Raw genomic sequence first — 57,671 nt, forward strand, 5'->3', positions numbered from 1 at the left:
CCTCATTTCTATCGTTGATTCCATTATAACGAGGTTTTTTGATAAAAATACACAAAAACCCCGAATCATGGGGCTTTTTTTTAGTGTCCATGATTCGGGGTACAGTTCAAAGTGGTGCTTCAAGATTCTTTTATTCCCCCTGATCGCCAAGTTTATTTTTTCGCTTCCTTTTCTCAAAATGAAGTAGAAGAGTTACACAAGTACATCGTGATAGATGCAGAAACAAAGAAGGAGCTGCAAAGCGGTAAAAGTTATCATCGCTATGATAATCTTTATAAAAAATAACCCACCAACAGGCGGGTTATTTTTACTTTGGCACACTCATTAATTTCTCTTTCATTTTACGAATAAGAATGATAGCGCCAATTGTGAAGAGAAGGGTGATTCCTTCTGCAACAAAGATGTTAATTGTTTTCGTTTGGTAAAGTGCCGCGAAGAAGTCTACAAGTGCGTGGAATAGTATAGCGTACACAAGGAAGATATACTTCTTCTGTTTTACTGCGTATAAAACAAGCATTGTAAAGGCGATTTGCAGCACGAGTGCCATAATTCTTTCTAAGCTGCCAAGGAAATATAAGTAGGCAGGTTGCTGAATTAACATGTCCTGTAGGCGGCTTAGTTTTGGCATTTTTTCGACCATCTGGGCGAAGCTACCGTTGTTAATTGAATTCGCAAATATAAGTGCTTGGAATGCAGAGAATCCGCCAACTAAAATGGATTCAATGCCGCCGTGACCAATTCCGTAAGCGAAGCCATCTTTATATTCTTGATATTTTTTTAGTAAGAAGAAGAAGGCAACAAAGCGTCCTAATTCTTCAAAAATACCAGCAGTGAGTCCGACATAAAGTGCGAAGCCAAATGGATTTTCTAAAATTGGAGCGATTGCTGGATTACCGCGCATAAATAGGTGGAATGGTGTTTCGAGAATTTGGGTAAATCCGATAAAGATAAGAACACCAACGCCGACTACTTTCCAATTTATATTATATTTTTTACGGAAATAAACGAGTACAATAATTGGGACCAGAATCGAGACAATGAGTTGAAAGATGATGCTGGCAATTACAGTATTTGAAACCATATTTTCACCGCTTTCTAATATATGTACATATCTATTATGCATGAAATATTTTATAAAGAAAATGAATTTACTTATTGACTCTAACGTTGCGTTATACTTTATCGTATGTATTAAGGGGGAGATACACATGGCAATGAAGGTAAAAGAAGTGGCTAATTTAGTTGGAATTAGTGTGCGCACACTGCATCATTATGATGAAATCGGGTTGTTAACCCCAGACGAGACGACAGAGTCTGGATATCGTCTGTATTCCAATGAAAATTTAGAGACGTTACAGCAAATTTTATTTTTTAAAGAACTAGGCTTCCCTTTGAAGAAAATTAAAGAAATTATCATGAGTCCATCATTTGACCGGGAAGAGGCATTACAGCTTCATAAGAAAATGCTTCTTGAAAAGCGTGCTAGGTTAGATAAAGTGATTGCGACGATTGATAAAACAATTCAGTATACAAAAGGAGAGATTGAAATGACGAACAAAGAGAAATTTGAAGGATTCGATTTCAGCCATAATCCGTACGAAGAAGAAGCACGTGAAAGATGGGGAGACGCAGCTGTAGATAAAGCGAATGAATATGCAAAAGGTATGTCAAAAGAGAAGCAAGAAGAGTTTAATGCTATTTACAGAAATTTAGCGGCACTTAGACATGGTGCACCTGATTCCAAAGAGGCGCAAGAAGCTATCAAAGTATGGTACGATTACTTGCAAAACTTCAGTCACTATTCATTAGATGCTTTTAAAGGGCTCGGCCAAATGTACGTCGCTGATGAGCGCTTTACGAAAAATATCGATAAGTTTGGCGAAGGTTTAGCGCAGTTTATGTGTGATGCGATGGAGATTTATGCGGATCGTAATAAATAGTAAAAAATAAAGAAGGTGGAGGTTCTCTCCGCCTTCTTTATTTTTTTATCATATCATTTAAAGTCTGATCCCCTGTATTGTTCAAATGAGGATTTTTACTCATTTCACGTTTTAACATATCGAGGCTTTGCGTATATTCTGTATCATTTAATGCGCCAGATTGAAGTCCTTGAATTTGAGAAATCAACTTTTGGTCTGTTGATACATATGCTTTATAATAGCGAGGGACGATGGATAAAGCAGCTCTATATACTTGATCCGCTACAAGTTTCGGATCCGTTGTGTTTGCACGGTATACAACAAATACTTCATCGTCTGTAACGAGCGTAGCAGCATTTGTAACGTCAGGGAGTTTAACTGTCATGCTTGTAATCATTTCAGCGACTTTTTCACGGTTAATGGCTCCTACTTGTTTATTAGACACTTCATGCTTTTGTTTAGATGAATAGCCGACTCTCGTTAATCGTGTATTTGTATTTTCCGTATGATACATGTCGTTTTTATTGGAAACAAGAACACGACTTCCTTCTTCACGTTCCATTTCGGCTTTATTTGTTTGGCAGCCTGCAAATAAGGAAAGAGTGAGGAGAGAGAGCATAATTTGTTTTTTCACGATGTATCACCTCCTTCTCCATAGCATGCACTAATTTGCAAATTTTTGTATTTGAAATTGTTGGTTGGTATGCTTTGTGATACGATAAAAAGAAGAATGCTTAGAGAGGAAGTTAATGATGGAGCAAAAGCAAGAGATTCATGCTACGGTGAGCATTAATAATGTTCAGTACGAAGTAATTAAAAACTTTCGTGACGGTTTTAGTGAAGAAGCATTTAAAGAGCGCTATGCAGAAATTTTAAATAAATATGATTACATCGTTGGGGACTGGGGTTATGAGCAACTTAGATTGCGCGGATTCTTTGATGATAGTAACCAGCGTGCGACATATGATACGAAAATTAGTACGTTATCGGAGTATTTATACGAGTATTGTAACTTCGGTTGTGCACACTTCGTATTACGAAAAGTGAAGAAGTAAAAAAATCCTCTTACGATTGTAAGAGGATTTTTTGCATTATAAACAAATCGAGATATGATCGCCTTCAGAAAGTATTGTATTTGGTTTCATTTGTTGTCCGTTCAATTGAATATCCCCGTTTTTAATTTTATCCACAATGCGTGTACGGCTCCAGTCGGAAATATATGTGGATAATGCTTTATCCATCCGGTGAGAACCGAAAACAAGGTCTAATACAATCGTAATTTCAGCTATACCACTTTCTTTATGCTGTGTAATGGAAATGGTAGTAGTAGTTGCTTCTATTTGATCTTCCTGCGTCATATCGACTGTTTCAACGTGGTCAGTATATGATTTATAAATACGCAATTTTTGATTCCACGTATGATCTTTCGGACATTTATAAATGGCAAAGCGGTATATGTTTTTTCCGTTGGCGTTATGCCTACGAATATTTGTGTCGGTAAATAGGGTAGTGCGTCTGCAATTTTTACAATACTTTTCGATTGTATTTTGCTCGTTTTCATATAAACTCCAAGAAAGTTGTACTTTCTGCATTTTCCTTCACCTCTTATAGTAGTGGTAAAGAAACGTAATACAGCTATTTGGATGTCTTGTAGTATGAAGAAAGGAGAAAAAGACAAAAATAAAAGGAGGTTCCCTAAAGAGGAACCTCCGTAAACATCATACTACAGATGCAATACGTTCCTTTGTAATGGGAATGGGCAGACTACTCCCTTGAAAAAGCGTGGTGCTTTTTTGAGAGTAATGCTATCCAATTGCTGGTCCATTACAAAGTAAATGTTGGCATACGTAGATAACGTCCTTTCTATCCAAATAGATTTATTTTTCATTATAACACGTATAATTGAAAATTCAAAATACTTAAAGTGAAAAAACACCAGCTAAAAAGCTGGTGCCTAAGATAAATTATATAAGTTCAAATAAAAATGAGCGTAGTTCTTCTGCAATTTCTTCAGTCATAGAAAATGCGTGCTCTAAGTAGCCTGGTTCGTTTAAATCGTCAGCACCAATGATTGCAAATTTATTACGTTGCATATCAAGGACAATTGTTTTACCGTAATGACGATTGGAGTATAGTAGCGCTAAATCATGACGCTCATTTTCTCCCATAAAGCTAACGAAACGAGTTTTTGTAGCGACAGTGTCGTCGTACAGAAAGAAACGTTCTTCCATACACATGGCTCCTTTTATTAAATATCTAAGTTTAAGTGTGGCTTATGATCTAAATGGTGATGCGTTTTAATGAATCGTACTGTTCTTGTTTTGTAACGCATTACGATAGAGTATGTTTCAGCTAAATCTCCGCCTAGGAATTTCACGCCGTCTAATAACTCACCAGCAGATACACCAGTTGCTGAGAAGATTGCATCATCACCAGATACTAAATCGTCTAACATAAGAAGTTGACGAGGATCTTCTAATCCCATTTCACGACAACGAGCTTCTTCTTCTTCGTTCATTGGAACTAAGCGAGCTTGCATTTCACCTTCAAGGCATTTTAATGCTGCTGCAGAAATAACGCCTTCTGGAGCTCCGCCAATACCTACGAATAAATCAATACCAGTTCCAGGTAGTGCTGTTGCGATTGACGCACCAACATCACCGTCACCAAATAATTTTACGCGTGCACCTTTTGCACGAACACGATCAATAATATCTTGATGACGTTCACGTTCTTGAACGATAACTGTTAGATCGCGAATCTTTTTATTGTTAGCTTCCGCTACAATTTCAATTGTTTTTTCAATTGGATCATCTAAGCTAATTTTACCAGCTGCTTTTGGACCAACCGCGATTTTTTCCATGTACATATCAGGAGCATGAAGAAGGTTTCCTTTATCTGCGATTGCGATAACTGCCATTGCATTTGCAAGACCTTTTGCAACGATGTTTGTACCTTCTAATGGGTCAACGGCAATATCTACTTCTGGACCGTTACCTGTTCCTAGTTCTTCACCAATATATAACATCGGTGCTTCATCAAGTTCTCCTTCACCAATTACAACTGTACCTGCCATGTTTACTGAATCGAACATATCACGCATTGCTGTAGTTGCTGCATCATCTGCTTCGTTTTTCTTTCCGCGGCCCATCCACTGTGCGGATGCTAATGCTGCTGCTTCTGTTACACGGACAATTTCTAGTGCGAGTTCACGTTCCAAGATTCCATTCCTCCAATTTCAAAAATCATACAAATATAACTATAACAAATTACGGGGAAAAGGTGAATTCGAAAAATTGTCGATTTTTTCAGAAGAAAGCGTTACAATTAAAATGTAAATGCTTTAATTTCCAGGTAGGTGACATTCATGTATTTTGTAGACAGAAAGAAAATAGAACAAATGCTAGTATGTTTAGAACGAGCAACAAGTACATTTCAAGAGAAAAAGATATATGAAACCGAGTTTGAATTTTACGCATTAGAACGCATAGCTCATCTAATGATTGATTCTGTATTAGATGTGGGGAATGCGATGATTGATGGATTTATTATGCGCGATCCAGGAAGTTATGAAGATATTATCGATATTTTAATGGACGAGCGAGTGATAAGTACAGAAGATGGACAAGGGATGAAAGAAATTATCCTTCTTCGAAAAATGCTTACGCAAGATTATATTCAAATGAATCATGATGAATTATATAAGACGATTCAAAAACATATTGCAGTGGTAGAGAAATACCCAGCAAATATTCGCAGTTATTTAGAGAAGGAATTAGGACCTGTATCTGCATTTGTACCAGAATAATTATGCTTATAAGATCCCCAGAGAATGCCTTTTGGGGGTCTTATATTGTATGTGAGGGAGAAGGGTGAAGCATGGGGGAAGCACGTACGACAAAAGATGAAATTGTGCAGTTGTTGAAAGTAAAGGGAGAGCACACCGTAGCGGAACTAGCTGAAATTTTAGAGATTACAGAAATGGCAATTCGAAGACATTTAAGTAATCTTGAGAAAGATGGTTTCATCTATTCCAAGATGGTAAGGCAACATGTCGGAAGACCAACTTATTTGTATGGATTAAGCGAAAAGGGAGAAGATACATTTCCGAAAGAGTATAAGCAATTTGCGATTGATATGCTAGAAGATTTAGCTCGAATGGGCGATGAAAAAATACTTCGTTACGTTTTAAAAGAGAGAACGAAGCGTATGGAAGAACAGTTGCAAAAGCGAGTGAGTAATCAAAAGAATTTAGCATATAAAGTGCAAGAGATAGCAGCTATGCAAGAGAAAAATGGTTATATGGTTCAAATCAAGAGAGACGGAGAGAACTCTTTCGTAATTGAAAAACAAAACTGTCCGTTAAAGGAAATCGCTGAGAGATTCCCGCAAGTGTGTGAAGATGAAAAAGAGATGTATAATCGTTTATTTGCGAACGCAGATGTAAAAACGCTAGCAAACATGTGCGAGGGTGATTGTAGTTGTTCTTACCAAATAAAAGAGAAAAAATGAACGTTATGGGGCGCTTTAAGGTAAAGCGTTTTTTTCTTTTGGAAAAGCGGGTAATATAAGAGTGGTATGATAAGGTGAGAACGTTAGCATAGAAGGAGAGACATAATCGATGTATAAAGGTTACTTAATTGACTTAGACGGTACAATGTATCGCGGGGAAGAACAAATTGAAGAAGCGAGCGACTTCGTCAAAGCGTTAGGAGAGCGCGGTATTCCATATTTATTCGTTACGAATAACTCAACTCGTAAACCAGAACAAGTGGCAGAGAAACTTGTTCGTTTCGATATTCCAGCGAAAGCAGAGCAAGTATTCACAACGAGTATGGCAACAGCAAACTTCATTTACGAACGTAAACAAGACGCAACTGTATATATGATTGGTGAAGAAGGCTTACATGATGCACTTGTGGAAAAAGGATTTGAACTTGTGGATGAAAATCCTGATTTCGTTGTTGTTGGTTTAGATCGTGACATCACATATGAAAAATTAGCAAAAGCTTGTCTTGCTGTGCGTAACGGCGCAACGTTTATTTCTACAAATGGAGACATTGCCATTCCGACTGAGCGCGGATTATTACCAGGTAACGGTTCATTAACATCAGTTGTAGCAGTATCAACAGGTGTGGATCCAATCTTTATCGGAAAACCAGAATCAATCATTATGGAACAAGCTTTGAAAGTGCTTGGCATAGAAAAGAATGAAGCATTAATGGTTGGGGATAACTACGATACAGACATTTTAGCAGGAATAAATGCTGGTATGCATACGCTTCTTGTCCACACTGGAGTAACAACTGTGGAGAAGTTAACAGAATATGAAGTACAACCAACGCAAGTTGTGCATAACTTGACGGAGTGGATTGAGAAGATGTAATGAAAAAAGCTGTTCCAAACTTTGGAGCAGCTTTTTTTGATATTTGCGGGCACCCGATTAGTGTGAGCTAATATTCAGTTGTGAATGGTGTCGATTTTTGTCGGTAAGTCGATATATTTAGAAAATCGCCGATATAATCTGAGTTGCGCTGATATATTTAAAAAATCGCTGATATCGTTGTATTTAGAATGCACGATTCACAACATCTTTAACCTCTTCAAGATATTGTTTACGCACACTATTATCCACAGAAGGAACACTCGTATAGAATGTATGCTCAATTGTTTCAATACCTGTAAATTCAAAGATACCAACATCTGTTGTCTTCTTCATTGCTTCAAACATACCGCCTGCTGTGTATGCCTCTTTCGTATTTCCCATTGTAGATAATAATAAGCCTTTTTTACCACTTAATAACTTCTCAATACCATTTTCACCGTAAGCATAAGCGAAGCCGTGGCTAAATACACGGTCAACGTATCCTTTTAAAATAGCAGGAAGTCCCGCCCACCAAACTGGATAAATGAATGTAATGCTGTCAGCCCAAGAGATATGCTCTTGCTCATCTTTAATATCTTCTGGTGTGTTTCCTTGAGAAAATGAGATGAAATCGGAAGCGCCTAATACTGGGTTGAAGTTTAATTCGTATAGATCGCGAACGCGTACTTCATGACCTTTTTCTTCTAATTCACTTGTTACTGTTTCTAAAATCGCATGGTTGAAGCTTTCTGTATTTGGGTGTGCATAAACGATTACATGTTTCATTGTTCTTCCTCCTATTTGTGGATATGTGAATGGTTTTTTTATTTATGTAACTATTATGGTTACCTCTATTGTAAGAGTCAACTTTTTTGACGTGAGAAATAAAGAAGAAATGTAATTAGCTAATATGGGATACATGTTAGTATGTTACAAAAAAATACAAAATAGTAGGGATTTTGCATTTCTCAATAGAATATATAGATTGGTAAATAGAGCGAGAAGGGGATATGGGGATGAATATTATTGAAATTGAAAGGTTAGAAAAATCGTTTGATATTGGGGATAGTAAAGTAAAAATATTAAAAGGCATTAATCTTCAAATTCAAAAAGGAGATTTTGTCTGTATTATGGGGGCTAGTGGATCGGGTAAAACGACATTACTTCAGTTGTTAGGTGGATTAGATATTCCGTCAGTAGGTAGTATTCGAGTTGACGGTACAGAGATTTCAACATTAAAAGAAAAAGAGCTCGCTTTATTTAGACGGCATAAAATCGGTTTTATTTTTCAGCAGTTTAACTTGATTCCGGTGTTTAGTGCAGAGGAGAATGTGGGGTTGCCGTTACTGTTAGATAATGTATCGCAAAAGAAGGCAACGATGACAGCAACTCGTTTATTAGAACTCGTCGGGCTAAAGGGAAAAGAAAAGCATTTACCAGCGCAATTATCAGGTGGGCAACAGCAAAGGGTTGCGATCGCAAGAGCTTTTGCAAATGAGCCGGCTATTATATTAGCTGATGAACCAACAGGGGCATTAGATTCGGAAAATAGCAAAAATATCATTGCGGCACTTCGCAATGCGTGTGATGAGTTAGAGCAAACAGCTGTAATTGTAACGCACGACCCGTTTGTAGCGGCTCATGCTGATAAAGTTGTTTTCTTATTAGATGGTGAAGTGATTCATGAACACGCTGAAAGTAAAGGATGGAAATTTCGAAATATCCCGCAACAAGTTACTCATATTCAAGAGATTATGAATCGCCACTTTAAAGTAGGAGGTAAAGGTGATGCGATGGGTAATTAAATATGCGGTAAAATCGATGAAACAAAATTGGCTGCGAAATATGTTGATCGCTCTCGGTGCAGCTTTAGGTGTTATGTTAGCAACGATGTTATTGCTAGGCAATCAATCAGTAGAGAAAAGCGTGAAGGAACAAGTAGTAAGTCGGTATGGGGATTATAATTTACAATTTGGTTATATAAAAAATGATATGTATTTAAATAATGAAAGTTTAAAAGGAATAGATGGCTTAGAAAATGCTGAAAAAATATCAAAAGTACTTATACCGTATCCTTTTCCAAATTATAAAGAGCTATCAGGAAAGCCGTCCTATTGGGGTGTTGAGCAAGATTCTCCAGAAATGCATTCTTATAAAATATTAGAAGGTCGATATCCGAAAGAAGGTGCTGAAGTAGCGCTGACAAAAGGGTATACAGAACGTGAAAATATACGGTTGGGAGATACGATTAAACTACCATTCCCGCAACATGGAGAAAAGAATGTGAAAGTCGTCGGCATTTTAAATCCGCCGTTAATGGCGGCAATGGGGCATGGGGCTTATTTTCCAATCCAGTGGCTTCAAAAAGAATTACATCTATCAAATCAGTTCAATCTCGTTCAAGTGAAAACAGCCGATGTAAATGTGAAAAGGGCGATTGCTCTTGATGTAAATAAGAAGATAGAAAATATAAAGGTGGATCAACGTACTTATGTAGATAAGGCATTTGAACGACTAAATATAATGAAGCCTTTAATTTTTAGTTTAGGTGGTATTGCCTTATTTGTAGTAGCCCTTTTAATAATGGGAAGTTTCTTCTTATCTGTCAGAAGTCGATTTAAGCAATGGGCATTACTACGTGCACTCGGTAGTAACCCAAATCAAATTATAGTAGTCGTTTTATTAGAGGCTTTATGTATCGGAGCGATCGGATCGCTAGCAGGGGTTATTCTTGGGGCAGGTACACAAACTATCGCCGCATCTTTTATTAACAAATGGGTGAATATTGAGGGGGCAGGGAAAGCATCATTCTCTATTTCAGGTGAGGTTCTACTCATTACGTTTTTACTAGGGGTTGTTATGTCTGTCATAGGGGCTATTATACCAGCTTTCATGGTTAGAAAGATTCCACCAGTTCAAGCACTTCGCCCAGGTCTTCCTAGCGATGAAAAAAAAGAAAAGAGATGGAGTGCTTTTAGCCTTAGCATTTTAATCATTGGTACTGTGATTGGACTCACGGGTAGCATATTAGAGCAGTATATCGGTTTTAATCCAAGTGCGATAGGAGCGCTTTTATTTGCGGTCGGTTTGTTATTTGCGATTCCGTTATTTATTCGCGTAATAGCACCAGTGATTGCAAAACCGATTCAAATGATATTACGAATTGAAACGACGATTAGTAGTCGGAATGTCATTCGTTATCGAAATAAGGCAGCTGTGTCGGTTGCTATACTAGCATTTGGTTTTATGTTAGCACTTGTTGGAACGATGTATGTAAACTCTATGTATGAAGGTATGAAAAAAGGATTACAAAAACATTTACCAGCGGACTTAGTAGTAAGAATTCCAGTAGAGTCGCAAGGAATAGAAACATTACCGTTTAGTTGGATGGAGAAGATTAAAAAAATTGATGGTGTAGAGGCGAGTGATGGGAATGCTACTGACTTTACAGCAAAGCTTGTGAATTATGACTTTAAAAAAGCGAATCAAGAATGGTATGAATTTATGAAAAAAAACAATTTGAACTCTGATTCAATGGAAGTTGTAGGTAATGATATTGTAGCGTATCAGAAAGTAACAAAGGCGAAAGTGATTGCAGGACAAACTTTAAATAAGCCATTAGAAGATGGTGAGGGAGTCATTACGAAGGAAGTGGCTAAAAATTTAGGGCTTCAGTTGCAAGATACGTTTGAAGTAAAAGGAAAGGGAAAAGAAAAACAAACGATTAAAGTCGTTTCGATTATTGAGCAAGGATTAAGGTTAAGAGGGTTAGATGTTTTTGTAAATGAACAATGGGCTCGCGATAAGTTTCATGTACAAGGATATGAAGCGATTCAAATTATGACAAATTCTAATCAGTCATTTGAAGCAATTAAGAAGCAAGTAAAAGAAATTACAAAGAATAAAGAGAATATAGAAGTTATAAACAGTTATGATTTATTGAAAGAACAAGAGCAGTTATTATCACAAATGATGATGTTAATTCGCTTGTTAGTTGTAATTGTTTTCATTATTTCTGGTATAGGATTAATGAATGCGATAGTCGCAAGTTTACATGAAAGACGTGCTGAAATTAGTATGATTCGTGCGGTAGGAGCTATCCCAAAGCAAATGAGAAGGATCGTTTTATTAGAGGGAACTTTACTTGGAGCGATAGCTGGTTGCATTGGCATTTTTGGTGGGATTTTGTTTAGTTATATCGTGTTATCAAGCTTAGAGTTAACGGTTATTATTATTCCGTATAATCAAGTGGTCATACTGGCTTTAGCTAGCGTGATGCTTGGAGCGGGGGCAGCATTGATTGCGTCATTACAATTAAGAAAGTTCAAATTAAGTGATACTTTAAAAGAGTTATCAGCATAAAAGGCTGTTACACACCACTCATACAAAGAACAAAGAAAACAAATAAAATAATGATAATACCAATGCCGAAGTTAAATACGAGAGTACTATCCATATATGTAACCTCCTGATTTGAAAGTAAAAAGCACTCTAGACAAGAGTGCTTTTTTATTTTGAGTCTACTGCACAACTTTTAGAAAAGAATTCATGCATGTAAAGAGTTACATTATTTTATGTGCGTATGCTTTGAAATGAGTAAGTCCTTGTCAGGTATAGAAAAAAAGACACTCTTTCGAGTGTCTTTCAAGATGACAAAATGTGCCAATTGCTTGAGTTTGATAAGGCGCTAATATCCGTTTTAACGCCTTTTCTTTGATCAAGAAGTGTAGCAACAGCGATTCGAGTAAATTGTACCATTTCTTCCATGGGCGTGCGTATGCAATTGTGCATATTTCAATTAGAGGGAAATGAGGCTTTAAAAATGAATGATTATATATAGAATATTTGATAAGGGGAGAGCAGGATGAATATACATAAGTTAACGGTAGAAGAAGCAAATGAGGTAAATACGTGGACGTACGAAGAGCCTTATAATTTGTATAGTTTTTCAGGTGAGGAAGAAGTAATAGAAGAATTATTAGATGGAACGTATTATGGCTGTTGTGACGATAATGGGGAGTTTATTGGCTATTTTTGTTTTGGAGAAAATGCACAAGTTCCAGGGGGAAGAGATGCTCATTTATATGGTGGAGAAGATGTAATTGATATCGGACTTGGCATGAAGCCAGCGTTAACAGGGAAAGGGCTGGGGAAAATGTTTTTTCAAGCTGGGATAGCCTTTGCTGTTAAAGAATTTAGGCCGAAAACGTTTCGACTTAGCGTAGCGACATTTAATACAAGAGCGATTACGCTATATAAAAACATAGGTTTTCAGCAAGGTCCTATTTTTTTGAGTCGCGGAAGAGAATTTATGCTCATGGAATATGAAAGACCGTCAGTATGAAACTGACGGTCTTTCATATTTTATTATTCCGAATGCTCAGCTCTGTGCGCTAAACGGCTTGAAGCAGCGGCAGCGATTCCGCCAACGATATCATCAAGGAATGTATGCACCTTTCCAGTTGATTTATCATTTAAGTATTCTAAAATACCAGGTTTTAATTTATCGATATATCCAAAGTTTGTGAAACCGATAGAGCCGTACACATTAACGATAGAAAGTGCGATCACTTCATCAATTCCGTATAAGCCTTCATCACGTTTTACGATATCTTGTAACGGCTCACTTAACATTCCTTTTTCAGCGAGAACATCGAGTTCGATACCTGTAATCAGTGCGTTTTGTACTTCACGTTTTGATAATACACGCTCAACGTTATAACGGCATTCTGACATCTCTAAATTTGGATGATATTTTTTTTGAAGAAAATGAACAAGCTCAGCAATATCGTCAATTGTTACACCGCGTTCTTGTAATAGTTGTAATGCTCTTTCTTGTAGTTGATTTGATTCTTTCATGTTTATCACCTTTTTTTCTTTTTAGTATTTGTATACGTTTCGTTGCTTTATCATGTGCATAGGAATGAAAGGCGAGCACAAGCTCATATATATAAAGAAAAACCATAGGTGGCGACTGCGATGATTCATCATATTTATGAGCATTATCACATGCATGTTAAAGAATTAATCCCCCTTGGCCCCTATAAAAGCTTTTGGATTCGCAACAAAATTTATGTACTTGTTCCAATTGGAGAAATGGAGGAAGAAGTACTTGTAGAGATGAAAAAGCTCAGTGACTATATGAACCAGCAAGGGGATATAACTGTAGCGACTTTCGTTCCGACTATACACGGCTACTATGTAAGTGAGATAGAAGAACAAAATTACTGCTTATTAAAAGGTATGCGCGCGTTAGAACGACATGCTACGTCATTAGGAAGTGAGCTTTCTATATTCCATAAACGAGGTGCATTCTTTCCAGAAGAAATTGAGCAATTAAGCCGCATTGGCGAATGGAAAGCGTTATGGGAAAAAAGGCTCGATCAGTTAGAAAAGTTTTGGCAGTCACAAGTGATGAACCACCCTACAGACGTATTCGATCAATTGTTTATTGAATCCTTCCCGTATTACTTAGGAGTTGCGGAAAATGCCATTCAATATGTTGTTGATACAGAAATGGATGACACACCGCAACTAACGGATGCAGCAACAATTTGCCAAGAACGATTCACACCTTTATTATGGCATCAAACGAAGCGTCTCAAACTCCCTTTTGATTGGGTGTATGATCACCCAACTCGAGATATAGCAGAATTAATCCGCTATATGATGATTGAAAAAAAGAAAGACTGGGAGCAAACAATCGTTCAATTTGTTACAGATTATGAACGGAATTATTCGCTATCCTCATTTGGGTGGCGCCTATTATTTGCAAGACTGCTGTTCCCACTTCACTATTTTGAAACAGTCGAACGATATTACCAAACTGGAAACGAAGAACAAAAAAGCATATATAGAGATCGCTTAGAAGCCATTCTACACGATGTGAACCGCTCTGAGCAATTTATGAAGCATTTTTATGGCTCACTCCGTTTACCAGTTGATAAGCTTGGGATTAGAAAATTAGATTGGCTGTCTTAAAAATATAAAAAAGAGACCGATTGAGGTCTCTTTTTTATATACCACAATTGTATGTAATACATTATGCCCCTACCTGTTGATCTGCACATATATTTAAAATGAATTGATGTTGTTCAATTTTTTCATTTACTTTACTCAATAATTCTTGCTGGATTTCTTTAAATAAAAATTGATAGCTCGCATTCCATGTTGGTATAACGGATGAAAGGTCTAATAAATACTCTTTTTTCTTTTCTAGTTCTTGAATTGTTAAAAACGTGTTCCCCATTTTTGGCATGTGTCGTCCCCCTATGTTTTTTACTTTATATGTGTGAACGATTCACTATATAGTATCAATTATCGCATTTTTTGAGAAGGATTTCCAATTTTGTTTTATGATGTTAACGGATAAATGTGATTTGTATAAAAAAAGGAGACCAAATTTGGTCTCCTTTTAGCAAGTGGCTTTGAACGAGCCGCTAGATAATATCTAGCTCTAGCGGCTAAAATGTTCGGTGGCTTCGCTTCTTCCGCCGAGGCAAAAAGCGCCTCTATGTCAGAAGCTCCATCCCCCTCACATTTTGAACGAGCCGCTTCCGCTTTTAATTAAAATACTTGTTCTACTTCGATAACGCCTGGTACTTCTTCAAGTAATGCGCGTTCGATACCAGCTTTTAGTGTGATTGTAGAACTTGGGCAGCTTCCGCATGCACCCATAAGGCGTAATTTTACGATACCTTCTTCAATGTCTACTAATTCAACGTCTCCGCCATCGCGAAGTAAGAATGGACGTAATTTATCTAATACTTCTAGTACTTGTTCTTGCATATGTGGGTTTTCCATTTTTATCGACTCCTTTCATCAGTTTTATTATAATCAAGATAGAGGGGAAAATCTATTTTTTCTGTTCTTGTTTTATTGCCGAAATTTTTTATCATGTTTACAACGTGTTTTTTCAGTATAGGGGTATGGAATAAGTTTGTAAAATGATGTGCTTATGTAATAAGGTATCTGAATATACTGTCAGAACAAGAAGTGGGGGAGAAGAAATGGTTAATGTGCAAGTGTATGGGACGAAAGTAATTTGTGCGAGCTGCGTTGGAATGCCATCTTCAACAGAAACGTTTGAGTGGTTACAGGCGGCGATTGGTCGTAAATATGAAGGACAAGAAAATAAATTTAATTTCGAGTATATTGATTTTCAAGAAGAACAAGAAGATGAAGAGAAAAAAGCATTCGCAGAGCGCGTAGTGGAGGAAGATTTATTTTATCCGGTCGTTCTTGTAAATGGAGAAATTGTTGGAGAAGGAAATCCTCGTTTGAAGGATGTTTACGAAGAAATCGAGAAATATTTATAAAGCAGGAAGTCTTTGCGAATTTGCAAAGGCTTTTTTATTGGAGGTATAGATGTGGAGAATGTAGTAAAGCATGCGTTACCAAAAGAAGTAGAGCGGTTGATGGAGCGATACATAATAGGGTTAAAAGAAATTTTTTTAGATGAAAAAATAGTTGGCGTATATATTTACGGATCCATCGCACTCGGTGCATTTCATGCAGAAACGAGCGATGTTGATTTTGTCACGGTAATAAGTGATCCCGTGAATGAAGCTGAAAAACAGCAACTTGTAGAGCTTCATAAGAAACTTAGTGGTAGTACGTTAGGGAAAAGAATGGATGGTATGTATATTCCGCTTGCTGATTTAGGAAAATACAATGATGAAATGAATGAGTACGTGTATTGTGCAGATGGTAAGGCGAATATAGGACATTGGGATATTAATGCAGTCACATGGTGGACATTGAAAAATCAAGGTATTACAGTGAGCGGGAAAGAAGCAGAAGACCTTTCGTTCCAAATAAGGTGGGATGATGTAGTAAATACGATGAAATACAACGTAGAACAGTACTGGAGCGGGAAGGCGAAGCGATCATATTTATTCTTTATAGAAGAATGGGTAGAATCAGCGGTCGTTACGATGGGGCGTATTTTATATACACTAGATCATAAAACAATCGTTTCAAAAGATAGAGGATTGCAATACTTGTTAGAACATTCATCGGAAGAATGGGAGCTTTTATTAAAAGAAGTAGCGAGAATACGGCAGAACCCAAAAGAAAAGAGAATGCTCTCAAGGTGGAGAAGGGCAGATATGACGAAGAGGTATTTGCTGCACTTAATTGAGACGTGTAGAGAGAAATGGTAGGGAAGAAAATGGACGATACAGTTCGGTGTATTGTCTTTTTTTATATACATTTTGGTATATAATGGTTAAAAAGGTTTAATTATACTGGAGGGGATATGGTGAACACGGAATTAGTTACATATAAAGAAAAGAATGTACAAATGAGTATGCTAGAAGTAATCGGTATGATCGTAATTATTTTTGGGGTAATGTATGGAATTGGTTATTTGAACTTTTTATATGAATTCTCATTATATCCGTGGTATGTAAATCATCTCATTTCACCCTTCACGTTTTGTATGATTATTGTAATGTATGCACCGGCAAGAAATTACTGTGTGCATTTACTAAAATCAATACAATTAAATAACTCAAAACATTATGTAACAATAATAATGACGATGATCGTACTGCTTATATATCTTGCGGTATTAAATTTAGTTTTACCACATGGGCGTCGTGTGGAGGAATCTAATATAGTAATAGAGCCTACTAAAAATGAAATCATTTTATATGTAGTTGTACTCACGATTTTTGCGCCGATTTGGGAAGAGCTTGTATTCCGAGGTATGTTTTTTATGAAATTATCTCAGCGCTTCTCTACACTTAGTAGTGCCGTTATAAGTGCTTTCATATTTACTTTAGGGCATCCCCTTACAGTAGGGAGTATTTTATATATTTTTGGTATAGGCATAAGTTTAGCCTACACCTATAAGAAAACAAACAATTTACTCGTTCCAATTGGAATTCATGTATTAAACAATTCATTTTATTTATTAGTAAATTTTCAACTGTAAAAAAGACGCCTTTTTGAAAGGGCGTCTTTCGTATTTTGTAGAGGAAAGATAATACGAAATATGGATAGTTTCATGTGAAACATTTTTATTATCAAATATACAAAATGGTTAACTTAGTGTATTAAACCTATCATTCATAAGTATTCTAATATATTAAAAAACAAAATGGAATAATAAACGAGAAATTGTCGGAATATATTCGATTTCCATTCATTTTTATGAAATATATGTCCTTTTTGTTAGATTCCTTCTTTTTATTTCTATAAAATACACGTATGTAGATATGAGAAAAGGATGATGTACGTGAAGGAAACTGTTTTACAAGAAAAAATTTCTCCGCAAGAGTTGCATAAAGTTGTTCAAAAGAATACAGCTTATTATGACTTTAAGTGGGGCAAAGTAGAAAATCCAGCGCAAGGAAATACGTGGAATTGGGTAGCCTTTTTCTTCCCTCCCTTTTGGTTAGCTTATCGTAAAATGTATAAGTTGTTTAGTATACTTATGTTATTATCGGTTCCTAGTATACTGATCCCTCCTTTTATAGACATTCCAGATGGGATTTTTTTATCAATTGGTTTAGTTCTTCAATTAGGAATAATGATATTTACTGGATGGCAAGGAAATCGTTTATATTATAAGCATGCTGTTCGTATTTTGCATAAGGGAGAAAATATGCCTGATCATGAGAAGGCATATTACTTACAATCAAAGGGTGGCGCTAGTTTTGCTGGCATGGTTGGTTTACACATTATAGTTGGGTTAGTATTTGGCGGAGCCACGTTCGGACTCTCCTTTTTACCAACTGAACCAAATATAAAAAACGTTGTTCGTTCAAGTGATGAAGGATTTACTTTAGAGATTATGACGGATAATCCAACTTGGAAGTTTGTGAAGAAAGAAAAAGATTATGATGTAGTAGAATTTACTGGATATGATTATACAGAAAAGAAAAACGTGAAAATAAAATTTGCTGTTTATTTCGATGAAGATTATTTCGAGTGGCAAGAAGTATATGAAAATAATAAGAAGTTAAGTGAAGAAGAGTTAGAAGAGTATCAATTTTATATTGAAGAAAATAGTTGGAGTTTCTAGTGAGAACTCATTCATTTTGAAAAGAAGAATCTTGTAAGGATTCTTCTTTTTTTATCCTTTTTGGCAAGAAGACTCCATCTGATTTGTGTTACGGGTGAAACCCAACAATTCAGGTGGAGATGAATTGCCGTCATAAGGTAGATCAAACACTTTTGTTTCTTTTTGTCTTATGATACAATCTGCCTTTAGGTAAGGAGGGAATAGATCGTAAGACACCGAAATTGGATAATCATAATCATTTTGTTATTTGAGCCAATAGGAATTGCGATGAAGACTATGTTCACATTTTGTTTCGTTCCCAATATTGATTTGCCAAAAGTAATTAACAGTTACAAAAGTGTTAGTTCTTGTTTCGTGAAACGAGATTTCCTAAGATAAAATACGATTTTAGAAAAAAAATTAATGAACTCTCTAAGAAAGGTGGTGAAAACAATGGCTAGAAAGAAAGCCGTGAAAGTATTACGTAAACAAAAGAAAAGAGAAAACATGCAACGATTCACGCAAAAACAAAATCTCGGGCGAGCTTGCTTGACTGCAAAAGAATTTCGCTTACTTCAGCGCATGTCGCATAGTTCAAAAGCGTTGCGAAATGTTGGATTGTATACCATTAAACAAAGTTACTTGAATCATAACAAGATAGCTACTGTAAAAGAAGTGGACACTGCTATGCAAGCCGATTCGAATTACTGGGGCATGCAATCCAACTCTGTTCAAGCGATTCGTAGAGCCTTATATGCAGAAGTGAAGAGCTTTTTTAAAGCAATGGAACAATGGAAGAAAAATCCTGAGAAGTTCACAGGACGTCCTAAGTTTCCGAATTATTCTCGTTCAACGGACAAACGAATCATTGAAATCTATCAAGTTCCAAAAGTAGATGAGAATGGGTATTGGATGATTCCGATGAATGCTGCATTCAGAAAAAAATTCGGTTCCATTAAAATACGTATGCCTAAAAATGTAAGAAATAAAAAAATCTCTTACATCGAGATTGTACCGAAGCAAAAAGGTCGGTTCTTTGAGGTGCATTACACATATGAAATGCATGTTTCTCAAATGAAGAAACAACCCACGACTACGAATAACGCTTTGAGTTGCGATTTAGGTGTAGACAGATTAGTAAGTTGCGTAACCAATACAGGTGATACATTTTTAATTGATGGTAAAAAACTAAAAGCCATTAACCAGTACTTCAATAAAATGATACGTAATCTAGGGCTGGAAAATATGGAAAACGGAATTTCAAAACGTATTGTAACGAATAAAATGGCCGCACTTTGGCATAAACGAGAACGACAAATAAACGGTTATATTTCACAAACTGTAGGCCTGTTATTTAAAAAAGTGAAAGCATGTAACATAGATACGGTTGTAGTAGGATATAACGTTGGTTGGAAACAAAAATCTGATATGGGGAAAAAGAATAATCAAAAGTTTGTTCAAATCCCGTTTCATAAACTGCTTGCAGCAATTGAGAATAAATGTATAAAAGAAGGGATACGATTTTTCAAACAAGAAGAAAGCTATACTTCAAAAGCTAGTTTTCTGGATAAAGATCCGGTTCCAGTTTGGTCTAAGGATAATAGAGCCCAATATTATTTTAGCGGCAAACGAATCACTCGTGGTCTGTACCAAAGTAAAGCAGGAACATGTATCCATGCTGATATTAATGGTGCGCTGAATACATTGCAAAAATCAAGAGTTGTAGAATTGGATGAAAGTCTGAAAGTGAAAACACCGATTCTATTAGAAGTGCAAAAACGTAAGGCTGTTGCTTCGCGCATAGCTTAGTGGGTGCGTCAACCATCCATGTGTACTCGACTTGTCGGGGCTTGTAGCACACGCCGGATTCATCTGAGTGGTGGCTTCTTCCACAAGGAAGAACTGCTCTTTTTTGAAAGGGTGGTGCAAGTGGGAAAGCAATCGTTCGTTGCCAGTACCAACCAAAAACATACTTGGGGTGTTACCATAAGGTGGCATGAATGCTAGAGCGTCAACTGTTTAGCGATAGACGAAAAGACCTAGCGTTCGAACTCAAGCCCCCACTGAAGCGTTTCATCTCAGTGGGGGTAGTTGACTTATCGAGATGTAAACATCAATTTTGATTTTTACGTATAAATAATGAACGGAGGAAATGAATTTATGGCTACTTTACCAAATTGTCCAAAATGTAATTCAGAATATACGTATGAGGATGGCGTTCTTTTCGTATGTCCAGAATGTGCTCATGAGTGGGGCCAAGAAGCAGAAGCTGAAAATAATGATGGTGCAAAAGTTGTAAAAGATGCGAACGGAAACGTTCTTCAAGACGGCGATGCTGTTACTGTCATTAAAGATTTAAAAGTAAAAGGAACTTCTTCAGTTGTGAAGATCGGTACGAAAGTAAAGAGTATCCGTCTAGTTGATGGCGATCACGATATTGATTGCAAAATCGACGGTTTCGGAGCTATGAAGTTAAAATCACAATTCGTTAAGAAGGCGTAAGTGAATAAAAGGATAAGGCGTATTAAACTGGTACCTATGGTAAGGACACAATAAAAAAGAGATTAAGCAATTAGAAGATGATTCCTATATTGAATGAGGGCACTGAAAAACTCCACTTCATAAGAAAAAGGATCCCATCACCTACTATATACAGATGACGGGATCCTTTTTAATTTCAACATATTGATGAAATATGTGTTATTTTTTCAAAGCAACCACTTTTTCAGTGGCCTCATATTGAATAGGAATCATCTTTTTTTAGTTCCACTGATATCGATAATTATTATAGTAAACTATATAATGATCTATTTTTGTCTTTAGTTCTTTCAATGCTTTAACTGATTGATAATCCACTTCATCTTTCAAATAACTAAAGAATGACTCTTGGGGAGCATTGTCCAACAATTATAGCCATACCCTAAATAAACAATTTTTGTCCTAAATTTGCATCTGAAAAATTAAATATAATTGCCAAAAGAAATAAAAATCCAGTAACAATATTCATTAAAAAGCCTGAAATTGTTGCCAATAATATTGAACTTTTTCCCGAAAATGTATAATCCACCCTCCTTATCACTTTTTTTTGTATCTTTTATTAAGGTTTTTAAGATTATTTAAGATGCTAAGATTCATTTGAAATTTTTATGAATTTCTTAGCGAATAAAATCCGCGTTTTGCCGTCAGTGCCTCATTATGTTACTAAAGATATATGTATCCTCCATCAAAGGAATAGATATAACGTACAGATCCATAGCATAAGTAGTAATTAATATCCCTTTTCCTGCATCAACAAATTTTGCTTGCAGAAACTTTTCTACGATTTTTCTTTCTCTCCATCTTTTCGGTAACCACTCAAACCCTATGAACATAATAAGAATTGTTCTCCACTTAACTAATCTAATATTTTGGTCCCATCATCATAAATTGATTTGAGAAAGCTTCCATTGCTTTTCTATATCTCTCTAAATCATCTTGTATTTTTCTAAACTCATTAATTCTATAGACTAGTTCTTTATCCACTTCACTTAATCTTCTTTCAATTTCTTTTGCTGTATTCCCTTCCCAGCTATGTGTCAATACTACTTTAATTGAGTTCACGTTTTTTCTATGATTCTCCAAATCTAAAATACATGATTCTAAATCATTTTTTGCGCCTATCACATCGACAGCATGTGCAATAACGTCATAATTTTTCACAAGAATCCCTCGCTTAATTTTGTTCGTCCACATTTTTAAAGTTATCTGCGCGTTGTTCAATAAAATCGGCTTCTGAACGAATACGCTCCATATACCCCCTTTGGAATCCGTATACGCCATATGTAACTGTATTAATTAAATTCCCTTCTACGCTAGCTGGTGATTGCTGTAAAATATTAATAATTTTGTTACTCGCTTGTACTAACTTTTGATTAATGTCATCAATTTCTCTTTTTAACTCTTTAGCAATTTGTTTTACCTCTTCCACTGATAAACGAATTGTTATTTCACCAGCGCGAGGAGAAGATAGAACCCTTTGACCAGTTTCCCCATCATACATATTTGGCATATTGAATAAACCATATTTATCATAAGAAAAATTATCCATAGAATGATATTTTGGTCCCTTAAACGCCATAAAAAAACGTGAAACATTATAACTTGTTATTAAACTAGATAAAATTGGATTAAACGGGCTTATATCATGAATTAAATTATTATTTTTTGCATTCGGCTTATCTGTATAATACATATGACCTATACGACCTCTTTGTGTATTATCATTCCCTTTAAATCCTGTAAACACTGTATCATTCGGATTTCCATAAGTCGTAACTAGATCTTTGTATTCTCCTTTTAATGCTTTTTCTTTTTTATCTTCAGGTAATCCATCAATTACATTGGGTGCTTCAAAACTTACAACTGGCACATTGTTCATAACTCCTGCATATTCACCTAAACCACCGCCTAGAGAATGACCTGTTAACGTGAGACTATAACCCTTCAAGCCATTGTCAGGATTATTTATATAATTCTTGACCTCTTTAGTTAAATCATCTGCATTAGTAAATTGACTTTCTGCAACTATCTTTTGCTTTCTTTCTTTCGCCATAGCAAAATTAAATTGCTCAGTTAAAGGAAGGGATGAAGTATCCATTTTGTTTAAGTTATCTAAACTATCTTGATTCTTTCTGAAACGATTACCCATAACATCATATAAATCCGCGTCATAAAAGTCACGCGGTTCCCAAGAACCACGAAAGGCAATAACAATTTGTTTCGTTTCATCATTTTTATAAATAGTTGCATCAAAACTATTTACAGGATTATGTAATGGTACAGAATTAGGTATTTCAATACGTTCCCAAGTTTCTTGATGATCCCCAACTTTTATTTTAGCAAGTTCTGCATCTTTATAACTTTTACCTGATAAATTCGAAAGAGCTTCATCACTAACTGAACTCCTCATATTTCCATCTCCTTAAAAATAATTTATAGTATTAATTATAAGATAATTTAAGGAGGGAAAATATGGGTAAATTAAAGGAGAAAAACATTATAATTTTAATCATTTTAGCAATTATAGCTTTAATTATAGGATTTACAATAAAAAATACTCACGAAAAAAATATAGACAAAGAAAAATCAGCTAAAGCTGCTATAGAACATATGAAAAAAGAAGAAAATATAGATTTTGTGGTAACCGATGTTAAAATTGAAACACATTTCGAACTTAGCGGTTCTATTACAGTTAGAGGTTACGATAAAAATGATAAGCAAAACAAATTTTACGTTGATATAAATAAAATTCAAAATTATAAAGTAAAAACTTGGGGAAAAGATTAATAAGATGAATAGGCTAATTTTAATGTGTAATAAAATTTCAACAACAAAATACATAAAATAACATGATTATATCAAAGGGATGCTTATATATTGATCTATATTGCATTCCCTTGTTCTATGTATGCTATTATTTCTATTCTGTTTTTTCGATTTCTCCTTGCAAATGGTACCCCTCAGCGTTAGTTAACCATTCTATATTTCCTTAACAATCTCATAAACAACGGAATCATTTGAACTACAATATACCAATCCCTGCACGACTTATTACTGAGAATCCCCGTTCCTGGCTATCAACCATAATAAACAAGCAACCGCATAGCGCCAAAACGGATGCAATTGGATAGGACATGGCTTTAAGCGAGAAAATAACCGGTTCAAATGCATTTACAATACGATTGTATAATTGATCATCTATATAATTTTTTATTGTTCCATCGCTGGACTGCGCATCTTTAAACACCTCATTCACATCTGGATTATTCCTATCAACAAATGCATGCGAAATATCTATAATGTTGCTGAATATAATGGCAGTACCTATTACTAATGAAATGCGCACTGCGACAGGTGCGTATTTTTTTTATTTCTTTAGTTGAAAATATTATTTTACTCATGATGTCTCCTAATCTCCATATCTTGAAATTCAAGAATATAAAAAATATCTGTAGATAAAGCACTCCTTTTCAAGTGTCTTAACTGCAGGTTCCAGTTTATATAGGCCTCCTCTTTTTCATTGTCATTTTTTGTCGGTAAGTCGATATTCCTTGTCGAATCGTCGATATAATTTCACTCACCGAGAAAGGTGCATCATTTACCGAGCAAAAAGCCAGATTACCGTCCGCCATAGTCAATCTCCTTCAACTGACACCGCTTATTAAAGAAAGTTTTATATCCAAGCTGTAAGAAGATAATAACAGCAAAAGCGGTACTTCCTGAAATACCAAGTATAATTGCGATTTGATATTGAATGGCTGTAAATGGTGATACACCAGATAAGATTTGTCCTGTCATCATGCCTGGTAAGCTTATAATTCCCATTCCGACCATAGAATTGATCGTTGGTAAAATGGCAGAGTCAAAAGCGTCGCGTATGAGCGGAGCAGTTGCTTCTTTCGGCGTTGCGCCGAGCATAAGTGCTCCTTCAATTTGACCTCTTTGCGATTTCATATTGTTTAAGAACGTATTTGCACCGAGAGAAACACCAGTCATAGCATTTCCAACTAACATTCCTGTAATCGGAACGATATATTGCGGCGCATACCAAGGATCATGTCCGATAATAACAAAGATAAATAGTAGAAGTGGCCCAATGGATCCGGCTACCATAGAAAGAGCGGCTACTCGTTTTAATTCTTTGGACATTGGGATATTAACTCGTTTATAAATATTAAAAATTGCAAAGGTAGTAATAGAAGTAATGAGAGCAATTGTATAAAATGGATTACTATTTTCAAATACGTATGTAAGGACATATGCAACGAGTACGAGCTGAATCGTCATACGGAACGTTGCGAGCGCGATTTGTTTTTCGCGAGGTATCCCTTTTAATTTCACGAGCCCGATTAAAATAAGAATGAAAATATATGCAGCGGCAAGTTGCCAAATTTGGAGTTCAATCACGCCCTTCAACTGAGAGCACTTCCTTTCTAGTTGCACCGTTTGCTTTACTAATCTCAATAATATCGTCTGCAATTTCTTCTGGAAGCTGTTGTGAGTGTGTGATGAAGATGACTGTTTTTTTCTTTTCTTTTGCTAGCATAGTGAATTGCTTCATAACGCGTCGTTCTGTATCGCTATCTAACGCCGAAGTTGGTTCATCTAATAAATAGACAGGTGGATCCATAAGTACGATACGTGCAAAAGCAAGTCGTTGTTTTTCGCCACCTGATAATGAATCAGCGTTGTCTTCTAAATTTTTTTCCAAGCTAACAGTCGTTAATGCACTTCGCAAGGCAGCATCATTTGGAAATGGTTTTTCAGAAAGACGAAGTCCCATTAATAGATTGTTTTTAATGGTTCCATCGAAAATAGGTGGCGTTTGCCCAAGCATGACTACTTCACGTCGTAATTGAATAGGGGGATAGTCAGAAATCAATTTTCCGTTATATTCAATTGTTCCAGATGTTGGAGATTGTAGATCATTTAACATACGGAGCAATGTGCTTTTTCCGCTCCCACTCTCGCCGATAATACATGTGATTTTTTCTTTTTGAATCTGTAAATAAGGAATGTGCAGTATATCTTTATATGTAACGTCTTTTAATATAAACATAGATGGCTCCTTTCTGATTCTAGTTCTATCGTATCAAAAAAGAGAAGGTAACGGTTATAAAGAGCAACGTTTTTTCTTCGTCTTAATTTCTATTAATAAGTTAAGTAAACGATCTAATTCTTGGCTGAAAGAAATTACTTTATGATGAGTGAATCCGTACTTTTCAACGAGATAGATCAATTCTTTCTTCTTCGCTTCTATGCGATCATTTAGTTTCGTTACGTTCATAAGTGAAATGAAATGCCTCCTGTAAAAGTATTTACAACACAAAAAATAAGACCGAATGAATTCGGCCTTAAAGGAAATAAAACAACTTATCAATAGCATACACTGTTTATTGGTAGTTTTTAATATGAAAATGAAAAATAAATCATGATTCATATTGAGAAAGATGTGTCTGATAATTATATTTTAACGAATAAGAGAGGCTGCCTAATTAGGAGACAGCCTGTAAAGTATTAACCGTTATGATATTTGTACATCCAGAGGATACCGGATTTTAGTAACCTTGGTACACGTCCCATTAATGGTTGGTTTGCTAGCAAACCAAAGCCATGCTTCTTACCAAGAGAGCCGAGAACACCTTTTAATTTAATGACAGGTAGTTCGTCAGGAAGTGGTTCATTATTCCAACGTTTTAATAATATTTGGACAATTTGTTCCCCTTGACCTTCAGCAAGTTGTGCAGATGGTGCGTGTGGAAGTGCTGCACAATCTCCTACAACATATACGTGCTCGTTATTTGGAATATTGTGATATTTTGTTAAAACAACCCGTCCGCTACCATCTTGTTCAACTGGAAGGTTTCGAACAACTTCATTTGCTTGAATACCAGCTGTCCAGACGATTGCATCACATTCAAGTGGTTCATCGTGGTTGTACACAATATTTGGCTCTACTTTTGTAATGTTAGAGTTTCGTATAATAGTAACTTTATGTTTTACGAACCATTCTTCTACATATCTACTTAATTTCTCTGGATATGGGAATAGAATTCTATCTTTTCGATCAAATAAGTAGATTTTTAAATCAGAACGACTTTCGCGAAGTTCACTTGCGACCTCAACGCCACTTAATCCAGCACCAACGACTGCTACTGTTGCATTTGGTTCTAGACTATTTAATTGTTCATATGTCTTACGTGTTTGTTCAATCGATTGTAGGCTATGTGTATATTCCTTCGCCCCAGGAACGTTATGATATTTATCCTCACAGCCAAGTCCAATAATTAAATCATCATATTGAATTGCTTCACCGCCATCGAGATGAACAGCTTTTTCTTTGAGATCAATATTTGTTACTGTGCCGTATTGAATATTGAGGCGTGGGTGTTCAGGAAACGGTATACGAATATGCGTTTCTGAAATAGTACCCGCAACTAATGCATAATATTCAGTTTTGAAGCAATGATATGGTACTTTGTCGATTAATGTCACTTGTACATCATCCGGAAGTTGGTTGCTTGGAAGTAGCCGTTGCAGAATTCTCATTCCACCGTAGCCGCCACCTAATATTACGAGGTGTTTCATGATGGATTACCCCTTTTCTGTTGAAATATCCCCTAATCATAAAATTTTATATTAATAAAATATTTTGACTTTACTCAATCAAATTATATCGAATTTGTGAACAAATAACAATGCATGAATGAATACTCTGTTGTACAATAAGAAGAAAAGTAGAGTAAACGATCTGCATTATTTAGTTACCATTTCATCGTAAATAGCATGTTATATAGAAGGAATCATCTATTTTGAAGTGAAATAATGAAGTAACTAAATAGTTTAGAAGGTGTAATGAAAACAACAAGAAACAGCTTAGTTTTTTTCTTATAGATGAAGTCAGAAAGTAATTTGTTTTGTAGTACAGGGGGGAGAATTTTGATTAAACCATTAATTGAATTTTGTGTAGGTAACCTTGCAAGTGGTTCACAAGCAGCTTTAGAGAAATTAGAAAAAGATCCGAATTTAGATGTAATGGAGTATGGTTGTTTAGGATATTGTGGCATTTGTTTTGAAGGACCGTTTGCACTTGTAAATGGTGAAGTAGTACAAGGTGCTACAGTAGAAGAACTTGTTAATAATGTATATGAGTATTTGGATGAAAATCCAATGTTTTAAGGTGTTGCAATCGGCAGCACCTTTTTCTTTTTCTATTAGATAAAATTTTCTTTCGCAGGGGAGGGTAATATTGTATATAAATAAAAAAGGCCCTTTTTAGAAGGGCTTTTTTCTTACACAATTTGCGCAAGAATGGCTCATCGCCAAATGTTGTCAAATATGAGAAACGGGGGACATTCATATTGTGTTCTAAAAGCGTGCATTTTATACTTAACATAACAAATTATTTTTGGAGTGAATACAAATGAGCCAATTTTCTTTTACAAAAATGCATGGTCTTGGCAATAGTTATATATATGTAAATATGTTTGAAGAACAAATTCCTGAAGAAGATTTAGCTCTTGTGGCGGAAAAGGTTTCAAATATTAATATTGGTATTGGAGCAGATGGAATGATTTTAATTTGTCCATCTGACGTAGCGCCGGTGAAAATGCGCATGTTTAATAATGATGGATCAGAAGGAAAGAGCTGTGGTAACGGTTTACGCTGCGTAGCGAAATATGCGTATGAGCATAAACTAGTAGAAGATACAGTTTTCACAATTGAAACGTTAGCTGGCATTGTAACGGCGGAAGTAACGGTAGAAGAAGGGAAAGTTACATTAGCGAAAATCGATATGGGAGCACCTCGTTTAACCCGTGCAGAAATACCGATGCTTGGTGAAGGTGAAACACCATTTATTCGTGAAAACTTCTTATACAATAACCATCGTTATGCATTTACAGCTGTTTCAATGGGAAATCCGCATGCAGTTATTTTTGTTGATGATGTAGAACAAGCACCTCTTACAACACTTGGACCAGTTCTTGAGACACATGAAATGTTCCCAGAACGAGTAAATGTTGAATTCATTGAGATTTTGAATGAGGAAGAGATGAACTTCCGCGTTTGGGAACGTGGATCTGGTGTAACACAAGCTTGCGGAACAGGGGCGTGTGCTGCAGTTGTAGCCTCTATTTTAAATGGAAAAATGGAACGTGGTAAGGAAATTACAGTTCATTTAGCTGGCGGCGATTTAATGATTGCATGGACAGAAGAAGGCAACGTGTTAATGAAAGGACCAGCAGAAGTAATTTGCCGCGGAGTGTATGAGTACAAGATAGAAGCGTAAAGATGTATAATAGAACGAGAACAGAAAGGATGGTGTATTTCATGATTGAAGTTACAGAACAAGCAGCTTTTCAAATTAAAGATATGTTAAAAGATGCTGAAGATGGAGAGAAGTACGTGCGCCTTGCTGTACACGGCGGCGGATGTAGTGGTCTTTCTTACGGCTTAGGATTTGAAGTAGAACCAAAAGAAGACGACACAGTTCTTGAGTTTTTCGGTGTTGAATTTGTTATCGATAAAGAAAGTGCTCCGATTGTTAAAGGAGTAAAAATTGATTATAAACAATCTATGCTTGGCGGCGGATTCACAATCGACAATCCAAACGCAATCGCATCATGCGGATGTGGATCATCTTTCCGTACAGCGACGAATGCTGGTAAGCCAGAAGAGTGCTAAGTTTTTAGTTGAAATAGAGAAAGACCTTTTTAGCGATGGAGTGCAATCGTTAAGGAGGTCTTTTCTTTTGGCGTAAAAGTCCAATTGGTGACGGGATGACGGTTTCTAAAGTGAAGAAATAATTATTATCTTACAAAAGTGTAATGTTCGTGTCATGTTTTTGAATTTCTTCTTTAAGCTCTGGGCTTTAAGATAACAATATAAGAAAAACACATGAGGTGAAGGAAATGAAAAGATATATTGCACTTTTTAGTATTTTAGTTGTATTTGCGAGTCTTTTAGTTGGCTGTGATTTAAATCGTATGGGTAAAGATGAGTACTACGTTCAAATTACAGTAGATGGAAAAGAGTATAATGGTAAGTCTGATAATGGAGAGCCATACAAACATTTTGAGTATAAATTAAAAGGGTTTGATAAAGACGGAAAAGAAAAAGAATTAGAATTTAATGCTCAAAAAAATCTTCGTAAAGAAGCATTTTTACGCGTATACAATTCAGATAAAAAAGGTGTAACAGCTTGGGAAGAAGTAAAGAAAGACGAGCTTCCTGCGAAAGTGAAAGAAAAATTAGGTGCAAAATAAGATAGAAAAAAGGAATTGACGAACAGGGTCAATTCCTTTTTTGATTCTCAAAATCCTCTTCTGAAATGACTGTAAATCCGTGTCTTTTGAGTAAAGCAGTTGTTACCCCGTAACCAATTTGTTTATTGCCGTTAAATTCTCCCGTGTAAATCGTCGAACTACCACAAGATGGACTACGTTCTTTCAAAATAATATATTCTGGGTGTAAATTTTTGATTTGTTCTAGCGCTTTATAAGCACCGCTCACGAAAGATTCCGTGACATCTTCACCATCTTTTGTCATCACTTTCGCTTTTCCATCCAAAACGTCATCGCCATTCCCGCCAATAATTTCAGCTGAGGGACGAGGCGTTGGCAATCCTCCTAATACTTCAGGACAAATAAGGACTGTATCTTCTTGTTGCAGGAGCTCCTCTATTTTTGAAATGAGATTGTCATTTCCATCATAACGACAAGCAATACCACCTAAACAAGCGCTAATTACGATCATATTTTCATCTCCAATAAAAAATATTAATTACCACGCTAAATTCCCTTCCGATTCCTTATTTATAAGTGAGGTGATAAAAATGGGAAGCTTATATAATTTAATGAAACCATATAGTGAATTTCGAAGTAAAGAAGAGTTTAATACATATCAAAAACAAGTTTTGAAACATTATCGATTTCAATTAAATAAAACGGATGCTACTATTATTCATTTTTTAGGAAAGTATGCAGTGAATGAGAAACAGAAAACGGTGGGGGTTGCTTGTCCGTTAATGGAGACGATTGCGACGAATGTTGGAAAAAGCATTCGTACAGTGCGGGATTTATTTTTAGAGGTTGGATTAGAATGGGGAGCAGCACTGAGAAGAAGTAAGGGGATACCGTTATTTGATCCGTTTAAAAAGGAGCCATGCGTAAACGCATGACTCCAAGTAGTTAATCAAACTTTCTTACAACTGGAACACGAATCGCTACAAATAGTACGAAGACGATAACGGCGATTGCACCACTTTTCATAACGGTTACGATTGGAATTCCTATTGCAAGCGCGATTGATGTGAATGCATAAGAGAGCGGGATAAAGCCCATTGATGATAGCATAAGCAAACTCATTACGCGTCCCATCATTTCTTCTTTTACTGTCGATTGAATCATCGCCATAAGCGGAACGATAGCCATTGCAATTGTAATACCGTAAAACATGCCGGCTAATAACGCCTGCCATAGTACAGTGCTAAAGTTGATAGATAAGAAGAATACACCAGACAGTAGCATCATGATAATGCAAAATAGACCGCGCCTACGATTAATATTTTTTAAACCGACAATGACTGCGCCTATTGCCATTCCGCCTCCTACAGATGCTTCTAAGTAACTGAATTGAAGCGAGTCACCGTGTAGAACATTTTTAATGAAAAGCGGGAAACCGACTTGCATCGGACCGATTAAAAATAAGTTTAGAAAGGCGCTACAAATAAGGAAAGTTGAAAGGAATGGAGATTCCTTTACATATAAAATTCCTTCTTTAATAGAAGTGAACATGCTTTTGTCTGTATTTTGCTGCTCTGGCATCGTAAATTGTATTTTTTGAACGAGTATGGCTGCGACAATGAGTAATAAAATTGTAATCGAGAAAATCGTTTCATAGTTCGTAAATTTAATAAGAATGCCGCCAAGTACAGGCCCTAAAATAACCGATGCTTGGTTCGTCATTTGTGTAAGTGAGTTTGCTTGTGTTAAACGGCTTTTTTCGACAAGTTCAGGCAAGATAGATCCATCAGCTGACCAGAAAAAAGCATCAGCAAGTCCAAAGAATAAAGCGAATAAAGCAAATGTATATAGTGTTACATCACCTACGATGAACCATGTAAGGATAGTTGCGACAAGAATAGCACGAACAATATTAGAATAAAACATAATGTTTTTTTTCGGGAATTTATCAGCTACAGCGCCGCCGATAATCATAAAAATAAGCCTTGGAACACTAAGAGCTACGAAAACAACACCGAGTGATGCCTCAAGGTTTAATGTTTTTGCTATGTACCACGTTTGTGAAAAAGTAAAAAAGGCTAAAGCGAAACTTGAAAAAAGAGTAGCTGCCCAAAGAAAAAGGAAATTCGTATTTTTTAATAACGGTTTTCCGCTTCCTTCTAAAGCAGATTTATTTTGTTGTAGTTCCTCCATATTGCTTCCTTTCTATGTGACAAATTTAAACTAAAAAACTTGTTAATAATCACTTTATCCCGCGTTAACGGGCAGTAAAACTCCCACCTCAAAATTTGGCTCGAGCAAAGAAGTTAGGTGGGAGACTAACTGCCCGTAAACGTCCGATTGGTGAGGGCTAATACTCAGTGGTGGGGGATGAATCCCCCCACCACTGAGTATAGTTTCACTTTATACAGTTTCTAATATTTCTATACTGCACTTTCTCATTGTAGACAATTATGTTGGATTTGCACAGTGGCTATTTAACGACAAAAAAGAAGATACCATTTGGTATCTTCTTTTTTGTCGTTTAGGCTAATGCAATATAAATATCCAATTGTACGTTAGTTGGATCTAACGCTCTTTCATCATAAAGCTCAAAGTCTGTTGTAAAAGCACGTTTGTTTTCCTTTGACCATTTCCAAATATATTCCCAAGCCTCGCAAACGACTTCAGTAATTGGTCCCTTTCTCGTTGTAAATACCGCATACGTAGCGGCAGGTATTGTTAAAGTTGTCATATTTTCAGGAACGTCTTCTAATGAAGAAACGGGCATGCCAATCGTAAAGGTATATGTACCCGTTTCATCTGATTCGTAGTTTGAGTAAAAAGCGAATGTTTCTTTCGTTTGTTGATTTGGAATGTGGTGCATGATTTGTTCTTGGAAGTACCGGTTCCAAAGCCCGGGAATTTTTCCTTTAGTAGATGCCTCTTTTTCGTTGGTCGTCGTAATCGAAATGCCCATTGCTTGGAAAGCTTCTTTTTTTACGATAATAGGTTCTTTCATTTTAAAATATCCCCCTTATTGTATAGAACGTTTGTTCTTGTTTAATATAACATATTTTTACATATAACGGTTACTATTTTTAAAAAATTTCAATGATACATAACAAAATGAAATAAGTAAAAAATGGTAAAATTATCATTGTATGTATAAATAGATTATGGAGTATGTTAAGATTTTTATGTATCCTTTAACTGTTATATAAACCTATACAATTAGATGCTTTTTGCCATATTAAAAAGTAGTAAAGGTTTGTATAAGTATCCGGTATATATATTATTTTTGATAAATTAAAATAGTAATATTTTATGAAGTTAGTATTGTTGAAATAGGGATTTCAATAATGAATCTTCGTAGAGCCGGATTGTTGCGAGTGGATATATATTGTTATGTTTTCGTCTATAAGTAGACGGATAGCAAATATATAGGAAGGAGAAAGGTACAAGATATGAAGAAATCGTTGAAGTGTTTTAATGTCGTAACAATAATCGCACTTCTCCTATCCATCACCTTGCCTTCACCTAGTGCTTTTGCAGAGATACATAAGAAGAGCTGGGATGAGTTACAAGGAAATGATGTGAGAATTAAGGCAGAGCAAGTAAATGCTGAGATATATAGGGGAGAAGTAGCTGAGAGGGAGCACGTATTTCAATATACGATTGAAAATACGGGAGATACACCAATTCAAGAATTGGTACTTAAACAAAATAATGAAAATGAAATTATGTTCCTCTCGCAATCTATGAAAGTAAACGGAGAGAAGTTACCTGAAAATAAAGTAGCGGATTTCTATGTAGAGGAAAAAGATAAGGGAGGAAAGCTTCTTTCTTCTAATCTTAAAATTCGAGATTTAAAATCACATGAAAAAATGACGGTGTTAATAAAAGCTAGTCGCACGCAGCAGTTTAATAAAGAGTACAAACAAAAGATTAGTGTGCAAAAAAATCAAGTACAAATAGGGAGCATGTCCGTTGATGTTGAAGGGATTCCCTCTGAAGAAAAGGTAGAAGCTAATGCTGATGATGAGGCTGACAGTAGTAAGAAAGAAGTAGGTCCATCAGCTGATAGTACAACTAAAAAAGTTGATGAAAAGCTAAAAGTATCTGTAGAAGATAAAAATAAATCTACATCAAAAACAGAACTGCCAAAACAACTAGTAGCTGAAGATGAGAAACAGCCAGAAAAAGAGGCAGCAAAGCAGAGTAATGCAGAAGTACAAGCTGCGTCAGAGAATGCTTCAAAGGTTCAAATTCAGGTAGGGGATAAGCAAGGGTTTGGAGATCCTCTGTATTCTACAATTGCTGCTGGCGATTTAGTGCAGACTGGTAATGTGACGCTTGGTTTGAAAGATAATCATTATACGAGATTGAGTATGGGCAAGCAATCAAATAAAACAACAGTCAACGTTGATAATGATGTCACGACATTTAATTCATCAACAGGAGCTTTTCCTAACATCCCTGCTGGAAGTAAAGTGAAAAAGGCGTATTTATTTTGGACAGCAGCTATGGGGACGCCAAATTCTACATATAAAGATTATAGAGTTAGCGATGAAGATGTAAGGCAGCCCGTTAAAATGAAGATGGGAAATAAAGAATATGCGGAAGTAAGTGCTGACAGTATACGAAAAGCGAATTCTTTACCGTATATTTCGAATTACTCGGGGAGCGGTGCAGGATATGTTGCGTATGCTGACGTAACAAATGTAATTGCAAAACAAGGTATTTCTCAAACAGTGACAGTTGCAAATATACCACAAATTAAATTCGAAAATGGTGGCGGCTATTACTGGGGTAACTGGAATCTTATATTAGTGTACGAAAACTATAAAGAAACCGTAAAAGATATGAAGATTTGGGAAGGTTTAGTTGCCCAAAAAGATGCAGTTAATTGGACTGGAATTAACATTAATCATATCAATACTCCTAAAGATGGTGCCTTTAAAGCGAAATTCAGCTATTTCTCCTCGCAAGGTGATCCAGCTGAAGATAAAGGAATTGTAAAAGATGGATATGCGTATGATTATGGGGAATATGATTTTGGTTATGGATATGTAAAGTTAAAGAATATTGACGGAAAAGATGATGATGTTAACGATTCTACTATGACAGAAATACAAGTAGACGGTACTAACGAGTTTGTTACGAAAAAATATCCAGGATATAATCCAGATTGGACAAATTCATTTAGTACAGATATTCATACGTATCATCTTGAAGGACCAAGCCAAGTTAAAAATGATTTAACATCTGGAAATATACATTTTAAAGCAAAGTATGCGACAGGTGATATTTACGTATTAAACAACGCCACATTCGTTACAGAACATAATGCTCCAAACTTACAAGTAGATAAAAAGGCATTAGATAGTACCGGAAAAGAAATTAAGGAAGTTAAAGCTGGCGAAGAGATTACGTACAAAATTGAAGTGAAAAATGATACGAAGAACAATCAAGCGCCAGTATCTAATGTAAAAGGCTTTGATAAATTAGATGATCGATTAGAGTATGTCCCGGGATCAATTCAATATGTTACTGGTAGCAATACAGGACAAAAAACAGATGATGCAAGCGATGATGAAGCAGAGTTTGTAAATAATCAAATTGATTTCCGTATTGGTGAAGGGGCAGATGCTAAAGATGGTGGTGTTTTAAAGCCTGGTGAAAGTGCCATTCTTACATTTAAGGTGAAAGTGAAAGAATCTATAAAATCAGATACAACAGTAAAAAACGTCGTTGCTGTAAAGGGACAAGATAGTGCCGAGATAAAGTATGAGAGTGAAGACGATGCAAATGTTACGGTTACGATTCCAAAAGAGGTTCCTGGAGAAATAGAAGCGAGAAAAATAGCTTCTAATAAATCACCGAAGTTAGGTGATGAGGTAGAGTATCGTATTACATTTAAAAATAAAGTTAAAGATGGACGTCTAGATGTATTGACGATTGAAGACGAGTTACCAGGTAGTCTTGAGTATGTGAAAGATAGTTTGAAAGCAGAAGGTGAAAAACCAGAGCCAGTAGAACTGAAATTTGAAAATGGAAAAATCATTGCAAAGTATCCAGCAATTACGGATATGGAAGAAAGAAGTATTGTTTTTAAAACAAAAGTAAAAGAAACTGCAAAAATTGGTGAAGAAATTGTTAATAAAGCAATTGTTAGTGATAAAACAAATCCATCCAAGAATATAGAAGAAAAGATTACACCGCAGCATAAGGCCGGCAAGATTGATGCAAAGAAAAAAGCAACAAATAAGAAGCCGAAGCTAGGAGAAGAATTTGAGTATCAAATTAGCTTCAACAATACGGTGGAAAACGGAAAACTAGAGGCCGTTACAATAGAAGATGAAATTCCAGCTAACTTAGAATTTATTCAAGGTAGTGAGAGAACTGAAGGTGCTGGACCAAATCCAGTAGAGTTAAAAGTAGAAAATGGTAAGATCATCGCAAAATATCCAGAGATTACGGATACGAAAGAGCGAAGCATCATTTTTAAAGTGAAAGTAAAAGAAGAAGCAAAAGCAGGAGAAACAATTGTTAATAAAGCAGTTGTGAGCGATCCGAATGTTCAGTCTGAGCATCCAGAAGAAAAGATTACGCCAGGTTATAAAGACGGTAAAGTAACCATAGATAAAAGCGTAACAAATCAAACACCAAAACTAGGAGAAGAAGTGGAGTACCGCATTACATTTCATAATACGGTAGAAAACGGAAAGCTAGAAAAGGTAATGATAGAAGACACGTTGCCTGCAGGTGTTGAATACGTGAAAGATAGTTTGAAAGCAGAAGGTATAAAACCAGAGCCAGTAGAACTAAAAATGGAAAATGGCAAAGTAACTGCAATATATTCAGAAATTACGGATATGGAACAAAGAAGTATTGTTTTTAAAGTGAAAGTAAAGGATTCGGCAAAAGTAGGAGAAGCAATTGTAAATAAAGCAATTGCAAAAGATCCGAAACATGATCCTGTGGATGCAAAAGTTGTTATTACACCGCAAAGTAAAAAAGGTGAAATTGCTGCTACAAAGGTAGTTAATAATGAAAAGCCAAAGCTAGGAGAAGAAATCGAATATCGAATTAGTTTTCATAATACGGTAGAGAATGGAAAACTAGCAGAGGTGCGAGTAGAAGATATGATCCCAAAAGGTCTTGAATATGTAGAAAATAGTATTAAGGCTGAAGGGGAAGCTCCGGGACCAGTGGAATTAGCAGTTGAAGCTGGGGTAGTTAAAGCTAAGTATATCGATATTACGGATACGAAAGAACGCAGTATTGTCTTTAAAGTAAAAGTGAAGGAAGAAGCAGAAGTAGGCAAAGAAATTGTGAATAAAGCAATTGTTGATGATACGAAACATCAACCAATTGAGCCGGAAGAAAGAATTACTCCACAATATAAAGATGGGATAATTGATGCGACTAAGATAGTAGATAATCCAACACCGAAACTAGGGGAAGAAGTGGAATACCGAATTAGCTTTAAGAATACGGTAGAAAACGGAAAACTAGAAAAGGTAACGATAGAAGATACAATCCCTAACGGTTTAGAGTATGTAAAAGGTAGTGAAAAGGCGGAAGGCGATAAACCGGTTCCAGTAAAGTTACATGTGAAAGATGGAAAAGTTATCGCTGAATACGAAAATATTACGGATATGAAAGAAAGAAGTATCGTCTTTAAGGTAAAAGTAAAAGAAGAAGCGGAAGTAGGCAAGGAGATCGTCAATAAGGCAATTGTTGATGATACGAAAGATTCAAAAGAGCCAGAAGCAAAAATTACGCCATTACACAAAGACGGAAAAATGAAAGCAAAGAAAAGCGTAAATAATGAAACGCCGAAGTTAGGAGAAGAAGTAGAATACCGAATTAGCTTTAAAAATACGGTAAAGAACGGAAAACTAGCAGAGGTGAAAATAGAAGATACGTTACCAGAAGGTGTAGAGTATGTAGAAAATAGTTTGAAAGCAGAAGGTGCCGGACCAAATCCAGTAGAGTTGAAAGTGGAAAATGGTAAGGTAATGGCGAAGTATCCAGCAATTACGGATACAGAAGAAAGAAGTATTACTTTTAAAGTAAAAGTAAAAGAAGAAGTAAAAGTTGGTGAGAAAATCGTCAATAAAGCAATTGTTGATGATACGAAACATGATCCAATTAACCCAAAAGCAGAAATTACTCCTCAGTATAAAGACGGAAAAATTGAAGCGAAAAAGGTAGTAAATAACCCATCACCGAAGTTAGAAGAAGAAATCGAATACCGAATTAGCTTTAAAAATACGGTAGAACATGGAAAGCTAACAGAGGTAATAATAAATGATGATTTACCAAATGAATTAGAGTACGTAAAAGATAGTTTAAAAGCAGAAGGCTCTAAGCCGGATCCAGTGAAATTGAAAGTGGAAAACGGTAAGGTAGTGGCGAAGTATCCAGAGATTACGGATACAAAAGAGAGAAGTATCACTTTTAAAGTGAAAGTAAAAGGTAACGTGAGCGATACAATTGTCAATCAAGCAATTGTGAGCGATACGAAACATCCGCCAGAAACACCGAAAGCAGAAATTATTCCGCAGCATAAAGAAGGAAAAATTGAAGCGGAAAAAGTAGTAAATAATCTATTACCGAAGTTAGGAGAAGAAGTAGAATACCGAATTAGCTTTAAAAATACGGTAGAAAACGGAAAACTAGCAGAGGTAAAAATAGAAGATACTTTACCAGAAGGTTTAGAGTATGTAGAAAACAGTTTGAAAGCAGAAGGTGCCGGAACAGATTCAGTAGAATTGAAATTTGAAAACGGTAAGATACTGGCGAAGTATCCAGAAATTACGGATACAAAAGAGAGAAGTATCACTTTTAAAGTGAAAGTAAAAGATGAAGTGAAAGTCGGTAAAAAAATCGTCAATAAAGCAATTATTGATGATACGAAAAATGAGCCGGAAACACCGACGGCAGAAATTACTCCGCAACATAAAGATGGAAAAGTTAAAGCGGAAAAAGTAGTAAATAATCCATCACCGAAGTTAGGAGAAGAAGTAGAATACCGAATTAGCTTTAAAAACACGGTAGAAAACGGAAAACTAACAGAGGTGAAAATAGAAGATAGTTTACCGAATGGCCTAGAGTATGTAAAAGATAGTGTGAAAGCAGAAGGAGCTAAGCCAGAGCCGGTAGAACTGCAAGTGAAAGATGGAAAAGTAATTGCTAAATATCCAGAGATTATGGATACAGAAGAAAGAAGTATCGTCTTTAAGGCGAAAGTAAAAGAAGATTTCAAAGTTGGTGACGGCATTGTCAATAAAGTAGTTGTTGATGATATGAAAGATCCAACGACTTCAGAAGTAACGATTACACCAGAATATAAAGACGGTAAGCTGAAAGCTGAGAAATTTGTAAATAATAAGAAGCCGAAATTAGGAGAAGAAGTAGAATACCGAATTAACTTTAAAAATACGGTAGAAAACGGAAAACTAGTAGAGGTTAAAGTAGAAGATGAAATTCCAGCTGGACTAGAGTATGTGGAGAACAGTGTGAAAGCAGAAGGTTCTAAACCGGATCCAGTAGAACTGAAATTTGAAAACGGCAAGGTAATGGCAAAGTATCTAGAAATTACGGATACGAAAGAAAGAAGCATTGTCTTTAAAGCGAAAGTAAAAGAAGAGGCAGAAATAGGTAAGGAAATTGTCAATAAGGCAATCGTAGTAGATACAAAAAATGAGCCAGCAGAACCTTATGTGGAGATTACTCCGCAATATAAAGACGGTAAAGTTGTTGCTCAGAAAGTGGCGAATAATCATAAGCCAAAACTAGGAGAAGAAGTAGAATACCGAATTCGTTTTAAAAACACGATAGAAAACGGGAAACTAGCAGAGGTAAACATAAAGGATACATTACCAAAAGGTTTAGAGTATGTAGAAGGCAGCATCACGGCAGAAGGTTCTAAACCGAAACCAGTAGAACTTAAAGTTGAGAATGGAAAAGTAACAGCAAAGTATCCAGCAATTACAGATACAGAGGAAAGAAGCATTGTCTTTAAAGCGAAGGTAAAAGAAAGCGTAAAAGTGGGAGAAGAAATCGTAAATGAGGCGATTGTGGATGATACAAAGAATGTACCAGAAGAGCCTTATGTACCGATTACACCGCAATATAAAGATGGGAAAATTGAGGCAAGAAAAGAAGTAAGTAATCACGAACCGAAGCTAGGAGAGGAAATCGAATATCGAATTATTTTTAATAATACGGTGAAGGATGGAAAGCTAGCAGAGGTGAAGATAGAAGATGAAATTCCAGCTGGTTTAGAGTTTGTACAAGGCAGTGAAAAGGCGGAAGGTGACGAGCCGAAACCAGTAGAGTTGAAAGTAGAAAATGGCAAGGTAATCGCAACATATTCAGAGATTATTGATACGAAAGAAAGAAGTATTGCTTTTAAAGTAAAGGTGAAAGATTCAGTTGCAATAGGTAAGGGGATTACAAATAAAGCGATTATTCATGTGGATGATCCAAATCACCCTATAATTGAACCGACAGCTAAAATTACACCTCAATATAAAGATGGTAAAGTTAAAGCTGATAAAAAGGTAAGTAAAAAAGATCCAAAGCTGGGAGAAGAAATTGAATACCGCATTTCATTTAGTAATACGGTGAAAGATGGAAAGCTGGCAGAGGTGAAGATAGAAGATGAAATTCCGTCTGGCTTAGAATACGTGAAAGATAGTCTAAAAGCAGAAGGTGATGAGCCGGCGCCAGTAGAGTTGAAAGAAGAAGCTGGTAAGGTTACCGCGAAGTATGAAAATATTACTGACACGAAAGAAAGAAGTATTATCTTTAAAGTGAAGGTGAAAGATTCAGTTGAAGTGGACAAAGCAATTGTAAATAAAGCAATTGTTGATGATACAAAAAATCCACCAGAGCGACCAGAAGTAGATATTACACCGCAGCATAAAGACGGTAAAGTTAAAGCCGATAAAAAGGTAAGTAAAAAGGATCCAAAGCTAGGAGAAGAAGTAGAGTATCAAATTCGTTTTAAAAATACGGTAGAAAACGGAAAGCTAGCAGAGGTGAAAATTGAGGATCAATTACCAACTGGTTTAGAGTATGTGAAGGATAGTTTAAAATCAGAAGGTAATGAACCTAATCCAGTAGAGTTAAAAGAAGAAGCTGGGAAAATTACAGCGAAGTATGAGAATATCACTGATACAGCGGAGCGTAGTATTAGCTTTAAGGTGAAAGTAACGGAAACAGCAAAAGTTGGTAAGAAAATCGTGAATACGGCAATTGTGGATGATGATAATCCGAAGAATCCTCCGCAAAAACCAGAAGCGATTATTACACCAGAGTATAAAGACGGAAAATTAAAAGCTGATAAAACAGTAAATAATCCAGCTCCAAAATTAGGAGAAGAAGTAGAATATCGAATTACATTCCGTAACGTAATTGAGCATGGAAAAGTAGCAAAGGTGAAGATTAAGGATGAATTACCAAATGGCTTAGAGTTTGTAGAAGGTAGTGAAAGAGCTGAGGGAGAGAATCCGAAACCGTTGCATGTGAAAGTGAAAAACGGAATTGTTCTTGCAGAGTATCCAGAAATTACGGATACAAAAGAGAGAAGCATTGTCTTTAAAGTGAAAGTGAAAGAAAAAGCTAAAGTAGGCGAAGAGATTGTGAACAAGGCGATTGTGGAAGATACAATAAATCCACCAGAGCAACCGAATATCTCTATTGTGCCTCAATATAAAGATGGTGCATTACAAGCAGAAAAAACAGTAAGTAATCATGAACCGAAGCTAGGAGAAGAAGTAGAATATCGAATTAGCTTTGAAAATACGGTAGAGAACGGAAAACTAACTGAGGTAAAGGTAGAAGATGAAATTCCAGCCGGTTTAGAATACGTACAAGATAGTATAAAGTCGGATGGGCCGGAACCACATCCAGTAGAACTTAAAGTTGAGAATGGAAAAGTAACAGCGAAGTATCCAGAAATTACGGATATGAAAAAAAGAAGCATCATCTTTAAAGTGAGAGTACAAGAAACGGTACAAGTAGGAAAAGAAATTGTAAACAAGGCGATTGTTGATGATAATAATCCAACGACTCCGCCAGTTGAGTCACTTATACCAATTACGCCACAATATAAAGATGGGAAACTAGAGGCAAGGAAAGAAGTAAGTAATCATGAACCGAAGCTAGGGGAAGAAATCGAATATCGAATTACTTTTAACGGCACAGTAGATGGCGGGAAGTTAGTTGATGTGAAAATTGAAGATGAAATTCCAGCCGGTTTAGAATATGTGAAAGATAGCCTGGAGGTTGTAGGTGATAAGCCTGTACCAACAGAGCTTACAGTAGAGAATGGAAAAGTAACAGCGAAGTATCCAAAAATTACGGATACGAAAGAAAGAAGTATCATCTTTAAAGTGAAGGTAAAAGAAACAGTAAAAGTTGGAGGGGAAATAACAAATAAAGCGATTATTCATGTGGACGATCCGAACCATCCAGTTATAGAACCGACAGCGACAATAAAGCCAGAATATAAAGCTGGTAAGTTAAAAGCAACGAAGGCAGTAAGTAATAAAGAACCGAAGCGAGGAGAAGAAGTAGAATACCGAATTAGCTTTAAAAATACGGTAGAAAACGGAAAAGTAGCTGAGGTAAAGGTGGAAGATGAAATTCCAGCTGGTTTAGAATACGTGCAAGATAGTCTTAGATTTGAAGGTGCTGAGCCAAATCCAGTAGAGTTAAAAGTGGAGTTTGGAAAAGTAATCGCGAAATATCTAGACATTGCGGATATGAAAGAACGGAGTATTATTTTTAAAGCGAAGGTAAAAGAAACGGTTAAAATTGGTGAGGATATCGTGAATACGGCGATTGTGGGAGATACAATAAACCAACCAGAAGAACCGATTGTTTCAATAACACCGCAGTATAAAGATGGTATGCTTGACGCAAAAAAAGAAGTAAGTAATAAAGAACCGAAGCTAGGAGAAGAGGTCGAATACCGAATTAGCTTTAAAAATACGGTAGAAAACGGAAAACTAGCAGAGGTGAAAATTGAGGATCAATTACCAACTGGATTAGAGTATGTGAAAAATAGCGTAAAAGCTAAAGACGCAATAGAAGTAAAAGTAGAGAATGGAAAGCTAACTGCAAAGTACGAAAATATTATAGATACAAAAGAAAGAAACATTACTTTTAAAGTGAAAGTAAAAGAAAAAGCCGGTGAAGAAATTGTAAATAGAGCAATTGTTGATGATGGAATAAATCAACCGCTTGAACCAACAGTCTCAATTAAGCCGAAAGAGCCAGAAGTGAAACCGGAAGATCCAAAAGAGCCAGAAGTGAAACCGGAAGATCCAAAAGAGCCAGAAGTGAAACCGGAAGATCCAAAAGAGCCAGAAGTGAAACCGGAAGATCCGAAAGAGCCAGAAGTGAAACCGGAAGATCCGAAAGAGCCGGAAATGAAACCGGAGGATCCGAAAGAGCCGGAGGTGAAACCGGAAGATCCGAAAGAGCCAGAGGTGAAACCGGAAGATCCAAAAGAGCCAAAGGAACCAGAGGTGAAACCAGAAAATCCAGAAGTTAGATTGGAAAAATTAATTAAAGAGCCGCAAGTAAAAGTAGAAAGAGAATTACCGAAAACAGGGGCAGAATCTCCATTGATGATGTCAGTTGGTGCGGGAATTTCATTCTTAGTTGGTGGAGTATTATTCATATTAGGTAGAAGAAGAAAACAATAATTCTTTTTTAGGTCAAAAGCACGATGAGTTCGATCTTGTATCGGATTCATTGTGCTTTTGTTTTTGATATATAAATAAAGCTCCTTCCATACATGGAAGGAGCTTTATTTTTGTATATTAAAACATACTAGAGCTATGCATCGGTTGCAGTTTTGCGCTTGGATCGAAGTAAGCTTTTGCATTGTTTACTGCTGTTGGTGCTTCACCGAAGCCGCAAGCAATGAGTTTTACTTTTCCTTCATATGTACAAATGTCACCAGCAGCGTAAATGCCAGGAATATTTGTTTCCATTTTCGAATTCACGAGAATGCTGTTTTTTTGTATATCTAAGCCCCAGTTTTTAATTGGGCCAAGGGAAGAAACGAAGCCGTAGTTTACGATTACATCATCAACATCGATGATAATTTTTTCTTCCGTTTTTACATGCTGAAGAACGACTTGTTCAATTTTGTCATCACCAATGAGTTCTACTGGAACGTACGGTGTGCTTACTTCTGCACGAGAGTTCATTAAGCTTTCTACGCTATGTTCATGCGCACGGAATTTATCACGGCGATGAACGATTGTAACCTTGTCAGCGATTGGCTCTAACATCATTGTCCAATCAACAGCTGAATCGCCGCCGCCAAATACTACGACGCGCTTACCAGCAAATTTATTCATATCATCAACGAAATAATGTAAGTTTTTCTTTTCATACTTTGCTGTTCCTTCTAATTCTAAGCGGCGTGGTTGGAAAGCACCATTGCCAGCAGTAATAATTACTGATTTAGAATAGTGAGTTTGCTTATTTGTAACAAGTTTAAATATACCGTCAGCTTGTTTCTCAAGCGTATCAACAGCTTCTTCTAAACAAACGGTTGGATCAAATTTCTTCATTTGCTCTTTTAAGTTATCAACTAACTCTTGTGCACGCACTTTCGGGAATCCGGCTACATCATAAATGTATTTTTCAGGGTAGAGCGCGGATAATTGTCCTCCAAGCTGAGGTAAGCTTTCAATAATTTTTACACTTGCTTGTCTCATACCACCATAAAATGCTGTGAATAGTCCTGTTGGACCACCACCAATAATCGTTATGTCGTAAACTTTTTGATTTTCTGCCACTTTCATTCCCCCTATAGATGGAATTTTGATATTGATTTCATATATTGTTCATATGTACACGAAAATCCTGCAAATGATGACACTTTCAAATAAATGATAGCATATTTGAGTTCATAATACTTCTGAAAACGACTGAATTGTGTGTAAGTTTTCGCATAGATGTTTTTTACATTGTATAAAATATACAGAAAGGAAAATACATGAAAAAAAGGCTAAAAAACCCTTGAAAACGCTATGTTATTTTAAAATATTGATAATTCTCCAGACGCTTGAATTCTGGAATAAAACCGACTAATATAGGGAAGTATTATGTTAAATTTCTATGACAAAATTCGTACGATTTTTTGACTGCGTTTTGTTATGATATAGAATGTGATAAATTCCACATTCTTGACAAATAGAGTTTTTAGTACTTGGTATTATTTTTTATTACTATTATATAAAGAAAAGGGTTGTGATTTGGTGAAGACTCCAAAAATCGTAGTTTTAGGTGCAGGTTATGGCGGGATGATTACGACTGTTCGTCTGCAAAAAGCATTATCTGTAAATGAAGCTGAAATTACGTTAGTAAACAACAACAGCTATCACTACCAAGCGACTTGGTTACACGAGAGCGCAGCTGGTACATTACAAGATGAAAAAATCTGTCTAGATATTCAAGACGTTATTGATACAAATAAAGTGAACTTTGTACAAGACACAGTAGTAGAAATTAAAGCTGCTGAAAAACGTATTATCTTAAAAGATGGCGAGTTAGAATATGACTACTTAGTAATCGGTCTTGGTTTCGAATCAGAAACGTTCGGAATTACAGGATTAAAAGAGCATGCATTCTCAATCGCTAACATTAATGCAACTCGTCAAATTCGTGAGCATATGGAAGCTAGTTTCGCTAAATATGCAACTGAAAAGCGCGATGAGTTAGTAACAATCGTTGTTGGTGGTGCTGGATTTACTGGTATCGAGTACGTAGGTGAGCTTGCAAACCGTGTTCCTGAACTTTGCAAAGAGTACAATGTACCACGTGAAAAAGCACGTATTATCTGTGTAGAAGCTGCTCCAACAGCACTTCCAGGTTTCGATCCAGCGTTAGTAGAATATGCTGTAAAACAACTTGAGAAAAAAGGCGTAGAATTCCGCATCGGTACAGCAATTAAAGAAGCAACTGAAGAAGGCATTATCGTTGCAAACGGTGATGATACTGAATTAATTAAGTCTGAAACAGTAGTTTGGGCTGCAGGTGTTCGTGGTAATGGTATTGTGGAAGAGTCTGGCTTTGAAGCAATGCGCGGACGTGTAAAAGTTGATGAGTACATGCACGCTCCAGGATACGAAGATGTATTCATGGTTGGTGACGCAGCGTTAATCATTAACGAAGAAATTAACCGTCCATACCCACCAACAGCACAGATCGCAATTCAACAAGGTTACAACATTGCGCACAACTTAACTGTGTTAGTTCGTGGTAAAGGCGAAATGAAGAAATTCGTATTCGACAATAAAGGATCTGTATGTTCTTTAGGTCATGACGATGCAATGGGCGTTGTTATGGGCAAAAAGTTAACAGGTTGGAAAGCTTCCTTCATGAAGAAAGTTATCGATAACCGTTATCTATTCTTATTAGGTGGACCTTTATTAGTTCTTAAAAAAGGTAAATTAAAGTTCTTTTAATATATAGTAGAGAAAGCAGAAACGGCTAAGAGCTGTTTCTGCTTTTTTCATTTAAAAAATATAGTATAATATATAAAAAAGAAAGAATATTCTGTCCGTTCTAATGGAGGAGGGTATGACATCATGGAGAAGCGAGGAAAAGTATGGTTAGCTGTCAGTGGTCTAGTAGCTACAAAAGATGGCAGGTGGTTATTCGTTAAGAAGAAATACAGTGGGTTAAAGGGGAAATGGTCTTTACCGGCTGGTTTTGTAAATGAAGGTGAGACTGTTGATGAAGCTGTGAAACGTGAAGTGTTAGAAGAGACAGGTATTGTCGCTCATGTGAAGGGGATCATTGGTGTTAGATCGGGCGTGATTCGCAATGAGATTAGTGATAATATGATTATTTTCCTTTTGGAGCCTGAAGGGGAAGAGATTATTGTACAGGAGAAGGAATTGTCTGAAGTAGCGTTTCTACATCCAGATACGATTGCGGACGATCCAAATACGTCTGTACTTATTACATATTTGTTAGAAAGACAATCAGAATTACATCTTGAAATGGACAAAACATTAAATCCAGGAGAGCAGTTTGGTTATACAGCCTATCACGTATTTACGGCACATACGAAGGAGAGGGAGAAAGAGTGAGTATACCGGTATTACTTATTTCAATGATGTTATTTTTCATTTTGTTTTTTGGAATTGGATTTTTACTTAATATGATATTGCGAGCGACATGGGTAATGGTTATTGTATATCCGATTGTTTGTATGCTTATTATTAATAAGGCGAGTATGTGGGATTATTTTTCAAAGCCAAAAGAAACATTCTCTTCATTTGGGACAAGTGTATCGCATTTAGGACAAGCAGATGTGTTTATTTTATCTACTGGATTGATTGGTGCTGCTTTAGCGGGAATCGTTATTAAGAAACTTCGGAAAAGCGGATATCAAATGTTTTAATCTCCAATGCAATTGGAGATTATTTTTTTGCATATTCTTTCATCGTATAGGGAATGATTAACGATGAAGGAGTGTGGAATATAAAAATGTTAAAACGATATTGTATTCGCATTATGATGACTTGTTTACTTGCAATTGCATTATGCGTAACATGGAATGCTTTCACAGGAGTTTCTTTATTAGAGATTGTAAAGAAATATGAGGGAACGAGTGCAAAAGAAGTACATGCAGCAGAAGTTAAGAGAAATGTTGCTCCGAGTAAAGAAGTGATAAATGCTTTAGAGCAGGCAAATGACTGGTCTAAATATCGTTCAATTGAAATGACTGCAACAGGTTATACATCGGGAATTGAGTCAACTGGTAAGAGGCCGGGACATCCGGAGTATGGTATTACATATTCAGGTGTTAAGGCGAAACGGGATTTATATTCCACAATCGCAGCGGACCTACGCGTGTTCCCAATTGGAACAATTTTATTCGTACCAGGTTATGGGTATGGTGTAGTAGCTGATAAGGGCGGTGCAATAAAAGGAAACCGTCTTGATTTGTATTATGATACAGTGAAAGATGTTTATAGCCAATGGGGTAAGAAAAAAGTAAATGTGTATATAGTTAAGCTAGGAAATGGTAAGTTGTCAGAAGAAGAGTTAACGATGTTAAATCAAGATGAAACGATGCAAGTGTTTCGTGGTCAATATTTAAAACAAAGATAGTCTAGTGGTAAGTACGCTAGACTTTTTTTATGTTATATAGGATGTAACAGAAGTTAGAATTGTCGCATTTTATCGAAAATAAAGTTATAATAAAGATAGAGTAGAGAAATTTAGGGGGTCTGAACATGTTTCACGTACAAAAAGAATTAGGAAGCCATGAAGCGCTGATTGTTGCCTTATTTGAAGAAGAGCAAACGAGTAGTTTTGTACAAGAACTGGACAAAGCGTTTGAAGGACAATTACAAGTTTTATTAGAAGAGAAAGAACTTTCTACGAAGAAGAAAGCTATTTCAAAAGTACATAGTTTAGGAAAAACAAATGTGAAACGCTATTATTTCGTTGGTTTAGGTAAGAAAGAATCTTATACGACAGAAACATTACGTGCAGCTCTTGGTAAGGCATTTAAAACATTGCAAGCAGCAAAAGTACAAGACGCAGCAATCTTGCTTGATTCTTTCGTAACAGAGAAATTAGACGCGATTGATGTCGCTCATATCGCAGCAGAAGTACAAGGCCTTGGTACATATGAGTTACAAACGTATAAATCAGATAAAAAGGATCGTGTGGAGCTAGAGAAGTTCACGGCTATTACAGCGGAAGATACACAAGAAATTGAAGCTGCATTAACAGTTGGCTACGTACATGGACGTGCAACAAATTCAGCTCGTACACTTGTAAATATGCCGCCAAACGTATTAACAGCGACAAAGCTCGCTGAGTATGCTGTTGAGTTAGCTGAGAAGTATGATATGGATTATAAAGTTCTTGAGAAAGAAGAGATGGAAGAGCTTGGTATGGGTGCGTTACTTGCAGTAAACCAAGGTAGTGTAGAGCCACCAAAAATGATCGCTCTTATTTATAAAGGAAAAGAAGAGTGGACAGATGTTATTGGATTCGTTGGAAAAGGAATCACATACGATACAGGCGGTTATTCTTTAAAACCACGTGAAGGCATGGTCGGTATGAAAGGTGATATGGGCGGTGCGGCTGCTGTATTAGGTGCGATGGAAATTATCGGTGAACTTCGCCCAGAGCAAAATGTAATCGCTGTTATTCCATCAACAGATAACGTTGTAAGTGGTACCGCATTTAAGCCAGACGATGTAATCACATCTATGAGCGGAAAAACAATTGAAGTATTAAATACAGATGCAGAAGGTCGCTTAGCATTAGCTGACGGTATTACGTATGCGAAAAAATTAGGTGCAAACTATCTAATTGATGTTGCGACATTGACAGGTGGTGTAATTGTTGCACTTGGAAATCATACGACAGGTGCAATGACAAACAATGAAGAGTTATTCGAGCAAGTGCTAGAGGCATCTATGGAAACAGATGAATCAATTTGGCAATTACCGATTTTTGATCGTGACAAAGAACGCGTGAGAAACAGTAAGTTTGCTGATTTAAATAACTCACCAGGCCGCGAAGGACATGCGGTTATGGCAGGTACATTCCTAGGTGAATTCGCTGAAGATACACCTTGGGTACATTTAGACATCGCTGGAACATCTGAATCATCAGGAGCGCATGATTTAGGACCAGCTGGAGCGACAGGTGCAATGGTACGTACACTTGCAACGCTTGTTGAACGTTTCGGCGAAGAATAAGATCGTAAGAGAGGGCTGTTCCTACATTTTGGAACAGCCTTTTTTATTGATATATGGTGTTACGGCCGATGTAATTTTACTTTATAGAGAAATTGTATACAAAGTCCCGTTTAAAGCAAAGGAAGTGCGGCCCGTTTCTTCAGAGACAACTAAAATAAGGGCATCGCTTTTTTCTGATAAGCCAATTGCAGCTCTGTGACGTGTCCCTAGTTCAGGATCAACTTCTGTGCTTTTCGTTAATGGAAGAATATTAGCAGCAGAAACAATATGGTTATTTTTAACGAGAACGGCTCCGTCATGAAGAGGGTTCCCTGGATAAAAAATCGATTCGAGCAGTGGTGCGGTTAAATGAGCATGTAATGTTGTTCCAGTTTGAATACAAGATTCAAGTGGCTCGTTTCGTTCCACAACAATAAGAGCACCATGTTTTCTGGCACTTAAATGTTGAACAGCTGTTGTAATGAACTGTGAGCTTTCTGTATAAGGTGATAAATACGCTTGAATATAGTATGTAGCTGCCAGTGTTTGTACATTTGCTAACATATGATGAATATCTTCCATCTTGCACAAAATACATTCATCTTCTTTATCAATTGCCTGCCTCATAATTGATAATTCTTTTTCAGCAATTTCAATCATTTGCTTTGTTTGTATTTTGAGCTCTTCTGACAAGCCCCATTCTTGCATAATCTTCATTCCCTTTAGTGGAGTATTTAATCATAGTGTATACAAATATTCCTAGTAAAATCCTGTTAGATTGTAAAAAATATTGAGATACAGGTTGTTTTTTTCATATAATAAAGGTATGACAAGCGAGAGGAGATAGAAGTATGAACTGGAAACAAGAATTTAGTCGCTGGCTTTCATATGCAGAGTTAGATGCAGAACTAAAAGAACAGTTAGAAAACATGAAGCAAGATGAGAAAAAAATCGAGGACAGCTTTTATAAAAATCTAGAATTCGGCACAGGTGGTATGCGTGGTGAACTTGGTGCTGGTACGAACCGTCTGAACGTATATACAGTTCGTAAAGCGACACAAGGATTAGCGGAGTTTATTGAAAAGTTAGGTGAAGAAGCGAAGAAGCGTGGTGTTGTTGTAGCGTATGATTCTCGTCATAAATCACCTGAGTTCGCAATGGAAGTTGCTGCTACACTAGGTGCACACGGCATTACAACATATGTGTTTGAAAGCTTACGTCCAACGCCAGTGCTTTCTTTCGCAGTTCGTCATTTACATACAGTGAGTGGAATCGTTCTTACTGCAAGTCATAATCCGCCTGAATATAACGGTTATAAAGTATACGGTGAAGATGGTGGACAGTTGCCTCCGAAAGAAGCTGATGAATTAATTAGCTACGTAAACGCAGTGGAAGATGAATTAACAGTTGAGGTTGCTGATGTGGAGCAATTAAAAGCTGACGGTTTATTACATATTATTGGACAAGAAGTCGATGATGCATATGCTGCAGAATTGAACAATGTCATTATTAATAAAGAAATGGTGGAAAAGGCCGGCAAAGATTTAAAAATCGTCTTCACACCACTACACGGAACATCAAATATTTCTGTACGCCGTGGTTTAAAAGAAGTTGGATTTACAGATGTAACAGTTGTAAAAGAGCAAGAGTTACCAGATCCGAACTTCTCTACAGTAAAATCGCCGAACCCAGAAGAGCATGCAGCATTTGAATATGCAATTCGTGAAGGTGAGAAGGTAGGCGCAGATGTGTTAATCGCAACGGATCCTGACGCAGATCGCCTTGGTGTAGCAGTTCGTAATCACGATGGTGAGTTCCAAGTATTAACTGGTAACCAAACAGGTGCATTAATGCTTGATTACTTATTATCTCAAAAGAAAGAAAACGGAACGCTACCAGAGAACGGTGTTGTATTAAAAACAATCGTAACGTCTGAAATTGGTCGTACAATCGCGAAAGCATACGGTTTAGATACAGTTGATACGTTAACTGGATTTAAATTTATCGGTGAGAAAATTAAACAGTATGAAGAAAGCAGACAATACGAATTCCAATTCGGTTATGAGGAAAGCTATGGTTATTTAATCCGTCCATTCTGCCGTGATAAAGATGCAGTACAATCTGTTCTATTTGCATGTGAAGTAGCTGCGTACTACAAATCACAAGGTAAAACGTTATATGATGGTCTATTAGAAGTGTTTGAGAAATACGGTTTCTTCCGTGAAGATCTTGTATCGTTAACGCTAAAAGGAAAAGATGGAGCGGAACAAATCCAAGAAATGATGGCAACATTCCGTGAAAATCCTCCGAAAGAAGTAGCGGGCTTAACAGTTGTAGCAGTTGAAGACTATAAAGCAAGCATTATTACATCTTTACAAGATGGACATAAAGAAGAGATTCACTTACCGAAATCAAATGTGTTAAAATATCAATTAGAAGATGGTTCTTGGTTCTGCCTACGTCCATCTGGAACTGAACCGAAGATTAAGTTCTACTTCGGTGTTCAAGATAATTCTTTACAAAATAGTGAACAAAAGTTACTTACTATTAAAGAAGATATTATGAATCGTTTATAATATAAAGTAATTTTAAGTAGTAAGGAACAAAAGGGAGCGAAATCTCCCTTTTGTTTTATGTAGGAAATGATTGCTATTAATTCCGACAGGAGAGAGGGTATTTTGTGATGAAAAAAGTAAGAAAAGCGATAATCCCAGCAGCTGGATTAGGAACACGTTTTTTACCAGCAACGAAAGCGATGCCGAAAGAAATGTTACCGATTGTTGATAAACCAACTATCCAATACATTGTAGAAGAAGCAGTAAAATCAGGAATCGAAGATATTATTATCGTTACTGGTAAAACGAAGCGTGCTATTGAAGATCATTTTGATAATGCATTTGAGTTAGAGCAAAACTTATTAGAAAAGAAAAAGTATGAGTTACTTGAAAAAGTACAGGCTTCTTCAAAAATGGTAGACATTCACTACATTCGTCAAAAAGAACCAAAAGGATTAGGTCACGCTGTTTGGTGTGCGCGTAAATTCATTGGTGATGAGCCATTCGCTGTTTTATTAGGTGATGATATCGTTCAAGCTGAAAAACCATGTTTACGTCAATTAATTGAAGAATATGATAAAACGCTTTCTTCTGTTATTGGCGTACAAACGGTTCCAGAAGATGAAACACACCGTTACGGAATTATCGATCCGTTAGAGCAGGAAGGACGTCGTTACCAAGTTCGCAATTTCGTTGAGAAACCAGCAGCAGGTACAGCACCTTCAAACTTAGCAATTATGGGACGTTACGTTTTAACACCTGAAATCTTCATGTTCTTAGATCAGCAACATGTTGGTGCTGGTGGCGAAATTCAGTTAACAGATGCTATCCAAAGTTTAAACGAAATTCAACGTGTATTCGCTTACGACTTCGAAGGAAAGCGCTACGACGTAGGTGAAAAGTTAGGATTTGTTCAAACAACAATCGAAATGGCACTGCAACACCCAGAATTACGTGATGACATGGTTACGATGATGAAGAAAATTTTAGAAGAACAAGCGAATCAAGAGTCTTAATATAAAAAAGGAGTTGTTCCTACTGGAACAACTCCTTTTTCTTATGAAATCGTCGAATGAGAATGCTGATAAGCTGAACGACGTACAGCATAGTATATACGAGGTGCGATAATAGCACCGATAATGGTAAATGCAATATCTTTTACTGCGAACCACATCATAATCATCCAAGCAGCTTTATAGCTCATATTACCACCCATGAAGAGATTGACTGCCCCGTACATGTAAGTAGTACCGATAATATACGTTAAAATGATTCCTGTGAACGAAGCAATTGCAAATGTACTGAATGTCGGTCGTTCTTTTTGTTCTACTAGTTTTCCTGATACGTAAGCAACGATAATAAATGCAATAATAAAACCACCAGTAGGATCTAAAAGTGCTCCAAATCCAGCTTTGAAGTTAGCGAAGATTGGTGCACCTGCTACTCCAACGAGCATGTAAACGGTCATTGATAATGCACCAAGTCTACTTCCAAGAAGAAGCCCTGCTAAAATTGCGAAAAATGGTTGCATAGATAATGGGATGCCCGCTACTTGCAGGAATGGTGCCCAAGATACAATATTTGCACCAATGGCCATAAGAGCGACGAACATGGCAGCTAATGCTAAATCTAAAACATGAAATCTTCTCATAATGTTAACCTCCTGTTGTTTTTAGGTTAACATTATCGTAGCGAAACTATTTACTTGTTGTCAATTAAAATATTTTGATAAGAAGTCTTCAAATAGTCTCTTAACAACGTATAAGGAATACGAAATTGCGGAATTCCACTTGAATAAGGGGCAATCTCATATAAAGGGAAATAAATGACGAGATTGTCCGGTTCTAAAAAGAAGTGGAACTTTTTCGTGTTCATGACTTTTTCAGATGCATCAGGAAAATAAATACTTTCATTTTGTTTAATTTGTCTTACAATCTCAGCACGAATTACTTCTTTGTATGCATCTTTTTGTTGAAATAAATCGTCTAAGTGTAGTAACTTTTTTTCGTTTAAATCGAATGTGTTTGCCTTCCACGTATAAAGACCATGTGCTCCGCCTGTATATTGATAGTAATTCAAATATAGGCTAAGAAAAGGTGGTTTATTTAAAGAGACTTTATAATCAACATTCGCCACGTATGGATGAAATGGTATACTTGACCCTTCTGTTTCTTTATAATATTTTTTTGCGTCTTTTTCTAATTTGGTTTTAAATTTGTCAGTAGATTTTTTGTAATAGAAATTGAGCTTATTTTGAAATTTAGAATCGGAAAAGTTATGAAAAGAAGGTCTGTTAATTTGATATTCTATATAAGGTTTCTTACCTTTTTGCGTGACAGTCTGAACATCGATTGTCAGGTTAGATGCTTTGGCTGCTAGTGCACAATTTGGTACAATAGTCAGCAAGGAGCACATAAGCAGTAATATACAAAATTTCTGTTTCATTTAGGTGAAACCTCCTTATATAAGTGTTATAAGTAGTTTGAAAATAAATAGGTAAAATTATACATTTTATTAAAGTAAGAGAAGGGGGAAACGATATGGCAAAAACTTTAATGGATTCACTTGGAATTGAGTTGTTAGAGATGACAGAAGATAAGGTGGTTGCTACAATGCCGGTAGATGAGCGTACGCATCAGCCATTTGGATTTTTACATGGTGGTGCTTCTGTTGCGTTGGCGGAAACAGTAGCAAGCGTTGGTTCATACAATTTAATTGATCAAGAAAAATGTATTTGTTTCGGTTTAGAAATTAATGCAAATCATATTCGCTCAAAGAAAGATGGAATTGTAACAGCGATCGGAACACCGATACATAGAGGAAACTCAACGATGGTTTGGGATGTACGTATCATTGATGAGAATGACGATTTATTATGTATTTCAAGATGTACAGTAGCAATTAAAGAAAAACGTGAAAAGTAAAAAAAGAGGCGCTCATTAGAGCAGCCTCTTTTTCTTATAATTAGAACTGGATTTTCTTCTCTAAGAAACCTTTTAGTTCGCTAATTGGCATACGAACTTGTTCCATTGTGTCACGGTCACGTACTGTAACAGCTTTGTCTTCAACTGAGTCGAAGTCATAAGTGATACAGAATGGTGTACCGATTTCGTCTTGACGACGGTAACGTTTACCGATAGAACCAGTTTCGTCAAAGTCTACCATGAAGTCTTTAGCTAGTTCTGCAAATACTTCAGTAGCACCTTCAGATAGCTTTTTAGATAATGGTAAGATCGCTGCTTTGTATGGTGCTAAAGCAGGGTGGAAACGAAGAACTGTACGAGAATCGTTTTCTAATTGCTCTTCTTCATATGCATCACATAAGAACGCTAATGTTACGCGGTCAGCACCTAAAGATGGCTCGATGCAGTACGGTACGTAACGCTCATTCGTTTGTGGATCAATATAGTTAAAGTCTTCGTTAGAGTGTTCCATGTGACGTTTTAAATCGAAGTCTGTACGAGATGCAACGCCCCATAGTTCGCCCCAACCGAATGGGAATTTGAATTCAATGTCAGTTGTTGCGTTACTGTAGTGAGATAATTCCTCTTCACCGTGGTCACGAAGACGCATGCTTTCTTCAGTCATACCAAGTGAAAGTAACCAGTTCTTACAAGTTTCACGCCAGAATGCGAACCACTCTAAATCTTCACCAGGCTTACAGAAGAATTCAAGTTCCATTTGTTCGAATTCACGTGTACGGAATGTGAAGTTACCAGGCGTGATTTCGTTACGGAAGCTCTTACCGATTTGGCCAATACCAAATGGAAGTTTTTTACGCATAGAGCGTTGTACGTTTTTGAAGTTTACGAAAATACCTTGTGCTGTTTCTGGACGAAGGAAGATTTCGTTTGTGCTAGACTCTGTAACACCTTGGAATGTTTTGAACATTAAGTTGAACTGACGGATTTCAGTGAATTCTTCACTACCGCAATCAGGACATTTTACTTCATGTTCTTTCATTAAGTCAGCCATTTGGTCGAAAGTAAGACCATCAACAACCATTTCGATGCCTTTTGCATCTAATGCATCTTCAATTAATTTGTCTGCACGGTGACGCGCTTTACATTTTTTACAGTCGATCATTGGATCGTTGAAGTTACCAACGTGACCAGAAGCGATCCAAGTTTTTGGATTCATTAAAATAGCTGCGTCTAAACCAACGTTGTATGGAGATTCTTGAATGAATTTTTTCCACCAAGCTTTTTTAACGTTATTTTTTAATTCGATTCCAAGTGGACCGTAATCCCAAGTGTTTGCAAGACCACCGTAAATTTCAGAACCAGGGAAAACAAAACCGCGATGTTTCGCTAAGTTTACTACTTGTTCCATTGAATACATAAGAAAATCCTCCTTTTGAAAGTTAACGTATTGGCGATGACGTGCTCAGGTAACTTGTGAAACGAGCAGTATATGCTTTGAAAAACATAAAAAAACGCTCATCCCAAGGCTTAATTGCCTAGGGACGAGCGTTTGCCCGCGGTTCCACCCTAGTTGATACACAAAAGGTGCATCCACTTTATCACGTATTGCTCGAGACTGCCGTTTCCTTGCGGCTTCAGGCTTTCACTATCCCTGAATCGCTTTTTGTGCAAGTACTTATAAGTCCGTCATCGCTACTTATATTAATAATAATGAACATATTCTAACACGTTCTTTTTTAAATCTCAATAGAGGAACGCGTCTATCTATGATAGAGTCTCGCCTATTTTTTCGTTATTTATTCCGTAATTTTGTTTAATGTGCTTAATTGCTTCACGCCTGCTGAGCGGGGCAAGCTCGTTATTTTGCACGTATTCCCAAACGACATCGGGCTTTGTTTTTGCATATTCACGAAGGACCCATCCAATCGCTTTTTGAATGAAAAATTCTTTCGAAGAATGTAGTTGTCCAATAACCCAAAAAAGAAGTTCTTCATCCATCTTTTGTTTATATTTTAGCTGGAATAAAATAGCGGCGCGTTGTAACCATATGTTATCTGATGCAATCCATTTTGGAATATAGGCAGAAATCAATTCTGGATGTTGTAAAAAGATATTACCTAAAAAGGTAGGGACGATGCTATCGACAGTGTCCCACCAAGATTTTGTTACAATAAGTTCTTCTAAGAAGGGGATATGCGTTTCGTTTATATGCTTTTTATATTTTTGCATCATATCGAGTGCGGCTGCCTGAAATTCTCGTTCTGGTAAATCCCACAGCTCACGTACGATAATTTGGAAGTCTTTTGGATCTGGGAGAGTATGTATTTGGATGACGTCTTTTAATAATTGTCTTCTTTCAGGTGTTTGAATACCGAGAA

54 protein-coding genes and 5 pseudogenes (1 of these 59 running past the window's edge) are annotated in these 57,671 nt (G+C 36.4%); 32 read left to right on the forward strand and 27 right to left on the reverse strand.

Annotation, left to right across the window (positions count from 1 at the left end):
- Positions 1 to 96: 96 nt before the first annotated feature.
- Positions 97 to 285: pseudogene (locus tag MR070_RS27260) on the forward strand (hypothetical protein); the annotation flags it as partial.
- A gap of 22 nt (positions 286 to 307) precedes the next feature.
- Here the strand turns inward: MR070_RS27260 and MR070_RS23130 are convergent.
- Complete coding sequence (locus MR070_RS23130) at positions 308 to 1,123, reverse strand: YhfC family intramembrane metalloprotease (protein WP_242262078.1); 816 nt, start codon at positions 1,121 to 1,123, stop codon at positions 308 to 310.
- A gap of 85 nt (positions 1,124 to 1,208) precedes the next feature.
- Here MR070_RS23130 and MR070_RS23135 point away from each other — a divergent pair, with 85 nt between their 5' ends.
- Positions 1,209 to 1,940 (forward strand): MerR family transcriptional regulator, encoded by a 732-nt coding sequence (locus MR070_RS23135; RefSeq protein WP_139896233.1) that lies wholly within the window; start codon positions 1,209 to 1,211, stop codon positions 1,938 to 1,940.
- A gap of 37 nt (positions 1,941 to 1,977) precedes the next feature.
- Here MR070_RS23135 and MR070_RS23140 read toward each other — a convergent pair whose 3' ends face one another.
- Positions 1,978 to 2,553 carry a YhcN/YlaJ family sporulation lipoprotein gene (locus tag MR070_RS23140; RefSeq protein ID WP_000744209.1) on the reverse strand — a complete coding sequence of 192 codons (576 nt, stop codon included), beginning with the start codon at positions 2,551 to 2,553 and terminating at the stop codon, positions 1,978 to 1,980.
- Positions 2,554 to 2,671: 118 nt separating this feature from the next.
- On the opposite strand from MR070_RS23140, the gene MR070_RS23145 reads away from it, so the two are divergent.
- Positions 2,672 to 2,974 carry a YutD family protein gene (locus tag MR070_RS23145; protein WP_000435941.1) on the forward strand — a complete coding sequence of 101 codons (303 nt, stop codon included), beginning with the start codon at positions 2,672 to 2,674 and terminating at the stop codon, positions 2,972 to 2,974.
- Between the two features lie 36 nt (positions 2,975 to 3,010).
- Here the strand turns inward: MR070_RS23145 and MR070_RS23150 are convergent, their stop codons facing one another.
- The 3 genes from MR070_RS23150 to glpX form a co-directional block, all read right to left on the reverse strand.
- Positions 3,011 to 3,511 carry a cytoplasmic protein gene (locus MR070_RS23150; RefSeq protein ID WP_138320825.1) on the reverse strand — a complete coding sequence of 167 codons (501 nt, stop codon included), beginning with the start codon at positions 3,509 to 3,511 and terminating at the stop codon, positions 3,011 to 3,013.
- Positions 3,512 to 3,883: 372 nt separating this feature from the next.
- The gene (locus MR070_RS23155) at positions 3,884 to 4,150 is read right to left on the reverse strand and encodes a DUF3055 domain-containing protein (protein ID WP_153595644.1); all 267 of its coding nucleotides are present in this window, start codon (positions 4,148 to 4,150) and stop codon (positions 3,884 to 3,886) included.
- A 17-nt stretch (positions 4,151 to 4,167) separates the two neighbouring features.
- Positions 4,168 to 5,139: a class II fructose-bisphosphatase gene (gene glpX, locus MR070_RS23160; RefSeq protein ID WP_000439090.1), complete on the reverse strand. Its 972-nt coding sequence runs from the start codon at positions 5,137 to 5,139 to the stop codon at positions 4,168 to 4,170.
- A 147-nt stretch (positions 5,140 to 5,286) separates the two neighbouring features.
- On the opposite strand from glpX, the gene MR070_RS23165 reads away from it, so the two are divergent.
- The 3 genes from MR070_RS23165 to MR070_RS23175 all read left to right on the forward strand — a co-directional run bounded on the left by MR070_RS23165 (position 5,287) and on the right by MR070_RS23175 (position 7,305).
- On the forward strand, positions 5,287 to 5,727 hold the full coding sequence (locus MR070_RS23165; RefSeq protein ID WP_000274015.1) for a DUF86 domain-containing protein: 441 nt from the start codon (positions 5,287 to 5,289) through the stop codon (positions 5,725 to 5,727).
- Between the two features lie 71 nt (positions 5,728 to 5,798).
- Positions 5,799 to 6,431 carry a helix-turn-helix transcriptional regulator gene (locus MR070_RS23170; protein WP_000503352.1) on the forward strand — a complete coding sequence of 211 codons (633 nt, stop codon included), beginning with the start codon at positions 5,799 to 5,801 and terminating at the stop codon, positions 6,429 to 6,431.
- A gap of 109 nt (positions 6,432 to 6,540) precedes the next feature.
- Entirely contained in the window at positions 6,541 to 7,305 is a 765-nt protein-coding gene (locus MR070_RS23175; protein WP_000276467.1) for a TIGR01457 family HAD-type hydrolase, read from the forward strand.
- A 183-nt stretch (positions 7,306 to 7,488) separates the two neighbouring features.
- On the opposite strand, the gene MR070_RS23180 is transcribed toward MR070_RS23175, so the two are convergent.
- Complete coding sequence (locus MR070_RS23180) at positions 7,489 to 8,070, reverse strand: NAD(P)H-dependent oxidoreductase (protein WP_242262079.1); 582 nt, start codon at positions 8,068 to 8,070, stop codon at positions 7,489 to 7,491.
- Between the two features lie 230 nt (positions 8,071 to 8,300).
- On the opposite strand from MR070_RS23180, the gene MR070_RS23185 reads away from it, so the two are divergent.
- The 3 genes from MR070_RS23185 (at position 8,301) to MR070_RS23195 (ending at position 12,628) form a co-directional block, all read left to right on the forward strand.
- On the forward strand, positions 8,301 to 9,089 hold the full coding sequence (locus MR070_RS23185) for an ABC transporter ATP-binding protein (RefSeq protein WP_242262080.1): 789 nt from the start codon (positions 8,301 to 8,303) through the stop codon (positions 9,087 to 9,089).
- Positions 9,073 to 11,646, forward strand: a complete 2,574-nt coding sequence (locus MR070_RS23190) for an FtsX-like permease family protein (protein WP_242262081.1) — start codon at positions 9,073 to 9,075, stop codon at positions 11,644 to 11,646. Before MR070_RS23185 ends, MR070_RS23190 begins: the two co-directional genes overlap by 17 nt.
- 502 nt (positions 11,647 to 12,148) lie before the next feature.
- Entirely contained in the window at positions 12,149 to 12,628 is a 480-nt protein-coding gene (locus tag MR070_RS23195) for a GNAT family N-acetyltransferase (protein WP_242262082.1), read from the forward strand.
- A gap of 23 nt (positions 12,629 to 12,651) precedes the next feature.
- Here MR070_RS23195 and MR070_RS23200 read toward each other — a convergent pair whose 3' ends face one another.
- A complete protein-coding gene (locus MR070_RS23200) occupies positions 12,652 to 13,143 on the reverse strand; it encodes a phosphatidylglycerophosphatase A family protein (RefSeq protein ID WP_000665103.1) in 492 nt (163 codons plus the stop codon).
- A gap of 120 nt (positions 13,144 to 13,263) precedes the next feature.
- On the opposite strand from MR070_RS23200, the gene yutH reads away from it, so the two are divergent.
- Positions 13,264 to 14,265 carry a spore coat putative kinase YutH gene (yutH, locus tag MR070_RS23205; protein ID WP_000581272.1) on the forward strand — a complete coding sequence of 334 codons (1,002 nt, stop codon included), beginning with the start codon at positions 13,264 to 13,266 and terminating at the stop codon, positions 14,263 to 14,265.
- A 61-nt stretch (positions 14,266 to 14,326) separates the two neighbouring features.
- On the opposite strand, the gene MR070_RS23210 is transcribed toward yutH, so the two are convergent.
- Together MR070_RS23210 and MR070_RS23215 are read right to left on the reverse strand one after the other, a co-directional pair.
- A complete protein-coding gene (locus tag MR070_RS23210; protein WP_001125488.1) occupies positions 14,327 to 14,542 on the reverse strand; it encodes a hypothetical protein in 216 nt (71 codons plus the stop codon).
- Between the two features lie 308 nt (positions 14,543 to 14,850).
- Positions 14,851 to 15,087, reverse strand: a complete 237-nt coding sequence (locus MR070_RS23215; protein ID WP_000431159.1) for a NifU family protein — start codon at positions 15,085 to 15,087, stop codon at positions 14,851 to 14,853.
- A 206-nt stretch (positions 15,088 to 15,293) separates the two neighbouring features.
- On the opposite strand from MR070_RS23215, the gene MR070_RS23220 reads away from it, so the two are divergent.
- From MR070_RS23220 to phnA, 7 genes and pseudogenes are all read left to right on the forward strand, one after another.
- Entirely contained in the window at positions 15,294 to 15,602 is a 309-nt protein-coding gene (locus tag MR070_RS23220; RefSeq protein ID WP_000248594.1) for a DUF1462 family protein, read from the forward strand.
- A 51-nt stretch (positions 15,603 to 15,653) separates the two neighbouring features.
- Positions 15,654 to 16,448, forward strand: coding sequence for a nucleotidyltransferase domain-containing protein (locus MR070_RS23225; RefSeq protein ID WP_242262083.1), 795 nt, complete (start codon positions 15,654 to 15,656; stop codon positions 16,446 to 16,448).
- A gap of 98 nt (positions 16,449 to 16,546) precedes the next feature.
- Complete coding sequence (locus tag MR070_RS23230; protein WP_242262084.1) at positions 16,547 to 17,224, forward strand: CPBP family intramembrane glutamic endopeptidase; 678 nt, start codon at positions 16,547 to 16,549, stop codon at positions 17,222 to 17,224.
- A gap of 297 nt (positions 17,225 to 17,521) precedes the next feature.
- Positions 17,522 to 18,316, forward strand: a complete 795-nt coding sequence (locus MR070_RS23235) for a DUF2628 domain-containing protein (RefSeq protein WP_242262085.1) — start codon at positions 17,522 to 17,524, stop codon at positions 18,314 to 18,316.
- Between the two features lie 260 nt (positions 18,317 to 18,576).
- A pseudogene (locus MR070_RS27330) lies at positions 18,577 to 18,717 on the forward strand (transposase); the annotation flags it as partial.
- A 31-nt stretch (positions 18,718 to 18,748) separates the two neighbouring features.
- Positions 18,749 to 20,104 carry an RNA-guided endonuclease TnpB family protein gene (locus MR070_RS23240; protein WP_242262086.1) on the forward strand — a complete coding sequence of 452 codons (1,356 nt, stop codon included), beginning with the start codon at positions 18,749 to 18,751 and terminating at the stop codon, positions 20,102 to 20,104.
- Between the two features lie 351 nt (positions 20,105 to 20,455).
- Positions 20,456 to 20,797, forward strand: coding sequence for an alkylphosphonate utilization operon protein PhnA (gene phnA / locus MR070_RS23245; protein WP_000212737.1), 342 nt, complete (start codon positions 20,456 to 20,458; stop codon positions 20,795 to 20,797).
- A 258-nt stretch (positions 20,798 to 21,055) separates the two neighbouring features.
- Here phnA and MR070_RS23250 read toward each other — a convergent pair.
- The 4 genes and pseudogenes from MR070_RS23250 to MR070_RS23265 all read right to left on the reverse strand — a co-directional run.
- A pseudogene (locus tag MR070_RS23250) lies at positions 21,056 to 21,196 on the reverse strand (IS3 family transposase); the annotation flags it as partial.
- Positions 21,197 to 21,477: 281 nt separating this feature from the next.
- Positions 21,478 to 21,666, reverse strand: coding sequence for a hypothetical protein (locus tag MR070_RS23255; RefSeq protein ID WP_138320833.1), 189 nt, complete (start codon positions 21,664 to 21,666; stop codon positions 21,478 to 21,480).
- Positions 21,667 to 21,694: 28 nt separating this feature from the next.
- The gene (locus tag MR070_RS23260) at positions 21,695 to 21,994 is read right to left on the reverse strand and encodes a hypothetical protein (protein ID WP_138320835.1); all 300 of its coding nucleotides are present in this window, start codon (positions 21,992 to 21,994) and stop codon (positions 21,695 to 21,697) included.
- 13 nt (positions 21,995 to 22,007) lie between these two features.
- Complete coding sequence (locus MR070_RS23265; protein ID WP_138320837.1) at positions 22,008 to 23,243, reverse strand: hypothetical protein; 1,236 nt, start codon at positions 23,241 to 23,243, stop codon at positions 22,008 to 22,010.
- Between the two features lie 62 nt (positions 23,244 to 23,305).
- Here MR070_RS23265 and MR070_RS23270 point away from each other — a divergent pair, with 62 nt between their 5' ends.
- Positions 23,306 to 23,620 (forward strand): hypothetical protein, encoded by a 315-nt coding sequence (locus tag MR070_RS23270; RefSeq protein WP_138320839.1) that lies wholly within the window; start codon positions 23,306 to 23,308, stop codon positions 23,618 to 23,620.
- A 179-nt stretch (positions 23,621 to 23,799) separates the two neighbouring features.
- Here MR070_RS23270 and MR070_RS27170 read toward each other — a convergent pair.
- The 5 genes and pseudogenes from MR070_RS27170 to MR070_RS23295 form a co-directional block, all read right to left on the reverse strand.
- Positions 23,800 to 24,200: pseudogene (locus MR070_RS27170) on the reverse strand (hypothetical protein); the annotation flags it as partial.
- 251 nt (positions 24,201 to 24,451) lie between these two features.
- Entirely contained in the window at positions 24,452 to 25,249 is a 798-nt protein-coding gene (locus MR070_RS23280) for an ABC transporter permease (RefSeq protein WP_000679263.1), read from the reverse strand.
- On the reverse strand, positions 25,233 to 25,892 hold the full coding sequence (locus MR070_RS23285) for an ABC transporter ATP-binding protein (protein ID WP_000470284.1): 660 nt from the start codon (positions 25,890 to 25,892) through the stop codon (positions 25,233 to 25,235). Before MR070_RS23285 ends, MR070_RS23280 begins: the two co-directional genes overlap by 17 nt.
- A 54-nt stretch (positions 25,893 to 25,946) precedes the next feature.
- On the reverse strand, positions 25,947 to 26,120 hold the full coding sequence (locus MR070_RS23290; protein WP_001103328.1) for an aspartyl-phosphate phosphatase Spo0E family protein: 174 nt from the start codon (positions 26,118 to 26,120) through the stop codon (positions 25,947 to 25,949).
- A gap of 230 nt (positions 26,121 to 26,350) precedes the next feature.
- Entirely contained in the window at positions 26,351 to 27,421 is a 1,071-nt protein-coding gene (locus MR070_RS23295; protein WP_000682081.1) for an NAD(P)/FAD-dependent oxidoreductase, read from the reverse strand.
- Positions 27,422 to 27,772: 351 nt separating this feature from the next.
- On the opposite strand from MR070_RS23295, the gene MR070_RS23300 reads away from it, so the two are divergent.
- The 4 genes from MR070_RS23300 (at position 27,773) to MR070_RS23315 (ending at position 30,099) form a co-directional block, all read left to right on the forward strand.
- Positions 27,773 to 28,012, forward strand: a complete 240-nt coding sequence (locus MR070_RS23300) for a YuzB family protein (protein ID WP_000595026.1) — start codon at positions 27,773 to 27,775, stop codon at positions 28,010 to 28,012.
- A gap of 244 nt (positions 28,013 to 28,256) precedes the next feature.
- The gene (gene dapF, locus MR070_RS23305) at positions 28,257 to 29,123 is read left to right on the forward strand and encodes a diaminopimelate epimerase (RefSeq protein WP_000077379.1); all 867 of its coding nucleotides are present in this window, start codon (positions 28,257 to 28,259) and stop codon (positions 29,121 to 29,123) included.
- 41 nt (positions 29,124 to 29,164) lie between these two features.
- On the forward strand, positions 29,165 to 29,518 hold the full coding sequence (locus MR070_RS23310) for a HesB/IscA family protein (protein ID WP_000573822.1): 354 nt from the start codon (positions 29,165 to 29,167) through the stop codon (positions 29,516 to 29,518).
- 227 nt (positions 29,519 to 29,745) lie between these two features.
- On the forward strand, positions 29,746 to 30,099 hold the full coding sequence (locus tag MR070_RS23315; RefSeq protein ID WP_000833158.1) for a YxeA family protein: 354 nt from the start codon (positions 29,746 to 29,748) through the stop codon (positions 30,097 to 30,099).
- A gap of 28 nt (positions 30,100 to 30,127) precedes the next feature.
- Here MR070_RS23315 and MR070_RS23320 read toward each other — a convergent pair whose 3' ends face one another.
- The gene (locus MR070_RS23320) at positions 30,128 to 30,589 is read right to left on the reverse strand and encodes a 2-thiouracil desulfurase family protein (protein WP_242262087.1); all 462 of its coding nucleotides are present in this window, start codon (positions 30,587 to 30,589) and stop codon (positions 30,128 to 30,130) included.
- A gap of 79 nt (positions 30,590 to 30,668) precedes the next feature.
- On the opposite strand from MR070_RS23320, the pseudogene MR070_RS23325 reads away from it, so the two are divergent.
- A pseudogene (locus tag MR070_RS23325) lies at positions 30,669 to 30,908 on the forward strand (helix-turn-helix domain-containing protein); the annotation flags it as partial.
- 115 nt (positions 30,909 to 31,023) lie between these two features.
- Here the strand turns inward: MR070_RS23325 and MR070_RS23330 are convergent.
- Complete coding sequence (locus MR070_RS23330) at positions 31,024 to 32,271, reverse strand: MFS transporter (protein ID WP_000391922.1); 1,248 nt, start codon at positions 32,269 to 32,271, stop codon at positions 31,024 to 31,026.
- A gap of 331 nt (positions 32,272 to 32,602) precedes the next feature.
- A complete protein-coding gene (locus tag MR070_RS23335; protein ID WP_000662576.1) occupies positions 32,603 to 33,079 on the reverse strand; it encodes a GyrI-like domain-containing protein in 477 nt (158 codons plus the stop codon).
- Between the two features lie 445 nt (positions 33,080 to 33,524).
- Between MR070_RS23335 and MR070_RS23340 the strand changes: the two genes are divergently transcribed.
- Positions 33,525 to 43,790, forward strand: a complete 10,266-nt coding sequence (locus MR070_RS23340; RefSeq protein WP_242262089.1) for an isopeptide-forming domain-containing fimbrial protein — start codon at positions 33,525 to 33,527, stop codon at positions 43,788 to 43,790.
- A 117-nt stretch (positions 43,791 to 43,907) separates the two neighbouring features.
- On the opposite strand, the gene MR070_RS23345 is transcribed toward MR070_RS23340, so the two are convergent.
- Positions 43,908 to 44,897, reverse strand: a complete 990-nt coding sequence (locus tag MR070_RS23345; RefSeq protein ID WP_166688319.1) for an NAD(P)/FAD-dependent oxidoreductase — start codon at positions 44,895 to 44,897, stop codon at positions 43,908 to 43,910.
- A gap of 462 nt (positions 44,898 to 45,359) precedes the next feature.
- Here MR070_RS23345 and MR070_RS23350 point away from each other — a divergent pair, with 462 nt between their 5' ends.
- The 5 genes from MR070_RS23350 to pepA all read left to right on the forward strand — a co-directional run bounded on the left by MR070_RS23350 (position 45,360) and on the right by pepA (position 49,835).
- Complete coding sequence (locus MR070_RS23350; RefSeq protein ID WP_000856616.1) at positions 45,360 to 46,568, forward strand: NAD(P)/FAD-dependent oxidoreductase; 1,209 nt, start codon at positions 45,360 to 45,362, stop codon at positions 46,566 to 46,568.
- Between the two features lie 123 nt (positions 46,569 to 46,691).
- Positions 46,692 to 47,198: an NUDIX hydrolase gene (locus tag MR070_RS23355; protein ID WP_000415311.1), complete on the forward strand. Its 507-nt coding sequence runs from the start codon at positions 46,692 to 46,694 to the stop codon at positions 47,196 to 47,198.
- Positions 47,195 to 47,512 carry a YuiB family protein gene (locus tag MR070_RS23360; protein ID WP_000027014.1) on the forward strand — a complete coding sequence of 106 codons (318 nt, stop codon included), beginning with the start codon at positions 47,195 to 47,197 and terminating at the stop codon, positions 47,510 to 47,512. The genes MR070_RS23355 and MR070_RS23360 overlap by 4 nt, the downstream gene beginning before the upstream one ends.
- Before the next feature lie 86 nt (positions 47,513 to 47,598).
- Positions 47,599 to 48,225 carry a 3D domain-containing protein gene (locus tag MR070_RS23365; protein ID WP_014481775.1) on the forward strand — a complete coding sequence of 209 codons (627 nt, stop codon included), beginning with the start codon at positions 47,599 to 47,601 and terminating at the stop codon, positions 48,223 to 48,225.
- Between the two features lie 125 nt (positions 48,226 to 48,350).
- On the forward strand, positions 48,351 to 49,835 hold the full coding sequence (gene pepA / locus MR070_RS23370) for a cytosol aminopeptidase (protein WP_000469183.1): 1,485 nt from the start codon (positions 48,351 to 48,353) through the stop codon (positions 49,833 to 49,835).
- An 81-nt stretch (positions 49,836 to 49,916) separates the two neighbouring features.
- On the opposite strand, the gene cdaS is transcribed toward pepA, so the two are convergent.
- Positions 49,917 to 50,522, reverse strand: coding sequence for a sporulation-specific diadenylate cyclase CdaS (gene cdaS, locus MR070_RS23375; RefSeq protein WP_001158738.1), 606 nt, complete (start codon positions 50,520 to 50,522; stop codon positions 49,917 to 49,919).
- A 143-nt stretch (positions 50,523 to 50,665) separates the two neighbouring features.
- On the opposite strand from cdaS, the gene MR070_RS23380 reads away from it, so the two are divergent.
- Complete coding sequence (locus MR070_RS23380; protein WP_242262090.1) at positions 50,666 to 52,390, forward strand: phospho-sugar mutase; 1,725 nt, start codon at positions 50,666 to 50,668, stop codon at positions 52,388 to 52,390.
- A 107-nt stretch (positions 52,391 to 52,497) separates the two neighbouring features.
- A complete protein-coding gene (gene galU / locus MR070_RS23385) occupies positions 52,498 to 53,385 on the forward strand; it encodes a UTP--glucose-1-phosphate uridylyltransferase GalU (RefSeq protein ID WP_044791680.1) in 888 nt (295 codons plus the stop codon).
- 41 nt (positions 53,386 to 53,426) lie between these two features.
- Here the strand turns inward: galU and MR070_RS23390 are convergent, their stop codons facing one another.
- Positions 53,427 to 54,020, reverse strand: coding sequence for a biotin transporter BioY (locus MR070_RS23390; RefSeq protein ID WP_001252165.1), 594 nt, complete (start codon positions 54,018 to 54,020; stop codon positions 53,427 to 53,429).
- Between the two features lie 50 nt (positions 54,021 to 54,070).
- Positions 54,071 to 54,814 carry a DUF3298 and DUF4163 domain-containing protein gene (locus MR070_RS23395; RefSeq protein ID WP_242262091.1) on the reverse strand — a complete coding sequence of 248 codons (744 nt, stop codon included), beginning with the start codon at positions 54,812 to 54,814 and terminating at the stop codon, positions 54,071 to 54,073.
- 95 nt (positions 54,815 to 54,909) lie between these two features.
- Between MR070_RS23395 and MR070_RS23400 the strand changes: the two genes are divergently transcribed.
- Positions 54,910 to 55,293 carry a hotdog fold thioesterase gene (locus MR070_RS23400; protein WP_001140611.1) on the forward strand — a complete coding sequence of 128 codons (384 nt, stop codon included), beginning with the start codon at positions 54,910 to 54,912 and terminating at the stop codon, positions 55,291 to 55,293.
- A gap of 40 nt (positions 55,294 to 55,333) precedes the next feature.
- Here the strand turns inward: MR070_RS23400 and MR070_RS23405 are convergent, their stop codons facing one another.
- Positions 55,334 to 56,710, reverse strand: coding sequence for a glycine--tRNA ligase (locus MR070_RS23405; RefSeq protein ID WP_000287154.1), 1,377 nt, complete (start codon positions 56,708 to 56,710; stop codon positions 55,334 to 55,336).
- A gap of 347 nt (positions 56,711 to 57,057) precedes the next feature.
- A protein-coding gene (locus MR070_RS23410) for a DNA alkylation repair protein (RefSeq protein ID WP_242262092.1) crosses the window boundary here: on the reverse strand, positions 57,058 to 57,671 show its 3' portion. 100 nt of this gene lie beyond the right edge of the window; only the last 614 of its 714 coding nucleotides appear in the window; its start codon lies off the right edge, out of view; the stop codon is at positions 57,058 to 57,060.

The sequence above is a fragment of the Bacillus cereus group sp. BfR-BA-01453 genome (assembly GCF_022662915.1).
Taxonomy (GTDB): domain Bacteria; phylum Bacillota; class Bacilli; order Bacillales; family Bacillaceae_G; genus Bacillus_A; species Bacillus_A paranthracis.

Bases quoted from the DNA above. Each gene is read 5' to 3' on its own strand.
- MR070_RS23320 (WP_242262087.1), bottom strand. From the start codon at position 30,589: ATGATCGTAATTAGCGCTTGTTTAGGTGGTATTGCTTGTCGTTATGAT.
- dapF (WP_000077379.1), top strand. From the start codon at position 28,257: ATGAGCCAATTTTCTTTTACAAAAATGCATGGTCTTGGCAATAGTTAT.
- MR070_RS23145 (WP_000435941.1), top strand. From the start codon at position 2,672: ATGGAGCAAAAGCAAGAGATTCATGCTACGGTGAGCATTAATAATGTT.
- MR070_RS23200 (WP_000665103.1), bottom strand. From the start codon at position 13,143: ATGAAAGAATCAAATCAACTACAAGAAAGAGCATTACAACTATTACAA.
- MR070_RS23170 (WP_000503352.1), top strand. From the start codon at position 5,799: ATGGGGGAAGCACGTACGACAAAAGATGAAATTGTGCAGTTGTTGAAA.
- cdaS (WP_001158738.1), bottom strand. From the start codon at position 50,522: ATGCAAGAATGGGGCTTGTCAGAAGAGCTCAAAATACAAACAAAGCAA.
- MR070_RS23180 (WP_242262079.1), bottom strand. From the start codon at position 8,070: ATGAAACATGTAATCGTTTATGCACACCCAAATACAGAAAGCTTCAAC.
- MR070_RS23155 (WP_153595644.1), bottom strand. From the start codon at position 4,150: ATGGAAGAACGTTTCTTTCTGTACGACGACACTGTCGCTACAAAAACT.
- MR070_RS23255 (WP_138320833.1), bottom strand. From the start codon at position 21,666: ATGTTCATAGGGTTTGAGTGGTTACCGAAAAGATGGAGAGAAAGAAAA.
- MR070_RS23270 (WP_138320839.1), top strand. From the start codon at position 23,306: ATGGGTAAATTAAAGGAGAAAAACATTATAATTTTAATCATTTTAGCA.
- MR070_RS23235 (WP_242262085.1), top strand. From the start codon at position 17,522: ATGTACGTGAAGGAAACTGTTTTACAAGAAAAAATTTCTCCGCAAGAG.
- MR070_RS23395 (WP_242262091.1), bottom strand. From the start codon at position 54,814: ATGAAACAGAAATTTTGTATATTACTGCTTATGTGCTCCTTGCTGACT.
- phnA (WP_000212737.1), top strand. From the start codon at position 20,456: ATGGCTACTTTACCAAATTGTCCAAAATGTAATTCAGAATATACGTAT.
- MR070_RS23130 (WP_242262078.1), bottom strand. From the start codon at position 1,123: ATGCATAATAGATATGTACATATATTAGAAAGCGGTGAAAATATGGTT.
- MR070_RS23295 (WP_000682081.1), bottom strand. From the start codon at position 27,421: ATGAAACACCTCGTAATATTAGGTGGCGGCTACGGTGGAATGAGAATT.
- MR070_RS23285 (WP_000470284.1), bottom strand. From the start codon at position 25,892: ATGTTTATATTAAAAGACGTTACATATAAAGATATACTGCACATTCCT.
- MR070_RS23220 (WP_000248594.1), top strand. From the start codon at position 15,294: ATGGTTAATGTGCAAGTGTATGGGACGAAAGTAATTTGTGCGAGCTGC.
- MR070_RS23290 (WP_001103328.1), bottom strand. From the start codon at position 26,120: ATGAACGTAACGAAACTAAATGATCGCATAGAAGCGAAGAAGAAAGAA.
- MR070_RS23400 (WP_001140611.1), top strand. From the start codon at position 54,910: ATGGCAAAAACTTTAATGGATTCACTTGGAATTGAGTTGTTAGAGATG.
- MR070_RS23195 (WP_242262082.1), top strand. From the start codon at position 12,149: ATGAATATACATAAGTTAACGGTAGAAGAAGCAAATGAGGTAAATACG.
- MR070_RS23165 (WP_000274015.1), top strand. From the start codon at position 5,287: ATGTATTTTGTAGACAGAAAGAAAATAGAACAAATGCTAGTATGTTTA.
- MR070_RS23355 (WP_000415311.1), top strand. From the start codon at position 46,692: ATGGAGAAGCGAGGAAAAGTATGGTTAGCTGTCAGTGGTCTAGTAGCT.
- MR070_RS23175 (WP_000276467.1), top strand. From the start codon at position 6,541: ATGTATAAAGGTTACTTAATTGACTTAGACGGTACAATGTATCGCGGG.
- MR070_RS23330 (WP_000391922.1), bottom strand. From the start codon at position 32,271: ATGGAGGAACTACAACAAAATAAATCTGCTTTAGAAGGAAGCGGAAAA.
- MR070_RS23380 (WP_242262090.1), top strand. From the start codon at position 50,666: ATGAACTGGAAACAAGAATTTAGTCGCTGGCTTTCATATGCAGAGTTA.
- MR070_RS23390 (WP_001252165.1), bottom strand. From the start codon at position 54,020: ATGAGAAGATTTCATGTTTTAGATTTAGCATTAGCTGCCATGTTCGTC.
- MR070_RS23210 (WP_001125488.1), bottom strand. From the start codon at position 14,542: ATGCCAAAAATGGGGAACACGTTTTTAACAATTCAAGAACTAGAAAAG.
- MR070_RS23365 (WP_014481775.1), top strand. From the start codon at position 47,599: ATGTTAAAACGATATTGTATTCGCATTATGATGACTTGTTTACTTGCA.
- MR070_RS23340 (WP_242262089.1), top strand. From the start codon at position 33,525: ATGAAGAAATCGTTGAAGTGTTTTAATGTCGTAACAATAATCGCACTT.
- MR070_RS23405 (WP_000287154.1), bottom strand. From the start codon at position 56,710: ATGTATTCAATGGAACAAGTAGTAAACTTAGCGAAACATCGCGGTTTT.
- MR070_RS23335 (WP_000662576.1), bottom strand. From the start codon at position 33,079: ATGAAAGAACCTATTATCGTAAAAAAAGAAGCTTTCCAAGCAATGGGC.
- MR070_RS23150 (WP_138320825.1), bottom strand. From the start codon at position 3,511: ATGCAGAAAGTACAACTTTCTTGGAGTTTATATGAAAACGAGCAAAAT.
- pepA (WP_000469183.1), top strand. From the start codon at position 48,351: ATGTTTCACGTACAAAAAGAATTAGGAAGCCATGAAGCGCTGATTGTT.
- MR070_RS23185 (WP_242262080.1), top strand. From the start codon at position 8,301: ATGAATATTATTGAAATTGAAAGGTTAGAAAAATCGTTTGATATTGGG.
- MR070_RS23265 (WP_138320837.1), bottom strand. From the start codon at position 23,243: ATGAGGAGTTCAGTTAGTGATGAAGCTCTTTCGAATTTATCAGGTAAA.
- MR070_RS23240 (WP_242262086.1), top strand. From the start codon at position 18,749: ATGGCTAGAAAGAAAGCCGTGAAAGTATTACGTAAACAAAAGAAAAGA.
- MR070_RS23190 (WP_242262081.1), top strand. From the start codon at position 9,073: ATGCGATGGGTAATTAAATATGCGGTAAAATCGATGAAACAAAATTGG.
- yutH (WP_000581272.1), top strand. From the start codon at position 13,264: ATGATTCATCATATTTATGAGCATTATCACATGCATGTTAAAGAATTA.
- MR070_RS23135 (WP_139896233.1), top strand. From the start codon at position 1,209: ATGGCAATGAAGGTAAAAGAAGTGGCTAATTTAGTTGGAATTAGTGTG.
- galU (WP_044791680.1), top strand. From the start codon at position 52,498: ATGAAAAAAGTAAGAAAAGCGATAATCCCAGCAGCTGGATTAGGAACA.
- MR070_RS23215 (WP_000431159.1), bottom strand. From the start codon at position 15,087: ATGGAAAACCCACATATGCAAGAACAAGTACTAGAAGTATTAGATAAA.
- MR070_RS23310 (WP_000573822.1), top strand. From the start codon at position 29,165: ATGATTGAAGTTACAGAACAAGCAGCTTTTCAAATTAAAGATATGTTA.
- MR070_RS23315 (WP_000833158.1), top strand. From the start codon at position 29,746: ATGAAAAGATATATTGCACTTTTTAGTATTTTAGTTGTATTTGCGAGT.